Annotated in this window: 42 protein-coding genes (1 of these 42 running past the window's edge); 17 read left to right on the top strand and 25 right to left on the bottom strand. The window is 43.2% G+C overall.

What is annotated here, in order from left to right:
* Window positions 1-356: 356 nt before the first annotated feature.
* The 18 genes from CKO50_RS05180 to rimP form a co-directional block, all read right to left on the bottom strand.
* Window positions 357-1214, bottom strand: coding sequence for a tetratricopeptide repeat protein (locus tag CKO50_RS05180; protein WP_095727296.1), 858 nt, complete (start codon window positions 1212-1214; stop codon window positions 357-359).
* 78 nt (window positions 1215-1292) lie between these two features.
* Entirely contained in the window at window positions 1293-3215 is a 1923-nt protein-coding gene (locus tag CKO50_RS05185) for a DNA topoisomerase III (RefSeq protein WP_095727297.1), read from the bottom strand.
* A 103-nt stretch (window positions 3216-3318) separates the two neighbouring features.
* Window positions 3319-5433: a methyl-accepting chemotaxis protein gene (locus CKO50_RS05190; RefSeq protein ID WP_095727298.1), complete on the bottom strand. Its 2115-nt coding sequence runs from the start codon at window positions 5431-5433 to the stop codon at window positions 3319-3321.
* A 215-nt stretch (window positions 5434-5648) separates the two neighbouring features.
* A complete protein-coding gene (locus tag CKO50_RS05195) occupies window positions 5649-5975 on the bottom strand; it encodes a Na+/H+ antiporter subunit G (RefSeq protein ID WP_095727299.1) in 327 nt (108 codons plus the stop codon).
* A 9-nt stretch (window positions 5976-5984) separates the two neighbouring features.
* Window positions 5985-6254: a K+/H+ antiporter subunit F gene (locus CKO50_RS05200; RefSeq protein WP_010370838.1), complete on the bottom strand. Its 270-nt coding sequence runs from the start codon at window positions 6252-6254 to the stop codon at window positions 5985-5987.
* Window positions 6248-6784, bottom strand: a complete 537-nt coding sequence (locus CKO50_RS05205; RefSeq protein ID WP_069020959.1) for a Na+/H+ antiporter subunit E — start codon at window positions 6782-6784, stop codon at window positions 6248-6250. Before CKO50_RS05205 ends, CKO50_RS05200 begins: the two co-directional genes overlap by 7 nt.
* Window positions 6785-8299: a monovalent cation/H+ antiporter subunit D gene (locus tag CKO50_RS05210; RefSeq protein ID WP_095727300.1), complete on the bottom strand. Its 1515-nt coding sequence runs from the start codon at window positions 8297-8299 to the stop codon at window positions 6785-6787. It abuts the gene before it with no gap.
* The gene (locus CKO50_RS05215; protein WP_010370832.1) at window positions 8296-8637 is read right to left on the bottom strand and encodes a Na+/H+ antiporter subunit C; all 342 of its coding nucleotides are present in this window, start codon (window positions 8635-8637) and stop codon (window positions 8296-8298) included. Before CKO50_RS05215 ends, CKO50_RS05210 begins: the two co-directional genes overlap by 4 nt.
* Entirely contained in the window at window positions 8637-11429 is a 2793-nt protein-coding gene (locus CKO50_RS05220; protein ID WP_095727301.1) for a monovalent cation/H+ antiporter subunit A, read from the bottom strand. The genes CKO50_RS05215 and CKO50_RS05220 overlap by 1 nt, the downstream gene beginning before the upstream one ends.
* A 203-nt stretch (window positions 11430-11632) precedes the next feature.
* Window positions 11633-12760, bottom strand: a complete 1128-nt coding sequence (locus CKO50_RS05225; protein ID WP_095727302.1) for a hypothetical protein — start codon at window positions 12758-12760, stop codon at window positions 11633-11635.
* Window positions 12738-13625 (bottom strand): lipoprotein NlpI, encoded by an 888-nt coding sequence (gene nlpI, locus CKO50_RS05230; protein ID WP_095727303.1) that lies wholly within the window; start codon window positions 13623-13625, stop codon window positions 12738-12740. The genes CKO50_RS05225 and nlpI overlap by 23 nt, the downstream gene beginning before the upstream one ends.
* 406 nt (window positions 13626-14031) lie before the next feature.
* Window positions 14032-16149, bottom strand: coding sequence for a polyribonucleotide nucleotidyltransferase (gene pnp, locus CKO50_RS05235; protein WP_095727304.1), 2118 nt, complete (start codon window positions 16147-16149; stop codon window positions 14032-14034).
* Window positions 16150-16373: 224 nt separating this feature from the next.
* Window positions 16374-16643 carry a 30S ribosomal protein S15 gene (gene rpsO / locus CKO50_RS05240; protein ID WP_010370825.1) on the bottom strand — a complete coding sequence of 90 codons (270 nt, stop codon included), beginning with the start codon at window positions 16641-16643 and terminating at the stop codon, window positions 16374-16376.
* 105 nt (window positions 16644-16748) lie between these two features.
* On the bottom strand, window positions 16749-17696 hold the full coding sequence (gene truB, locus CKO50_RS05245) for a tRNA pseudouridine(55) synthase TruB (RefSeq protein WP_095727305.1): 948 nt from the start codon (window positions 17694-17696) through the stop codon (window positions 16749-16751).
* On the bottom strand, window positions 17696-18100 hold the full coding sequence (gene rbfA, locus CKO50_RS05250) for a 30S ribosome-binding factor RbfA (RefSeq protein WP_010370823.1): 405 nt from the start codon (window positions 18098-18100) through the stop codon (window positions 17696-17698). The genes truB and rbfA overlap by 1 nt, the downstream gene beginning before the upstream one ends.
* Window positions 18101-18182: 82 nt before the next feature.
* Window positions 18183-20870 carry a translation initiation factor IF-2 gene (gene infB, locus CKO50_RS05255; RefSeq protein WP_095727306.1) on the bottom strand — a complete coding sequence of 896 codons (2688 nt, stop codon included), beginning with the start codon at window positions 20868-20870 and terminating at the stop codon, window positions 18183-18185.
* 25 nt (window positions 20871-20895) lie between these two features.
* The gene (gene nusA / locus CKO50_RS05260; RefSeq protein ID WP_095727307.1) at window positions 20896-22395 is read right to left on the bottom strand and encodes a transcription termination factor NusA; all 1500 of its coding nucleotides are present in this window, start codon (window positions 22393-22395) and stop codon (window positions 20896-20898) included.
* Window positions 22396-22434: 39 nt separating this feature from the next.
* Window positions 22435-22890, bottom strand: a complete 456-nt coding sequence (rimP, locus tag CKO50_RS05265) for a ribosome maturation factor RimP (protein ID WP_010370818.1) — start codon at window positions 22888-22890, stop codon at window positions 22435-22437.
* Window positions 22891-23972: 1082 nt separating this feature from the next.
* Between rimP and CKO50_RS05275 the strand changes: the two genes are divergently transcribed.
* The 5 genes from CKO50_RS05275 (at window position 23973) to CKO50_RS05295 (ending at window position 29014) form a co-directional block, all read left to right on the top strand.
* Window positions 23973-24752, top strand: coding sequence for a delta-class carbonic anhydrase (locus CKO50_RS05275; RefSeq protein WP_095727308.1), 780 nt, complete (start codon window positions 23973-23975; stop codon window positions 24750-24752).
* Between the two features lie 209 nt (window positions 24753-24961).
* Complete coding sequence (locus CKO50_RS05280; RefSeq protein WP_095727309.1) at window positions 24962-25432, top strand: hypothetical protein; 471 nt, start codon at window positions 24962-24964, stop codon at window positions 25430-25432.
* 146 nt (window positions 25433-25578) lie between these two features.
* Window positions 25579-26091 (top strand): hypothetical protein, encoded by a 513-nt coding sequence (locus CKO50_RS05285; RefSeq protein WP_095727310.1) that lies wholly within the window; start codon window positions 25579-25581, stop codon window positions 26089-26091.
* Between the two features lie 59 nt (window positions 26092-26150).
* Window positions 26151-27455 (top strand): DASH family cryptochrome, encoded by a 1305-nt coding sequence (locus CKO50_RS05290; protein WP_095727311.1) that lies wholly within the window; start codon window positions 26151-26153, stop codon window positions 27453-27455.
* The gene (locus tag CKO50_RS05295; protein WP_095727312.1) at window positions 27455-29014 is read left to right on the top strand and encodes a cryptochrome/photolyase family protein; all 1560 of its coding nucleotides are present in this window, start codon (window positions 27455-27457) and stop codon (window positions 29012-29014) included. Before CKO50_RS05290 ends, CKO50_RS05295 begins: the two co-directional genes overlap by 1 nt.
* 25 nt (window positions 29015-29039) lie before the next feature.
* Here the strand turns inward: CKO50_RS05295 and CKO50_RS05300 are convergent, their stop codons facing one another.
* Together CKO50_RS05300 and CKO50_RS05305 are read right to left on the bottom strand one after the other, a co-directional pair.
* Complete coding sequence (locus tag CKO50_RS05300) at window positions 29040-29438, bottom strand: DUF3019 domain-containing protein (protein ID WP_095727313.1); 399 nt, start codon at window positions 29436-29438, stop codon at window positions 29040-29042.
* Window positions 29428-30243 (bottom strand): MipA/OmpV family protein, encoded by an 816-nt coding sequence (locus tag CKO50_RS05305; protein ID WP_095727314.1) that lies wholly within the window; start codon window positions 30241-30243, stop codon window positions 29428-29430. Before CKO50_RS05305 ends, CKO50_RS05300 begins: the two co-directional genes overlap by 11 nt.
* A gap of 216 nt (window positions 30244-30459) precedes the next feature.
* On the opposite strand from CKO50_RS05305, the gene CKO50_RS05310 reads away from it, so the two are divergent.
* Genes CKO50_RS05310 through CKO50_RS05320 form a run of 3 tightly spaced genes read left to right on the top strand, consistent with a single transcriptional unit; the run spans window position 30460 to window position 33166 of the window.
* Window positions 30460-31470: a phospholipase gene (locus tag CKO50_RS05310; RefSeq protein ID WP_095727315.1), complete on the top strand. Its 1011-nt coding sequence runs from the start codon at window positions 30460-30462 to the stop codon at window positions 31468-31470.
* Window positions 31470-32648 (top strand): peptidyl-prolyl cis-trans isomerase, encoded by a 1179-nt coding sequence (locus CKO50_RS05315; protein ID WP_095727316.1) that lies wholly within the window; start codon window positions 31470-31472, stop codon window positions 32646-32648. Before CKO50_RS05310 ends, CKO50_RS05315 begins: the two co-directional genes overlap by 1 nt.
* Window positions 32645-33166 (top strand): hypothetical protein, encoded by a 522-nt coding sequence (locus CKO50_RS05320; RefSeq protein WP_095727317.1) that lies wholly within the window; start codon window positions 32645-32647, stop codon window positions 33164-33166. Before CKO50_RS05315 ends, CKO50_RS05320 begins: the two co-directional genes overlap by 4 nt.
* Window positions 33167-33222: 56 nt before the next feature.
* Here CKO50_RS05320 and CKO50_RS05325 read toward each other — a convergent pair whose 3' ends face one another.
* From CKO50_RS05325 to dapE, 3 genes are all read right to left on the bottom strand, one after another.
* Entirely contained in the window at window positions 33223-33891 is a 669-nt protein-coding gene (locus CKO50_RS05325; protein ID WP_095727318.1) for a hypothetical protein, read from the bottom strand.
* Window positions 33892-34107: 216 nt separating this feature from the next.
* Complete coding sequence (locus CKO50_RS05330; protein ID WP_095727319.1) at window positions 34108-34554, bottom strand: Hsp20 family protein; 447 nt, start codon at window positions 34552-34554, stop codon at window positions 34108-34110.
* A 155-nt stretch (window positions 34555-34709) separates the two neighbouring features.
* Complete coding sequence (gene dapE, locus CKO50_RS05335) at window positions 34710-35891, bottom strand: succinyl-diaminopimelate desuccinylase (RefSeq protein ID WP_095727320.1); 1182 nt, start codon at window positions 35889-35891, stop codon at window positions 34710-34712.
* A gap of 259 nt (window positions 35892-36150) precedes the next feature.
* Between dapE and CKO50_RS05340 the strand changes: the two genes are divergently transcribed.
* Entirely contained in the window at window positions 36151-36801 is a 651-nt protein-coding gene (locus CKO50_RS05340) for an OmpW family protein (protein WP_095727321.1), read from the top strand.
* Window positions 36802-36875: 74 nt separating this feature from the next.
* Here the strand turns inward: CKO50_RS05340 and CKO50_RS05345 are convergent, their stop codons facing one another.
* Window positions 36876-37409, bottom strand: coding sequence for an acyl-CoA thioesterase (locus CKO50_RS05345; protein WP_095727390.1), 534 nt, complete (start codon window positions 37407-37409; stop codon window positions 36876-36878).
* A gap of 163 nt (window positions 37410-37572) precedes the next feature.
* Between CKO50_RS05345 and CKO50_RS05350 the strand changes: the two genes are divergently transcribed.
* Window positions 37573-38124, top strand: coding sequence for a hypothetical protein (locus CKO50_RS05350; protein ID WP_095727322.1), 552 nt, complete (start codon window positions 37573-37575; stop codon window positions 38122-38124).
* A gap of 24 nt (window positions 38125-38148) precedes the next feature.
* On the opposite strand, the gene tyrR is transcribed toward CKO50_RS05350, so the two are convergent.
* A complete protein-coding gene (gene tyrR, locus CKO50_RS05355; RefSeq protein WP_095727391.1) occupies window positions 38149-39705 on the bottom strand; it encodes a transcriptional regulator TyrR in 1557 nt (518 codons plus the stop codon).
* 290 nt (window positions 39706-39995) lie between these two features.
* Here tyrR and CKO50_RS05360 point away from each other — a divergent pair, with 290 nt between their 5' ends.
* The 7 genes in view from CKO50_RS05360 to CKO50_RS05390 are tightly spaced (at most 15 nt apart) and all read left to right on the top strand, a layout consistent with a single transcriptional unit that may run on beyond the window.
* A complete protein-coding gene (locus CKO50_RS05360; protein WP_255229437.1) occupies window positions 39996-42200 on the top strand; it encodes a CapA family protein in 2205 nt (734 codons plus the stop codon).
* 15 nt (window positions 42201-42215) lie between these two features.
* Window positions 42216-44189, top strand: coding sequence for a hypothetical protein (locus CKO50_RS05365; protein ID WP_095727323.1), 1974 nt, complete (start codon window positions 42216-42218; stop codon window positions 44187-44189).
* The gene (locus CKO50_RS05370) at window positions 44190-47294 is read left to right on the top strand and encodes a poly-gamma-glutamate biosynthesis protein PgsC/CapC (RefSeq protein WP_095727324.1); all 3105 of its coding nucleotides are present in this window, start codon (window positions 44190-44192) and stop codon (window positions 47292-47294) included.
* Window positions 47281-49533 carry a hypothetical protein gene (locus CKO50_RS05375; RefSeq protein WP_095727325.1) on the top strand — a complete coding sequence of 751 codons (2253 nt, stop codon included), beginning with the start codon at window positions 47281-47283 and terminating at the stop codon, window positions 49531-49533. Before CKO50_RS05370 ends, CKO50_RS05375 begins: the two co-directional genes overlap by 14 nt.
* The gene (locus CKO50_RS05380; RefSeq protein ID WP_095727326.1) at window positions 49520-50272 is read left to right on the top strand and encodes a hypothetical protein; all 753 of its coding nucleotides are present in this window, start codon (window positions 49520-49522) and stop codon (window positions 50270-50272) included. The genes CKO50_RS05375 and CKO50_RS05380 overlap by 14 nt, the downstream gene beginning before the upstream one ends.
* Window positions 50251-54474: a TonB-dependent receptor gene (locus tag CKO50_RS05385; protein ID WP_095727327.1), complete on the top strand. Its 4224-nt coding sequence runs from the start codon at window positions 50251-50253 to the stop codon at window positions 54472-54474. The genes CKO50_RS05380 and CKO50_RS05385 overlap by 22 nt, the downstream gene beginning before the upstream one ends.
* On the top strand, window positions 54464-57671 hold the 5' portion of the coding sequence (locus CKO50_RS05390) for a poly-gamma-glutamate synthase PgsB (protein WP_095727328.1). The gene runs 860 nt beyond the window's last position; the window shows 3208 of its 4068 coding nt (coding positions 1-3208); its start codon is at window positions 54464-54466; its stop codon lies off the right edge, out of view. Before CKO50_RS05385 ends, CKO50_RS05390 begins: the two co-directional genes overlap by 11 nt.

The raw sequence follows: 57671 nt of genomic DNA on the forward strand, positions 1-57671 counted from the left end.
ACATTCCCGATTTTTTGTCAACACTTAATTTTAAGTTTCTTTTCGAAGCCTCAAAACCTAAGTTTTACTTGACTCCCAACTCGTTAGCCTGTTGCTTTTCAGCGCTGCTCCCCGTGTCGGTGGATGCGCATTATAGGGAAATCCGATTTTAGTGCAACCCCTTTTTTCATTAAAACTTATNCATTCGAACAGAAAACACACAAAACAGTTTAAAAACCACATTAATGCAATATTTTCTTCATAAAACTGTCACCAGTTTTCGCGAAAGGATCATAAGTATTGATCAAATTTGGGAGGATGCAAGATACAGTTGAAGAAATTTTCACCTGTATCTTGATATTCAACTATCTATTCTTTTAGTAAAGAAGACTATATAACTTTCGTCGATAGGCTGAAGCAACACTATCGCCATCAGGAAGCGAAGCGATAATATCTAAAAATCCCTTTTTGGCTTCACCGTAGTTCATATCTTTCTTAAGCACTATAAGTAGGCTTGCCAATGCTTCTTCTTTTTTACCCACATCTAACTGAGCTTGAGCTAACTGACAACGTAAGTCTAATGAATCAGGCTCAGCTTCCACCGCTTGCTCTAGACGCTTTACCTCTGGTGAATCTTGTGCAGCCGCAGCTTGCGCCAATTTAGCGACTAAATTGTGGTAATACGGGTCTCGCTGTTCTTCATTTACAGAATCTAATAACGCTTGAGCTTCATCAAATTTTTGAATTTGCATACAGATATCCGCAAACACCAACTTAACTCGAGTGTTACTACTGTCAATGTCGTATGCCTTCTTCGCATAACCAAAGGCATTATTTAGGTCACCGCTTGCAAGAAACTGCTTCGCTTGATCAAGTAAAATAACTTCAGGTGATGGTAAATGATCAGACAAAGCTTCTTTAATTTCTTCTTCTGTTTTTGCCCCTGCCAGCATATTTACTGGCGCACCACCTTTTAAAATCACAATCGTTGGCAAAGCCTGTAAACCAATTTGCTGAGCGAGTTGAGATGCCAGCGCTTGTTGGACATCACAATCAATAACGCCTACGGTTATATGCTCACTATAAGCTGTCGCTATCCTCTCCAATATTTGGTCTTGCTGAACACATTCAGGATTTTGATTGCTATAAAAGGTCAGCAATAACACTTTCTCTGGATTTGGATCGGTTATTACTTGCTGAATGTTTTCAGGGGTTAGTTGGATTTTATTGCTCATATTCTATTTTCTGTCTGAGTAATTAATATGGTTGATATAGTGGCACTATCTGAATTTACAACCAAGCCAAGAAAACAATTATGTAGAGCTTGGCTTTCTCTTTCGGGTAAATTTCCCCTTTCTTGCCCCACGCTTTTTAAATGCAGGTACAGGAACACCTTTCAGTGCATTTGTATTGATAGACTGAGCGCTGTCAATAAATCCACCTAATTCATCACAAAGCGGTTGCATAAATTGATTATACGACGTTTCCTTATTGGCGATCTTTCCGAGCAATGATTCCCAGAGCGCAGTTCTGTCTGGTAATGAAAGTGACTCAGGTAAGGTTTGAATAAATGCTTTTCCCAGCGCCGTAGAATATATCGTCTTACCTTCTCGTCTAAGAAACTGCCGTCTAAACAAAAGCTCAATAATTCCGGCCCGCGTCGCCTCAGTGCCAAGCCCATCAGTGTCTTTCAATACCTTTTTGATAGATTGATCGGAAACAAACCGTGCAATACCTGTCATCGCACCTAATAAGGTAGCTTCAGTGTAATGCTTTGGCGGCTGAGTTTGTTTTTCTTTAACTTCACCTTTCTCGCATAAAAGTTGCTCTCCCACCTGTAACTCCGGCAATAGGCTTTCTTTCTCTACCTCATGACCTTTAAACAGTATCTTGAATCCTTGATCTGTTATTTGCTTCGCGTGTGCTTTGAATTGACCACCACTAATCTCCAACTCCACTTTAGTTTCGTTGTAGCGGTAGGGGTGAAAGAATTGCGCAAGGTACTGTACAGAGATGAGTTGATAGACCTGTAACTCTCTATGCCCAAGCTGAGCACTGCGGAGCTTTTTAGTGGTTGGAATGATAGCGTGATGCGCTTCTACCTTTTTATCATTCCAACACGCTCCTTTTAGATTCATATCAGCTAACTTAATAAACTTACTGTCTAATCCCTGATTGTGATTAGCAGCCGCAATGACTTGCTCTCTTTCAACAAAGTGTTCTTGTGGTAGATAACGGTTATCTGATCTAGGGTAAGTGATCAGTTTATGTTTCTCATAGAGTGCCTGACAAATATCCAACACTTGCTGAGCCGATAAACCGTAGCGCTTATTTGCGTCAATCTGCAAAGAAGAAAGGTTATAGGGTAGCGGCGGATTTATCTTTTTTGGTTTCGTTTCAACCTTATTTATTGTTGCTTGCTTTTGACTGATCCGATCCGCAACATTTTCGGCTAAGGCTCTAACCAGAACACGCCCATCTTCGTCCATATAGGGCTTACATGCTTCACTTGGTACCCACTTAGCTTCAAAAACACCCCAATTTGGTTTATTGATGTGTGCAATCACCTCATAAAATGGTTTAGATACAAAGTTCTCTATTTCTAGATCCCTCCTAACAACCAAACCAAGTACCGGCGTTTGCACTCTACCAACCGACAAAACAGTATTCACTCCCGCTTTTTGCCCGGCCAACGTAAATGCTCTGGTTAAATTCATCCCAAATAGCCAATCCGCTCTAGCTCTTGCAAGTGCAGATACACTTAAAGGAACAAATTCTTGATTAGAACGTGTCGAAGCCAATGCCTTTTTCACAGCTTGTGGGTTCAAATCACTGATCAACAAACGTCGGATCGTTGCTCTTTTCCGCTCTGGCAAATTTACGAATTGAAATACTTCGTCCACGAGCAATTGCCCTTCTCTATCAGGATCTCCAGCATGATAGATTTCATCGGCTTTTGTGAGTAACTTTTTTAAAGTGCTAAGCTGCTTTTTTGTTTTTGGCTTTGCTTTGAACTGCCATTGAGTAGGCACGATTGGTAAATCATGAAACTGCCATTTTTTGTATTTGGCCTCGTAGTCTTCAGGTTCTGCTTGTTCCAACAGGTGACCTATACACCAAGAAACCACATCACCATTCGCGACTTCTATATAACCATCTTGTTTTTTATGTGGTTTTGGTAAGACATCGGCGATTGCTCGACCTAAAGAGGGTTTTTCTGCGATATAGAGTTTCATGATTAGCTTAACTGTATATAGATACAGTTATCATAGTGAATTTTGACAAAAAACGCCATAGCTGCAAAGAGACTGTCTCCAGTCTCTTTGCAAACCAACAAACTTACGTTCTTAATAAATTAAGTTGCTTGTGTTTTTGTTCGACTATCAACGTCATTGAACTGGCCGCTTGCTCTACTTCATCTGCGAACTTCGAAAGCTCAGCAGCGGCATCTGAAATGCCCGTCGTATTCGTATTAATTTCTTCGGTAACCATGCTTTGCTCTTCCGCAGCCGTAGCAATTTGTGTTACTTCATTAGAAATACTTGTCAACTCAGCAACCAGCGTACTCATTAACCTTGCCGACTCTTGACAGTAACTTACAGCATCTTCACCTAGCTTCACTGAGCTCTCAATGATCCGGCCTGAGTTTGCGACCTCGCTTTGTAAGTTATCTATTAGTTTACTAATGTCGTCCGTCGAGGCTTGTGTTTTTGACGCCAAGGCTCGAACTTCGTCTGCAACAACCGCAAAACCACGTCCTTGCTCCCCCGCCCTTGCAGCTTCAATTGCTGCGTTTAAGGCCAGCAAGTTAGTTTGCTCAGCAATGGCTCTGATCACTTCTAGTATTTTAGAAATATCATCACTGCGCTCAGACACTTTCACGACTGCTTGTTTTGCATCAATAACTTGATCCGCCATTGATTGCACCGTTTCGGTCGTTTTAATGATGCTTTGTTCGCTTTGCTGAACTTGATCAGCGGCCTGATTCGTACTTGCAGCCGCTTTTTCCGATGCCCGAGCCACCTCTGAAGCGGTTGCACTGAGTTCGTTAATTGCAGTAACTACGCTATCAATTTCTAAATGCTGATTAGCGACTTTGTTTTTGATGTTAATCGCGGCCTCTGTTGTTCGATGCGACTGCTCGTAGGAAGATTCAGCAAGACCTTTGAGGTCATCAATCATCTTTCGTAGTTTATCAGTAAAGCGGTTAAAGCCATGCGCCAACGCAATCAACTCAGCGTGATGACTCACTTCTAGCTCGTGCGTTAAATCACCTTCGCTAGACGCTAAATTCTCGACTCGTTCCTGAATATGCGTAAGCGGGCCGATAATTGTGTTCACTAATACTACCGCAATGGCAATACCTATAATCGCAATGACAACACCAATGGTAAGCATCCAACTACCAACAGAGTCTGTCGACTCCTCAAGTTGACTTTGCAGGGTGGTTGCAGAGCTAAGTGCAATTGCCTTAGGAAGCTCAATTACAAGAGACCAAGTGGTGTTTGGTAACGCAATATTAATCGGTACCGCTACGACTAAGTCCTCACCAAACTCTTTAATCCCTGAACCTGTGTGCAATGATTTTAACATATCGGCCCTATCTGACTTTGTCGACTCCGCAAGCGGGCGTGCTAGGTTCTTGTAGTGACTGGAACCCACAACAAGACCAAGCTCACTTAATAAGGTTACTTTAGCAGCTCCTGAGTAAAGCGAGTTTGAGAGTTCATCAACCATAGTTTGAAAAACAGGCAAATTTACATCCACGCCCACTAAGCCTCTAAATTGACGATTGACCACGACCGGAGTGGTTAATGAGGTCATCAGCATTTTGTTACCCGGAGAAATTTCATATAAATAGGGCTCCATGATGCAAGGCGCTACTTTATCTTTTGCACACAAATACCACTCAGCTTCCCGTAGGCCAAACTCATTAATAGCGTCAGCATATTTTTCTTCTGCTGACTCAACTTTTTGTTGCATCGGACCATTAGCTTCTTGAGTAAAGTAGAGCTCCAACGTACCACCACCAGGTACGGAATGACTTGAACCACCTTGATTACTGGCATCATTACCATCATAACCATTCGGCTCAAACTGCGCATACATAGAAGACACAAAACGATTTTGCTTTAGCGCACCATTGACAATTTCTTGTACTTGTTCACGGCTCAGAGGATCCTGCTCGGCTGTATGCGATAGCACACCCGCCAAAGTGTAAGGAACACGATAGGCTTCATTGATAAAGCCAGCCACACGTTGCCCATATTGATTGCCTTTAGCGATAAGGCCTTGGGATATTTCATCATAAATCGCTTGTTGGACCCCTTCACTCTGCTTGGTGTTTTCTGCTGCAAGGTGAAACCACATTGTTGTCACTAATATAACAACCAAACTCGTTACTAATGCTGTTACAAAGAATAAGAGTTTGTTTTTAATCGAAGCTTGTTTCATAACATTCCCAGTTTTTAGACTTAGTATGCAAACAAATTGCACTACACGTTCATCATCAACTTGATAAAACGAGTGACCCCTATTTTTATCGGCGACTATGAAGTCTTTTTTAACTGTAGCAAAAAATTTAATAACGTACTGAAATTTATGATGCTTGAACGAAGTATTTTGAGGGCTAAGTTATAGAATGATGGATAAAAAATAGCGCCGAAGCACTATTTTTTTATTTTATCTTTGCCAGTCGTCTTTTCATTACTTGGCAAGCGGTGATGTATTGCTGACTTAATCAACATATATCCAGAAATGGGGGCCGTGAGCAGCAAAAATATCGAAATCAAGATTTCCTTTACACTCACGCTATCAGTCGTGGTACTGAAATACACCATTGCTGAGGTCAATAAGCACGCCATTCCAAGCGTTGTCGCTTTTGTAGGACCGTGGAGACGCATAAAAAAGTCAGGCATTTTCACAAGACCAATAGAACCTATCAATACAAACGCACCACCTAACAGTAATAAAATCGAAATTATCCATTCTGACATATCGCTCTCCTATTCTATGATGTCGCCGCGTAGCAAATATTTACATACCGCAACCGTACTTACAAAACCAAGCATTGCTATTAATAATGCGGCTTCAAAGTACAATGCAGTCCCCATACTCATTCCGTAAAGAATAATAAGCGCAATGGTATTTATGTACATAGTATCGAGCGCTAAAATTCTATCTGGAATTGAAGGCCCAACAACCAAACGCCAAAGATTTAGCAAAAGTGATACACCTATCATCGCAAAGACAATAAGAATTACAGTTTCTAGCATTCAAAAATCTCCTTCAATGGCGCTTCATAACGAGATTTAACAGTATCAATTAATGCTTGCTCATCCGTAAGATCTAACACATGGATCAGTAAGTATTTACGTTCTGGTTTTTCACCACTTTTTACAGACTCAGGCCAGGGGTATACCTCAGCACTTACAGTGCCGGGAGTTAAAGATACTGTGCTGGCTAAAATAGTAATTGGCATAGCTTGATCTATATCGAGCGGCACCAATACGAAACCGGGGCGTAATTTCTTCGTTGGTCCTAAAATCTTTATTGCGACCTCAACGTTGGCGGTAATGATATCGTAAAGCACCAACAGCAAATGAGTAAACGCACGCCATGGCTTAATGATCAGTGGCTGCTTAGTTCTGAATCGATAGGTTATGAGCGGGATCACAATTGCTAGAATAGTCGCGAGAATAATATGCCCAGCAGACACACTATTATTTAGCAATAACCACACAGTAAATAGCAGTAAGCTGCGAAATGGCGTTGGTAGCCATTTAAACCTTGCTTCTAAACGCATCTATTTCGCTCCTTTTAACACAGCATTCGTCATGCTAGAAAAGTCATGCAAAGAGTCGGCTGCCGACAATGCGTAATCAGTTAATGGACCGGCAAAAATCACCATTAACGGCGCACAAGTTATCAAGGTAAGAATTGCGATAATTTGGGCTGGATGCGCTTTTTCTGCCGATTGTGTATCGACCTTACCTGTGTGATGCCAAAACACTGTGCTACCAGCTTTTGAGACACTAACTAATATCGCTAAGCTTACTAATAAATACACCGCCCAAAACCAATACGTGTGACTCGACTCGATAGTCGACTTTAAGATCCATACTTTGCCAATAAAGCCTGATAACGGCGGCATACCAATCACAGTGATTGCCGCAATCGCAAACATGATGCCAAGTAACATAGGCTGAACTACTGGGCGACCCGCGGTGATCCTATCAGCGACTTTCCCCCTTTGTTTCCCCACTAAATCAGCAAGTAAAAACAAAGCAGCAGACACTAATGTCGAATGCACTAAGTAGTAAATGGCTGCAGCACTGCTATTTACCGTTTGTACGGCGACTAATGCCACTAAGGTACCAACTGACACCACCACTAAATTTGCAGACAGCTTACGTAAGTCTTGACTAGCAAGCACGCCGATCCCACCCATGACGATAGTCGCCAGAGCGAGCCACCATAACCATTCTTGTGCCATATGACTTAATTCACCAGCTTGATCGCCAAAAATCAGCGTGTATACACGCATCATGGAATACACACCCACTTTAGTCATGATTGCGAATAAAGCAGCAACAACAGGTAACGCGGTTGCATAGGTGTTTGGCAGCCATAGATGAAGCGGTAGCAAGGCGCCTTTTAGCGCAAATACAACCAATAATAACAAGCCGCCAATTTTAGCAAGATAAACATCATCTCCTTGTAAGAAGGTGATCTTATATGCCATATCCGCCATGTTTAGGGTACCAAGCACACCGTACAAGATACCTAATGCAATCAAAAATACCGACGAACCTACTAGATTTAGGATCACGTATTGCAGTGAAGCACGGGTATTGTGCTTATCACCACCATGCATTAATAGCGCATAAGACGCTATCAACAAAATTTCAAAGAATACAAAAAGGTTGAACGCGTCACCAGTTAAGAAGGCACCGTTTACTCCCATCACCAAAAAGTGCAGCAACGGATGGAAGAAACTTCCTCTTTCGTCGTCTCCCGCACAGCTATAAAGCGAACACACAAAACACAACAAAGCGGTTAAGCTAACTAACAGAGTAGAAAGTTGGTCAGCAACTAACACAATACCAAATGGCGCTTGCCAGTTACCAATCGCATAAACCTGAATGCCAGACTGCTGAACATGTAGTAAAAGTGAAGTACAAATTGCAAACGTAATAAGCGATAGAAGTACTGATACTTTGCGCCTAATCGCTACGTTTTTACCACACGGTGGCATCAGCAGGATCACCCCTGCCAACATAGGTAATAAAATAGGTAAAGAAGTCAAATGTTGGATCATGCTTTACCCTTTTTGTCAGGAACAATGCCATTTACATGGTCATTACCCAAATCTGAACGACCGCGAATAGCTAAGATCACGACAAATGCCGTCATCGCGAAGCCGATTACAATTGCCGTCAATACCAAGGCCTGCGGTAGTGGATCTGCATACTCACTGCTATAACCAAGGACTGCAGCTTTGTTTAAGGTTAATCTACCCGATGCGAACAAAAACAAGTTGACCGCATAAGACAACATAGTTAAACCAAGAACAACAGGGAACGTTCTTGCTCGTAGAATCAAAAATACGCCACAGGCTACTAGTAAGCCCACGCACGATGCATAAAGCAATTCCATTAAATATTCACCTCTTCTTTGGGCGCATTTGCCGTTACTTTACCTAGGCTCGCCAAAATCATCAGCGTTGCACCTACCACGGTGATATAAACACCAAGGTCAAATGCGATGGCACTTGCCAACTCAGTTTTACCTACCAATGGGATATCAAAATAATCAAACCATGAGGTTAAGAATGGTTTGCCAAAGAACCAGCTTCCTACACCGGTTGCTAGAGAAATAGCGATACCCGTTGCGATAATCTTGCGGTAGTTGACATTAAAGCGCTCCGCAATCCAATTCGAACCATGGGCAATGTATTGTAAAATAAAGGCTATTGCTGTGATTAGGCCTGCGATAAATCCACCACCTGGTAGATTGTGGCCGCGCAAGAAAATATAAACTGAGACCAGCAATGCCAGAGGCAATAAGCTTTGCGAAATACTTGCCAGCAGTAATGGATATCTCTCTTTCGCCCAAGGTCTTCCTTCACTATCACTGCCAGGCATAAATAGTGGTAAGTTAATGAGCAACTTATAAATTCCCAGCGCCGCAATACCCAATACGGTAATTTCACCTAGCGTATCAAATCCACGGAAATCCACTAAGATAACGTTAACAACATTGGTCCCACCACCGCCAACTTTGGCGTTTGCAATAAAGAACTCAGAAATACTGTCTAGTGGTCTTGTGATTAAGGCGTAACTAATACTTCCAATGATCACACCAATCGCTGAAGCAATACCCATATCACGTAATACACGTATTGAACTAGACTCCTTCGGCGTTCTTTGTGGTAAGAAAAATAACGCAAGCATCAACAGAATAATGGTTACTACTTCTACCGTTAACTGAGTAAGCGCTAGATCCGGTGCTGAGAAGCGCGTAAAGGCAACCGACACCATAAGACCAACAACCGAAATCATCAGCAGTGCAACCATACGAGTACGATGCCAGATAACCGTGCCAATCGCTCCAATCATTAATAAACCAGCACCAATACCGTTATGCACATCAATTGGCGTCGGCTCCAAATTACCCACTAATTGTGACATTTCAAACAATGGCCAGCCTGCACTCACCAGCACAACAATAAACATCAGCATCAGATAACGCTGTAACGAACCATTTTCTATTGCGTTTACGCGCGCGCGACTCCAAGACACTATGTTGTACATAGTACGTTCAAAGGTTTTCTTAGCGTTCATTGGCGGTAATGAAGCTTGGAATTGGAATAGATATTTGCGCTGAGTATAAATTAATAAACCACCACATACCGCAAGGCCACTCATAAGTAGTGGTAAATTAAAGCCATGCCAAATAGCAACCTCAAAGGCCGGCGCAGCCTCCCCTAATACCGCACTTGATGCTGTTTTTAACATGCCATCGACGATAAAGTTAGGGAACATGCCGACTATCAAACATAAAGCAACCAAGATTTCGATTGGAAAACGCATATAGCGTGGCGCTTCATGTGGCTCCTTAGGTAAGTCAATTGGATCTCCGTTGAAGAATACGTCATGAATAAATCGCGCCGAATACGCAACAGAGAATGCTCCAGCGATTGTTGCCAAAATTGGAATTAACCACGACATAGAGCCCAAAAGTTGCTGGTGTAACGTCTCGGCAAAGAACATTTCTTTAGACAAGAAACCATTAAGTAGCGGCACCCCTGCCATCGCAGAAGCGGCAACCATCGCAAGCGTTGCAGTATAGGGCATAAAACGCCACATACCGTTGAGTTTACGCATATCACGAGTGCCTGTTTCATGGTCAATGATCCCCGTCGCCATGAATAAAGAGGCCTTAAATGTTGCGTGGTTAATAATATGGAAAACCGCCGCAACAGTCGCAAGCTCAGTGTCCAGACCTAGCAATAAGGTAATTAGGCCTAAATGACTAATCGTTGAAAACGCCAGAAGACCTTTTAGATCATGTTTAAATAACGCGATATAGGCACCAACGAGCAACGTCGCTAAGCCAGTTAAGCCAACGAGAATAAACCACAGCTCTGTACCCGCCAGCGCAGGATAAAAGCGCGCCAGTAAGAATATCCCAGCTTTCACCATAGTCGCAGAGTGCAAGTACGCACTTACGGGCGTTGGTGCAGCCATCGCATGCGGTAGCCAGAAATGGAATGGGAATTGCGCGGACTTGGTAAATGCGCCCAATAGTACAAGGATTAACGCCACTTCATATAATGCATGGGATTGAATAAGCTCACGACTCGATAAAATCACATCTAGGTTATAACTGCCTACAATATCTCCTATCAACATCAAGCCGGCAAGCAGTGCTAAGCCGCCACCGCCAGTGATCGCAAGTGCCATTTTAGCCCCTTTGCGGGCCTCTGACTTATGCCACCAATAGCTAATAAGTAAAAATGAACTAATGCTGGTAAGCTCCCAGAATAACCACAGCTGTAATACATTATTGGACATAACGATACCAAGCATGGCGGTCATAAAGAGCATTAAGTAAGCATAAAGTTTAGGCATGGAGTCATTGCTGCTAAGGTAGTATCTGGCATAGAAGATCACCAGCATACCAATGCCCAAGATCATGAAAACGAACAACAGCGCAAGACCATCCAGTCTAAACGCGATATTAATATCTAGAAGCGGGACCCATTCAAATGTGTACCGAATAGTCTCTCCTGCGAAAACGGCAGGGGCGAGATCAACAGCAAGTAAAATTGCCACTGCTGGCGCTACTAAGGTTATAGCAGTCGACTGATTACGAGAAAGCTTTCCCGTAAATGCAGAGATAAAACTGCCAATTAAGGATAGCAAGGGTATCCAAAATAAAGTCATAGATGAAACCTTTTATTTGCGTCGTTATGGCTCGTTTAGATTAATGCGACAACCCCCCTTCCAAGTTGGAGCGAACGGTACACATTAACCACACGTACATGAACCCTGTTATACTTGATTAGTGTTTGAGTTGTCTAGAGTTTCACTTTCTAGCTGATGCTATTTTAGCCAACCTTAACAAACTATTCAGAATAAGTTCAAAACTATTCAGCCGAATTAACCGCTATTTTATCTGCTAAACGTCTTGAATTCAGTACAGTTAACCACCTTTTACGGTAATTTTCATCTAACTTAATTGATTGATATTCCAGCAAAGAGTGACTGTTTGAGGGTTTATAGGAAGAAAGTTTACCTAACTCGCAGGTGCGACTCGGCACCCAATTGTTCGGTGCGTGGTCACCAACGTAAAGATTTGGTGCCTTTTGCCCTGAAGTCGCACAAAGCCACTTTGCTTTTTTAGCTGGTATTGGGTATTCATCTTCAAAGCCGCTAAAGTGCATAAGCTCATGTATCAGCGTATTGTAGGTGCTGGTGGCACTCAAAGTCATGTGCTTGCCGCTGACATTAGCAAGCCCTTTCGCTGCCATTAACACCAGATGATCGTATTTCGACAAGCTCTGATCGTGTCGTAAGTCACACATTGCAAATCCCCTTTGCGTCTTACAACTGAGTTTGTTCGCCGCATATATCGGTTTAGATAAGCAATATACGCCTTTGACTGGCTCTGGCTGTTCCTCATAAGCATGTTTAAGTGCTTGTAAACGCTGCAATCCATCTAAATCACTGGCGATTAGTGCAAGATTAAACTGACAAGACGCGCTTAAATGCTGAAGTTCTGAGAGCGATTGAAATTGTCTTAAGTAAGGATTATTCAAAAATGTCGTTACAGACTTTCCTTGCCACACCGCGAGCAACGAAGAGAGTTTTGGGTTTAACGCGTAGCGCTTTGAAAGCGCATAAAGCAAGTGATATCGACCAAGTGATACTAACTGTTCGGACACTTGCTGACGCTGCTGACGATTTAAACGGGACCAAGTATCGAGTAAAAGCAGCTTAGTGCTATTTTCCTCCTGAGCACTCAAACTGCGCTGTAACCGTTCAAACTCCCATTTTGGTTGCTTTAGGCCTGCAATGGCTTTTACTAATTGTGCACTTGCTTGTGAGGGTAATACCTCAAGCGCTGGTGCAATGGCAAAATAGCTATTTGGATTGGTGACGATAAGTGCTGATTTTTGCGCGATAGAGAGGTGTGCATAATTAGGGCTGCTTGAAAACAGCTGCCCTATAAGCATAAAAATAAAAAGGTGCTTAGCTCGCGTCTTGTTCGTCATTCAGTTGGGCAAGTAGATCAAGCTCAAGACGGGCGTATTTATGTTCTACAAACTCGTATACATTGGTTGCCAGTGCGAGCTTAAAATAGCTAATCGCAGAGGCTAAATCCCCTTGGGTCTGATATTGCTTAGCCAGATAAAAGTAGGCCTCACAGAGACGCTGTGCATACTCTTCTTGGGTGCTCACGCCCTCAGAGATCTGCGCAAGAAATGCTTCTTCAGATAAAGTACCCAAATACAGTGCAACTAACTGAGAGGACCACTCTTTAGGATCTAAAGCTTGGCTATTTGCCGCTAGTGTTTGTTTGGCAAGTACACCGTCTACTTGCTGCTGAGCAATATATAGCCACATAGCACGGTACGCATCTTTTGGAGCGCGCGCCAAAAAGGCTTCAAAATCTTTTATAGCTAAATCAGCTCGCTCGCCGTAATACAATGCGATACCACGATTTAAATAGGCATATTCATGTTGCTCGTCAAGCTCTAAAACGGCATCAAACATTTCATATGCCCGGCCATAGTTTTGCTCTAACGTTTGATGAATACCAAGAAAGTTATACACTTCCGCGAGATCTGGTTTAATTTTTACGGCTCGATTGAAATCAATGCGAGCAAGAGTTTGTAAGCCAATGCTATCGTACAACATGCCACGATTGTATAGCAGCTGTGCGCGTTGTTCATTTGCCATATCTGGTTGCAAAAGTAACTCGTTAAATCGAGCAATGGCAATTTCATTACGGAAATTGGCTTGAAGTGGTACTGCAAGCGGAACATTTACAATGTTTTTAGTGGCCTCTGGCTGCGTGCTTTTACATCCTACCAACCCCATTAGCACTAATGGCACAACTATTTTCGCTAACTTCATTTCCTTCCTCATTCAATGGCATTTGCTCGTTTAGAGTCTTTGCGCAGGTATACCAACAATCTGATTATGTAACCTGAGGTTTGGATAAGGAATGTTCCAACTCATTGTTGCTAAAGCACAACTTAGTTTTCTCCTTGTCTAGCCAGAGAGTTTTAGGGAAAACAAGGCGAATTTACGCACCAATAGCTGGCTATTGGAAGTGNNACGCAGTTAGCGCTAAAACTNTTCTGCTAGAAAGGCATTAATTATCCGCAGCTCAGGTTATGTACTATAACTTTGCCTAGTTCTCTATTGACCAGATAAACTCAGTTTTGTTTCATCATTTTGAGTCAAACAGCATTAAAGCATAAAAAAAGGGGCTATTCAGCCCCTTTACACTTCTATTCTATGCAAAGCCTTGCAGAGATTACTCAGCGCCCTCTTCTTTAGGCTGCTCAGCTTTTTTCTCTTGTGCTTCTTTGATACTTAAGCGAACACGGCCTTGGCGGTCAACTTCAAGTACTTTAACTTTCACTTCTTGACCAACAGATAAGTGATCTGAAACGTTATTTACGCGCTCTTCACTGATTTGTGAGATGTGCACTAGGCCATCTTTACCAGGAAGTACGTTTACAAACGCACCGAAGTCTACGATACGGATAACTTTACCAGTGTAAAGCGTACCAACTTCAAGCTCTGCTGTAAGCGCTTCGATACGTGAAATAGCAGCTTGTGCACTATTACCATTCGTTGCAGCGATCTTGATAGTACCGTCGTCTTCAATTTCAATCGTTGTATCTGTTTCTTCAGTAAGCTGGCGAATTGTTGCACCACCTTTACCGATAACTTCAGCAATCTTCTTCGCAGGGATCTTCATAGTGTAGATACGTGGAGCGAACTCAGATAGCTCTTCAGAAGGTGCAGAAATCGCTTGATCCATCACACTTAGGATGTGTAGACGCGCTGCTTTCGCTTGGCGAAGCGCGATCTGCATGATTTCTTTGGTGATACCTTCAATCTTGATATCCATTTGTAGTGCAGTTACACCGTTTGCTGTACCCGCTACTTTAAAGTCCATATCACCTAAGTGATCTTCATCACCAAGGATGTCAGAAAGTACGACGAAATCTTCGCCTTCTTTTACCAGACCCATCGCGATACCAGCAACTGAGGCTTTAACTGGAACACCAGCGTTCATTAGCGCAAGTGAAGTACCACATACTGATGCCATTGAAGATGAACCGTTTGATTCAGTGATTTCTGATACTACACGTACTGAATATGGGAATTCAGCCAGTGTTGGCATTACTGCCGCAATACCACGCTTGGCTAAGTTACCGTGGCCGATTTCACGACGCTTAGGAGACCCTACAAAACCCGTTTCACCTACACAGAATGGAGGGAAGTTATAGTGAAGCATAAAGTGATGCTTGTGAGTACCAGTTAAGTCGTCTAGCATCTGCGCGTCACGCTCAGTACCAAGAGTTGCTGTTACAAGTGCCTGAGTTTCACCACGAGTAAAGATTGCAGAACCGTGAGTACGTGGCAGTACACCCGTCATCACGTCTAGCGCACGAACCATATCTGGTTCACGACCGTCGATACGTTTTTCGCCAGCAATGATACGGCTACGNTTCTCAAGTGAGCTGAATGTTTTACCTACCACTTGCTCGTCTAGTGACTCGCCTTCAGCAACTTCAGCGCCTAGCTTTTCAATGACTTCTGCTTTTGCTTCAGAAAGTGCTTCTTTACGTGCAACTTTGTCAGTAATACGGTAAGCATCACCTACTTTTTGCTCTGCAATTGCAGCGACTTTTTCAGCTAGTGTTAAATCTTTTTCAGGTGCAGTCCAATCCCATGCTGCTTTACCAGCTTCAGCACGGAATTCTTCGATTGCTTTAATGATAGCTTGTGATTGCTCATGACCGTATACAACAGCGCCAAGCATTTCTTCTTCAGTTAACACTTCAGCTTCTGATTCAACCATTAGTACTGCGTTTTCAGTACCAGCAACAACTAGGTCAAGCTTACTTGTCTCTAGCTCTTTTAACGTAGGGTTAAGTACGTATTGACCGTCGATGAAACCAACGCGCGCCGCACCTAGCGGACCATTGAATGGAATGCCTGAGATAGCTAATGCTGCTGAAGTACCAATCAAAGCAACGATATCAGGTTGGATCTCAGGGTTTACAGAAACCACTGTCGCGATAACCTGAACTTCGTTTACAAAGCCGTCTGGGAATAGAGGGCGAATTGGGCGGTCGATAAGACGAGCTGTTAATGTCTCACCGTCTGAAGGACGACCTTCACGCTTCAAGAAACCACCAGGAATACGACCCGCAGCGTACATTTTTTCTTGGTAGTTAACCGTTAGTGGGAAAAAGTCTTGGCCAGGAGCCGCTTCTCTTCTTCCTACAACAGTAACAAGTACCGAAGTATCACCAATGCTTGCAAGTACTGCGCCGTCAGCTTGACGTGCGATAGCACCTGTCTCTAGAGTCACTGTGTGCTGACCTAGTTGAAATTCTTTAATAATTGCTTGCACAATATTTTCCTTACTAAATTGTTTTCAACGTCAACGGGGACCAATCACAGTCTTAAATAAACTCACCATAATTTACTTAAGCACTACAATTGGAAATCCGATTGACGCTTGTTTAAAAGTATTTTTAAACGGCTGTAAGTATACTGATAGAACAGCCACAAAAAAAGGGGCTAATTAGCCCCTTTTTTACTGTTGGATAAATTTCCAACAAGAAATCAAAAATATTAGCGACGTAGGCCAAGCTCTTTGATTAGTGCAGCATAACGGTCAACGCTCTTGCCCTTTAGGTAGTCAAGAAGGTTACGACGTTGGCTAACTTTACGTAGAAGACCACGACGTGAGTGGAAATCTTGCTTGTGGTTAGCGAAGTGACCTTGTAACTTGTTGATGTCAGCAGTTAGAAGTGCAACTTGTACTTCTGGTGAACCTGTATCACCTTCTGCACGTGCGAACTTTGCTACGATTTCTGCTTTTTCTTGATTGCTTAGTGACATAATAACTCCAAAATAAGTTTAGTAATGCTTCAGCCGATCACTAATTCAGCCAAAGCGGAAGCTGGCGGATTATACCAGCATAAACTCCCCTTGCATAGGAAGATTTTATTGTGATTCCGGCTGAGCGGACGATAGCGCGCGTTTTGCTTTCAATAACCCTTGTGGATTACGCTCACCAATCCCAACAAACTTGCCATCAGCAACCACTTTAACAATACCATCTGGTAAATTTTCGACGGCAACGGTTTGCCCATGACCAAAAGCAACACCTTGATCAGCGCTAATATCAACAACGCTCAAGTCGACCAAAGCGGTATCCATCGGCAACAATAAATCATCGAGATAAGTCGAAGGCGCAACTTCTTCCGCTTTTGCTTTCTCAAGTAACGCTTCTAGCTCGACTAAGGTAGTCATTTTGTCGCTAGGGTAATGACCAACTTCACTACGGTGTAACATAATGACATGCGCACCACAGCCAAGCTTCTCCCCCAAATCATCGACTATCGTACGAATATAAGTGCCCTTAGACACATGCACCGTCATTTGAATTTGTTGAGTTTGCTCATCATATTCGTCTAACGTAATACGATAAACAGTAATCTTGCGACATTTTCGCGGTACTTCGATGCCTTCACGGGCATATTTGTATAGCGGTTGGCCCTGATATTTGAGCGCCGAATACATCGAAGGGTACTGATCAGACTCCCCCAAGAAGCTGGCAATTTCTTGCTCTAGCTGCTCAAGTGTTACATTTACTGATCGCGTTTCAACAATTTCACCATCAGAATCTGATGTCGTCGTGCGCTCACCCAGCTGCGCTCTCACCACGTAGGTTTTGTCAGTATCAAGCAAAAACTGGGTAAACTTAGTCGCTTCACCAAAGCAAATAGGCAACATACCTGTTGCCAACGGATCCAAAGCACCGGTGTGGCCCGCTTTTTGAGCGAAATAAATGCCCTTTGCTTGCTGTAGTGCTTTGTTAGAAGAAATACCTTGCGGTTTATTTAATAACAGAATGCCGTCGATCGCACGGCCTTTGGTGCGGCGCGCCATTACTCTTCCTCTTGGTCTTTATCTCCAGACTCAGGACCACGCTTTGCGTTGTCTTCTCTGATCACAGAGTCAACCAAGTTAGAAATACGCATACCTTCCATTAGGGAGTTATCAATAACAAATTTAAGCTCAGGCATGATACGCGCACGGATACGCTTGCCAAGAAGCGAGCGAATATAACCGGTTGCTTCATTCAGAATGGCCGCACTTTGCTTAGTTTTGTCTTCATCACTCGTATTCAACACAGTAATGAATACTTTTGCATAAGAAAGATCGCGTGATACCTCAACAGCTGACACTGTTACCATACCCAATCTTGGATCTTTAATTTCGCGCTGTAGGATCACCGCAATTTCTTTTTGAATTTGCTGTGCTACGCGATCTGTACGAGAAAATTCTCTCATTTTCACCACTTAAAATTTCAAAATCTATGAGATCACAAATGGGGGCTAGTGCCCCCATCTCAAGTATTTTAATAACTTACAATTAAAGCGTACGCTCTACCTGTACAGTTTCAAATACTTCGATTTGGTCACCGACTTTAACGTCGTTGTAGTTCTTAACACCGATACCACATTCCATACCGCTACGAACTTCAGCAACGTCATCTTTAAAGCGACGTAGTGACTCAAGCTCACCTTCGTAAATAACAACATTATCACGAAGTACACGGATTGGCGCACTACGTTTAACCACACCTTCAGTTACCATACAACCTGCAACAGCACCGATCTTAGGCGACTTGAACACGTCACGAACTTCAGCAAGACCAATGATCTCTTGCTTAAATTCTGGTGCAAGCATCCCCGTCATTGCTTGTTTTACTTCTTCGATTAGGTTGTAGATAACGCTGTAGTAACGTAAGTCTAGGTTCTCAGTATCAATAACTTTACGTGCCGAAGCGTCCGCACGTACGTTAAAGCCAACCATAATAGCGTTAGAAGCCGCTGCAAGTGTTGCATCCGTTTCAGTAATACCACCAACACCAGAGCCTACGATCTTCACTTTAACTTCATCTGTAGACAGTTTAGTCAATGAATCAGCGATTGCTTCGATAGAACCTTGAACGTCTGCTTTCAGTACGATGTTCACTTCAGATACGTCGCCTTCAGTCATGTTAGAGAACATGTTCTCAAGCTTCGCTTTCTGCTGACGAGCAAGCTTCACTTCGCGGAACTTACCTTGACGGTATAGTGCCACTTCACGTGCTTTACGCTCATCACGAACTACTGTCGCTTCGTCACCAGCAGCTGGTACGCCAGAAAGACCTAAGATCTCTACTGGAATTGAAGGACCCGCTGATTTAATGTCTTTACCGTTTTCGTCTTTCATCGCGCGAACACGACCATATTCAAGGCCACAAAGTACGATATCACCTTGGTTTAGGGTACCTGATTGAACAAGTACAGAAGCGATTGGACCACGACCTTTATCAAGACGAGATTCGATTACCACACCAGACGCCATACCTTCTTTAGAAGCTTGTAATTCTAATAGCTCAGATTGCATTAAGATAGCTTCTAGTAGCTCATCAATACCAAGACCAGTCTTAGCTGAGATATGAACAAACTGCGTTTCACCACCCCAGTCTTCTGGGATTACGTCTAGTTGAGCAAGCTCATTCTTAACGCGGTCAGGGTCAATACCTTCTTTATCCATTTTGTTCACAGCAACGATAAGTGGTACTTCAGCCGCTTTCGCGTGTTGTACCGCTTCTTTCGTCTGAGGCATTACACCATCGTCCGCTGCAACAACAAGTACAACGATGTCGGTTGCTTTCGCACCACGAGCACGCATCGACGTAAACGCCGCGTGTCCAGGAGTATCTAGGAAAGTGACCATGCCACTGTCCGTCTCAACATGGTAAGCACCGATATGCTGAGTAATACCACCGGCCTCGCCGTCAGCAACTTTTGCTTTACGAATGTAGTCAAGCGTTGACGTTTTACCGTGGTCAACGTGACCCATTACCGTTACTACCGGCGCTCGTGGCTCAAGAGAACCTTCTTCACTGCGGTCATTTAGTACTTTTTCTTCCAGCTCGTTTTCTTTCACTAGAATAACTTTGTGACCCATTTCTTCTGCCACTAGCTGCGCAGTTTCTTGATCGATAACTTGGTTAATGGTAACCATGTCACCCATCTTCATCATTGTCTTAACAACTTCAGCGCCTTTAACTGCCATACGAGAAGCAAGTTCTGCAACAGTGATAGTTTCACTGATACGTACTTCTTGTTTCACTTCTGCCGCTGGCTTTTGGAAACCATGCTGTAATGAAGTTGGCGCTTTTAAGCGACCTTTTTTGCCTTTCAGCCTCTTCGCATTCGCTTCTGCTGCTTCTTCTTTCGCACTTGGCTTTTTCTTCTTCTTACGACGTGCGCTTTTCTCTTCACGTGCGTCAGACTCATCTTCCGCTTCACGAGCGTAAGTAGAAGTTGTTAGGTGGTGATCAGCACTTTCTTCTCGACGAAGACGCTCTTCTTCTTCCGCCTTCCAACGTGCTTCGTTTTCTTCCGCTAGACGACGAGCTTCTTCCGCTTGACGTTCTGCTTCTTCTTCTGCCTTTTTCAGGGCTGCCGCTTCTGCTTCTTGACGCAGACGCTCAGCTTCTTGACGTTCTTTAATTTGTTGCGCGCTATCCACTTCTTTACTCTGCTTATCTTTGGCTTGACGTTCAGCATCCGCTTGTCGCTTTGCCTCTTCTTTAGCTTTGCGCTCGGCTTCCTCATCGGCCTTGCGTTCCGCTTCTTCGCGCGCGTTGCGCTCAGCTTCTACTTTGGCCTGTTGCTCTGCTTGTTGCTGAGCCATTAACTCTGCTTCTTTGCGCGCAGCTTCCTCTGCAGCTAAGCGTTCTTGCTCTTTTTGCTGCTCGATTGCGCTCTTTTTAACGTAAGTGCGCTTCTTACGGACTTCTACAGATACAGACTTTGCTTTACCAGATGAGTTAACACTTAACGTGCTTTTACTCTTACGCTGTAGAGTCATACGCTCAGGACCGGTTGAACCAATGCCACCGTGTTGCTTGCTTAGGTGATCAAGCAACGTCGCCTTTTCGGATTCAGTAACTTGGTCGCCCTCGGCTTTGGTGATCCCTGCATCTTTTAACTGTTGTAGTAATTTATCAACAGTTGTACCAATACTCTCGGCTAGTTTGTTAATGCTCACTTCTGCCATACGTGATGTTACCTCCGTTAATAAATTACTCTTCGCTGAACCAGCAAGTGTTACGTGCAGCCATGATTAACTCACCAGCTTGCTCTTCTGATAACTCAGAAATTTCAACTAAGTCATCAATACCTTGCTCTGCAAGATCTTCAAGCGTAACGATACCTTTGCTAGCAAAAACAAAAGCGGTATGACGCTCAAGCCCTTCAAGTGCTAGTAGGTCTTCTGCAGGTTCTGCATTTTCTAAACTCTCTTCATCGCGAAGTGCTTTTGTAGTCAGTGCATCTTTTGCACGGTTACGTAGCTCCTCAACGGTTTCTTCATCTAGACCGTCGATTTCTAAAAACTCAGCTACTGGCACATAAGCCACTTCTTCCAGTGAAGAGAAACCTTCGTTAATCAGTAATGCTGCAAAATCATCGTCGATGTCTAGGTTTTCAGTGAACAGATTAACCAATTTATCTGATTCTTCCGAGCTCTTACGCTCCATCTCTTCCACTGTCATCACGTTTAGTTCCCAACCAGTAAGTTGGCTAGCTAAACGTACGTTTTGACCATTACGACCAATCGCTTGCGCTAGGTTGTCAGCTTCAACTGCAATTTCCATCGTGCGCGTATCTTCATCCATTACAATTGAAGCTACTTCAGCCGGTGCCATTGCGTTGATTACAAACTGTGCTGGGTTATCATCGTAAAGTACGATATCAACACGCTCACCGCCAAGCTCTGAAGACACAGCTTGTACACGTGCGCCACGCATACCAACACATGCACCTACAGGGTCGATACGCTTGTCGTTTGATTTTACAGCGATTTTAGCACGAGAACCAGGGTCACGTGCTGCGCCTCTAAGCTCAATCATTTCTTCGCCGATTTCTGGAACTTCAATACGGAATAGCTCCATCAACATTTCAGGCTTAGAACGCGTAACAAACAGCTGTGCACCACGCGCTTCAGGCTTCACTTCATATAGTAGACCACGTACACGATCTCCTGGACGGAAGCTTTCGCGTGGTAACATGTCTTCACGATAAATTACCGCTTCAGCATTGTTACCAAGGTCGATAACGATAGCGTCACGCGTTGCTTTTTTAACAACACCTGTCACTAGCTCGCCTTTTTGATCTTTATATGCATCAACAACTAATGCGCGCTCAGCTTCACGTACTTTTTGTACGATTACCTGTTTCGCCATCTGTGTGGTGATACGGTCAAATTTAATTGATTCGATCTGCTCTTCAACGTAATCACCTAACTGAATATCAGGCTCATCCACTTGCGCCGCTTCAATCGTGATTTCCGCATATGGGTTTTCTAGTGAACCGTCTTCTTGTGGCTCAACCGCTTTCCAACGACGGAAAGTATCGTACTCGCCCGTTTTACGGTCAATAGTCACGCGTACTTCGATTTCACCGCCGTGCTTCTTTTTTGTTGCTGTCGCTAGTGCGAACTCTAATGCTTCAAAAATCTTTTCTCTTGGGACCGCTTTTTCATTGGAAACAGCTTCTGCCACCAACAATATTTCTTTTGCCATAGGTAATGCCTCGCTTGCCCTTGTCCTTCGCACTCAAAGTTAGAATTTTGCGATGATATTGGCACGCTCAATGTTGCTCAACATCAAGATGAAATCCTGAGCGTCAACTTTTAACGTGATCATATCGCCATTAACTGCTACTAAGTCGCCTTTAAAATTACGGCGACCTTCTTGCGGAAGTTTAGTACGCAAACGCACCTCCTCTCCCACTGCTGCTTCATAGTGAGCTTGTTTGAATAATGGTCTGTCAACACCAGGAGAAGATACTTCCAAACTATATTCGTTCGTAATCGGGTCTTCGACATCTAAAATTGCACTAACTTGACGACTTACTTCCGCACAGTCATCTACATTAATGCCGTTTTCATGATCGATATATACACGAAGTGTAGAATGACGACCAGCTTGCACAAACTCAAGACCGAGTAATTCAAAGCCACACGCAGCAACTGCAGGCTCCAACATTTCGGTCAAATCTTGCTCGAGTTTTGACACAGAACTCCTCCATACAAACAAAAAAAGGGCCTAAAGCCCCAAATCATAGCTGCTTGATCTTGGGCTCAGAATACACCTTGCGCCAGATACAACAACGCCCCGAACCAAGCGGGGCGTCACACGAATAACAAACTGTGTGGCCAAAGGCCGTGCTTGGTTTGCGAGCTATCTCAGCCAAATTAATCATCAACTTAAACAAAAAAGCTGATGCTTAAACGCAAAACGCGCATTACAAGGAATGCGCGAAATCAAAGAACTCAATCTTTAACTTGGTTGCGGGAGCCGGATTTGAACCGACGACCTTCGGGTTATGAGCCCGACGAGCTACCAGGCTGCTCCANAACACATAAAATTGTTTTACTTCTACTTTTCAAAGAAGTGGAAGTCGGATTTGAACCGACGACCTTCGGCACTTCACAAAATCAAGCGCCCGACCATCTATCAAGCAACTTCATTCTACACCGAAACATAAAATTGTTTTACTTCTACTTTTCAAAGAAGTGGTAATCGGATTTGAACCGACGACCTTCGGTACTTTACCAAATCAAGCGCCCGACCATCTATCGAGCCACTCCATTCTACACCGAAACATAAAATTGTTTTACTTCTACTTTTCAAAGAAGTGGTAATCGGATTTGAACCGACGACCTTCGGTACTTTACCAAATCAAGCGCCCGACCATCTATCGAGCCACTCCATTCTACACCGAAACATAAAATTGTTTTACTTCTACTTTTCAAAGAAGTGGNCATCTCAAAAATGCCCTTTTAATGGACGATCCATTGCCCATGCTTAAAGGCTATTATACTGAAAAACGAAAGTCTCAGTCCAATTGCCTAAATATGCTGCGTATTATAGAGACAGTATGCCTAGATAGCAACCTTGATTTAGAACTATCTTCTGACGTTTCAGCTCATTGTTGGGATGCAATCAGGTATTTTACTTTTCACATACAACACCATGACGCCCTACTCATCGGTCCAGTTTAGTTTCCTTCCATTTTCTTCCATTTTTTTGTAACAAAAAAGAAATATTTGATCCATAATTGGGGACAATAAAATCACAAAAGAAAGGAAAGCCAAATGAGAACGATTGTAAAATCAAGCAAATTGACAGCGCTGTCTATACTTAGTTTCGAAGCGTTTGCAACGCAATGTGAATCGGCTGGACCGCAAACACCGAGAGATATTGATAGTTTGCAAGGTCACAACAAAAGGGTTTTTGCTATGGCTCCACCAAAAGAAAAACTCAATCTATGTAATATCCATTTTCACAAAAATGCAGAACATAAAGCCAAAGACTTCTCTGTCGCTTCCAATGACCCGAAGTATGGTGGATTCCAATGTAATGCAACTGCAAATCTTACCTCAGCAGAGCTTGCTCCTGTAGAAGATAAAGTATGTAACAATGTAAAGCCGGGCGATACAATTGAAGTACACTGGGTTCATAGCTCTTGTAATGTAAAACCCGGTCCGACACTCGGAGCTTGCTTAAATGACAGCTGCGCCAACCCCAATCTACGCGTCGAAACTCAGGTGTTTTTGGTAGTTAATGATGAGAATGCGCAAGACTTCACTGAGCTTGATTATCAAGGCCAAGTTGGCGGCTATCATCAAGCTGGTGTTCTACCAAGCAATACAGGCAAACCAGTTGAGTTTTTAGGTTCAACCACAGGACCTAGCTATAACAACCAACAGTGTTCACCTTTACAAGTAAGCTGGAGTGTGCGCCCAAGCTGTGCCAAAGTTGATATTAATAGTCTCGCGCGTTGGTGTAAAAACAATGCTTTTGAAGAGGACCATGCTCATAACATTCGTAAACTCGTGACAGATCCACAGTTACTTTCACCAATTAAGCACTAATATTTTTTAAATAAACGTAGGCCGTTGCTTAATATCGGCCTACTATAGCTAGATTCAGCATATTGAAATCCAATTAACTGCTGCAATGTAAGAAAAATCTCACAAAAAAATTTAAAAGGTCTCGCATTTTAAAAAAACAGCTATACTCAATCTTAGGCTATTTGTTTTTGAGCAAAGGATCCGCTCTTCATCAGTTTGAAGAGGCGTCTATGAGTATTACTCCCTATCAATATCAACTTTTAACTCAAACGCTTGCGAGTATTCGTCCGAATTTCCATGGCTTTTGTACTTCTTGGCACAATCAAATCCAACATTACGATTTGCGCATGCAAATTCCAACAAATGTGGGGCAACTCATAATCTGGGAGCATCAAATATTTGATTTTGTGCAAAATTGTGTGATGCGTATCCCACAGCAGTCAAACTTATTACGTTACCTACAAAAACAACGCGGCACACTGTTGTTTATGGGAGCATCAGAAAAAGATATCAGTGTCTTGTTGTTTACCTTTACAGCAACGCTAAAAAGTCATCTTGGCAGAAATTTTGCCGCGGCAGCAAAAAATGCTTGGAACAAAGCACTGCTACTCATCGAAAATATGCTGCGCTTTGAATTATTCAAGAAAACAAATATTGTTGGTCTGCAGGAGTTCAGAAGAGCGCAGCAACAAGCAAACTAATTAGAGCTGCTAAGCGAAGAAATAGCGGCAACCACTAAACATCAATCTAAGACCAAAGTCATGCTGAGATTACAAAACCAAACTCTGCGTGACTTCTAGTTTTTAGCTTATTAGACTTTCACAAAATCTATATAGGAAGTGATAAAATGCTAAGAACGATTGCCTTTGCGTCTACTATGGTCGCCTCACTTACTGCATGCGATATGCTAGAAGACTCTAAAGCCCAAATCGAGGCACAATACTTATCTGAACATCAAGAGCTACAACAAGTGGTTGAGCAGATCCGTAATAAAGGAATTGAGTCAGTACAAGCATCAGCAGAGGTAGGTAGTGTTGCAGCTTGCGTTGCAAATAATCTGGATGCCGATCCGATGGGTTCGCTTATTGCGATTGAAGGCGCATTGCAAGACAGTGCAAATTTAAGCGACTTACTCAATTCTATTTCTCGCATAAGTCAGCAGGAAATTTCCATCGAACAATTTCCTGATTTGCTTCAGCAAGGTGCTGATACAGTTAGATATTTAAGAACTTTGCTCGAGCAGTATGATTTGGCGGAACTAAAACAGCAAGCGAGCCACTTACTTGAGCAAGGCCAAACCAAAACACAAGACGTTGGTGCCCATCTGCGTACATTGATAGAATCTTGCCAAACTAACTGAGCAATTTAGCTGATTGTTACGTATAGAGTCTTATTCGTTCATGACTGTTAAGAATAAACGTGAAAGTAGGACTCTATTTATTTGAAAACGACTGCCGCCTTAGTGATAACCCCGCACTTACAACACTGGCGTCTCAAGTTGATACACTTATCTGCATTTATCTACCCACTATAAACCTTTGGACGGCTCGCAAAGCGCAGTGCTCAACTTCTTTTGCCGTCGAATGTTATCGCAATCAGACGCTCAACGCCTTGCATCAATCACTAACGTCACAACAACAGAAGCTGTATATGCTACCTGACACAGCTCAGCTCAAAGCACTGACTGAGATTATTCATACACAGCAGGTAACTCATATTGGCCGCGCAGCTCATCCAGGATTCGATGAACAAAAGCTTTGGTTAAAATTACAAGATAACTTTCCTTACATTCAATACGTTAGCGCTTATTCTAGTACGCTGTTTGAACCAGATACACTACCACTCAAAATCAGTGAACTGCCACCGAGCTTTACGCCATTTCGCAAAGCTGTAGAGGAAATTGAACCTAATTCACCTATTGCAACCGCTAAGCTTCCACCAAGACCGAAGCGGGTTTTAGATTTAGCTGAATTTAAAGCAAACTCTTCATACAGCATCAAAGTAGCCGCAGGCGAAGCGCAAGCCCAGCAACAGCTACAACAATACTTCCAAACAGATGCGGCTCTCAAATACAAAGAAACTCGAAATGCCTTGTTCGGTGAGCATTTTTCCACTCGGTTTAGTCCAATACTTGCTTCTGGCGCTATCAGTCCTAGACAGATCAAGCAATCACTTACTCAATTTGAGGAGCAAAGAGGCGCAAATGAATCAACCTATTGGATTTGGTTTGAACTGTTGTGGCGTGAGTACTTTCATTGGTATGCCCTAAAACATCAACACACGCTATTTTGCTTTTCAGGCGTCAAAGCCAAAACACCAAAAACCAGTTTCTATCCAGAGCGCTTTTTAAAGTGGTGTCAAGGTCGAACGCCCAACGCGCTGGTCAATGCCATTATGCACGAATTAACTAAAACCGGTTGGATTTCAAATAGAGCAAGACAGATAGCAGCAAGCTACTGTGTTAACGAGCTACAGCTAGATTGGCGCTATGGCGCCGCTTTTTTCGAGCAACACCTGATCGATTATGACGTTGCGGCAAATTGGGGAAATTGGCAGTATATCGCTGGTGTTGGAGCGGATCCTCGTGGCGGTCGCCATTTCAATATCACAAAGCAACAAGCACTATTTGATCCAAACGGTGAATATATAAAATTGTGGCAAGGAGAAGCCAATCTACAACTCGACAGCCAAGATCATGTTGGTTGGCCTTTGGAAGACAACTAATGACATCACAAAAACCTCAATATAAAGGCCTCAGATTAATTCTTGGCGACCAACTCAACGCCAAACATAGTTGGTTTGCTGATGACAAAGCAGAGTATCTTTATCTGATAGTAGAACTTAAACAAGAGACCAACTACACCAAACACCACATACAAAAAATATGTGCTTTCTTCAAAGCCATGGAGAATTTTGCCATCGCGCTAGATAAAGCAGGATTCCATGTGCTATATCTCACCCTCGATGAGACTCTGGCATATTCGGATCTCCCCGCTTTAATCGCTCATTTATGTGATAAATATCAGGTGTCTAGTTTTGACTATCAACGGCCTGATGAATATCGCTTACTTAAGCAAATGATGGAGTTAACGTTCGACCATTTACAGGTTCGTTGCTATGACACTGAGCATTTTTTAGTCCCATACGAAGAGCTAGGTGACTACTTAACGCCAGGAAAACACACCACAATGGAGTTTTTTTATCGCAAGCTCAGGCGCCGTTTTAATGTATTAATGGACGACGGTGAACCGCTTGGCAAGCAGTGGAATTTCGACAGTCAAAACCGTAACAAGCTCAAGCAAAAAGATATCGACGCTATCCCACAACCTCTTTGTTTTACCAACGATGTCAGTGACATTGTAGAGCGGATTGAGCGGCATAAAGTGAAGACCATTGGTAACAGCGAAAAATCATTGCTGTGGCCGACTACCCGTGCGCAAGCTCAAGATCTTTTGGCCTTTTTCTGTGAACACCTATTGCCTTCGTTCGGTCAATTTCAAGATGCAATGACCTGTAAAAGTGTCGACAAATGGACATTGTATCACTCACGACTCTCTTTTGCGCTCAATGCAAAGATGCTTCACCCCAAACACGTTATCGACACTGCTATCGCAGCATACCAAGACAACTCACAAATTGATATTGCGCAAATTGAGGGGTTTGTTAGGCAAATATTGGGCTGGCGAGAATATATCAGAGCAGTTTATTGGCTCAATATGCCAGACTACCGCCATAAAAATTACTTGCTTGCTCAGCGTAACCTACCGAGCTATTTTTGGCATGGAGAAACGAAGATGCGCTGTCTAAGTGAAGCCATCACTCAAAGCTTAGATTACGCCTACGCTCACCACATTCAAAGATTAATGGTCACGGGAAACTTTTGCCTGTTGACTGGAATTCACCCAGTTCAAGTGGATGAATGGTATTTAGGTATATACATCGACGCCATTGAATGGGTAGAAATGCCGAACACGAGAGGCATGACACAATTTGCTGATCACGGCATAGTAGCAACTAAACCCTACGCTGCAAGCGGTAATTACATGCAAAAAATGAGTGATTACTGCCAACACTGCCACTACGACGTCAAGCAAAAATCTAGTGATGATGCCTGTCCACTAAACAGCCTTTATTGGCACTTTATGCACCGCCATGAGGATAAGTTTGCCAATAACCACCGTATTGGTATGATCTATCGAAATTGGCAAAAACAAGATGAGAAAACACGGCAAGAGGTGCTCGCAAGGGCTCAGTGGTGTTTAGATAACATTGAGCAACTTTAGGCTACGCTCGCATGTAGCCTTAACATTAAAAGAGGCGCCAACGCCTTTTTTTGGTTTTTACTTTGTGAACCCAATTCACCTCAATAGTGGTCACAGCTAGCACATCTCGAGACTGCTTTGAGATGAGCTCATAGCTCAAACTTTCATCCGAACTAAAGTCTAGCTCATATTTAAAAGTATCCGCTTTGGCCCAACACTGGAGGATCTTTTTCGACAAGCTCTCTCGAATGCAATAGTCCCCCTCCGTCGGTGCATTTACCGTTACTTTGACGTCCGCATAACAAGTCCTCCCTTGATTCAGGGCAACACACTTACTCGGTACAGCATGAAGTATTCCCACTGAGTTAGTTTCTTCGGCGCGGAGCTGATGGCTCAACAAAATCCCCAGAAACAACACTGTCCATGTGATTAATTTAGAAGACATATTTCACCCCAGTAAAGAATACTCTGGCGTGGCGAGAGCGAACTAAGGGGCTATTTAACGAATCTTGAGAACCAACTAACCACGATGCGCCTGTGCTAAACACCCAATTTTCTGCAATTGGATAATTTAGTTGCATCTGCACAAACGTCGAGGCCGAAGCACCAGGTTTATAGGGAGTCAAATAGTCATTGACTTCAGCTTCTGAAACACCATAGAAGTAATTATAAAAATTACTAGAATAATAGTTAGCGCCAAAGTTAAGCCATAAATCCCAGTTCCTCAATTCAAAGTTACGTGTCGCTTCGAAGTGAAAAACCCAACCGTTTGTATCACCAAAAACATCGTAGACTATTTCAGCAATAGCAAGAAATTCACCGATATGGCGATAATAGGAAAAGCCCATTGAGTTATCTTGCTCGCGTTTACGAATGCCTCTTAGCTCAGGTACCACATCGTTGGTATCGTAGTAACCGCGTTCAGAAAAAGGCAACATATAACTGCCATAAATGGCATCAATTCCCCATTCACCATTGTTGATAATTTGGTAGCCAACATCCGAGCCGCCAAAGAAATCTCCTGAGTGGGTATTCAAGTAAAAGTTTTTATACTCTATCTTTGCATCGACTAGAAAAGTACCATGTTTGAATGTCGAGTCCGTCCCAATCAAAGCAGGCATTGTCATATCAACATAAAAGGCACCAACACTCAGCTGCCAAGCAAACTTGTCATCAAGCTCGTCACTTTGTTCTTCGCAAATTCCATAAAACGGTAACAATAAACTGATTATTATAAGTAGTTTTTTCATAGTTCCATTCGTTTCGTTTAGCGCAGATATGCCTAAATTCTTCCCGAGATCATACCTGACCCATTTGTGACCAACAAGCATCTTCTCCAATTTTTAACCCAAACATAATTTAACTTTATTTTAATGAAAATTTCACATAAATTATGTGAAATAACGTACTTTGCTTTAAACAGAAAAATTCGCGTTCACATAAATTAAAATTAATAGAGGCAACTCATGAAAAAATATTTATTCCCTTTGGCGTTGGTAGTCGCAACAGGTCAAAGCCACGCATTTAGTCAAGAGACTCATAAGCGTATCGTAATCGACGCTGTGAACTACATGGCGCAAAACCCGGCGACAACACAATATGCAAAACTACAAGCCTACGCTCAAGCTAACGGTATGTCTGTATCGGAGCTTGCCAACTTACTAGGTCAAGCGGCTTATGACGTCGATGATTTTGAAGATACATTTTTTTGTGGTGCCATTACTGGTGACTGTGTACAAGCGCCGCTTTGGGGTGCGGCTGAAAGCATCGTGAAATACACAAGTTATTGGCACTTTCAGAATCACACTCAAGGTGCTGATACTCACGGCAATGACTTCGGTGGTTACAATTATCAAAAACTTACCGTATCAGGCTCTGTTGATTCCATGGCGGCCACTTGGCTGAAAGGCGATTATTTAGACGATGGTCATGGCGGCGAAACTGGATGGTTTAGCGCTGATGATACTGAATACGATAGTTATGGGATCACAGAAGAACACTATCGTATTGATAGTCACTCAACGTACAGCATGTACGATGATTTTGAAGAAATGCCTTTTCAACCGATTGACAACTTAGGTCAGTATTGGTACCAAAGTTATGTGCAAAGCGGGAATCCACAAGTACTCGGTTTTGTATTTCACACCACGGACTTACTTCAACCGCATCATACTTGGACAACATCAGATCTGAATCATGCTAGCTGGGAGTCTTGGGTGAAAGACTATTATGATCAAGAATCATTAAATGACTTTACTTTGGTCAAGCAAGCAATGAATAGTTTTAGTGCAGTTGATACTAACTCAGCAGATATCCGCCCACTACTAACACAAGGTGGCGCTTTCTCCTACTCGCAAGGTGGCATCGTATTGAATTCTGAGGATCATTACGACCGCGTAAATACAGGAAAACAAGTGATCCCACATGCGATAGCGATGGTTGTTCACTTACTTAATCACGCGATGGACGTGAGATAATGCGATTTGTTTTACTTCTCTTGGTAAGCAGTTGTTGCTTACCAAGCTTTGCCTCACCAAGTATACCTAAAGCAGTAACGCCATTAGTTCATCAACTCTACCTTGAGCAAGGCCGAACGCTATCTAAAAAGCAAACTACAGCGCAGTTACTTGAAAACCAGTTCTTACTATTCCAAGCGAAGCAACTTAATCCAACTATTTTGGAACGCCAATCTAACGTTAGTTTCAGCACTCGATATCACGTCGATAAGTTTCTCGCGAGCGCACTCTTGCATTGGTTCCCAGCACTTACTCAGCTTGAAAAAAAACGCTACCCTTTGGTATTTGATAAGGATCAGATGCTGTCTTTACTAGGACAGTACCCCGCTGACGGGCAATACACTGCTGAGCAATTACTCAAATGGCAACAGCTGCAACTAACAAAATCAGCGCCACTGACTCTTGCTCAAGTATTACACAGCCAATCAATGCAAAACCGCTTTAAACTTCACCAAGGAGAACTCGCGTTACTACAAGCCATTGTCAATCAACATCTCAATCAACAAGCGCTATTTATCGCCGCAAAACCTTATGTGACAAAGCAAGATCTGACAATAGAACAGTTGCGACAAGTGATAACCGCAGAGCTATTGAGGCCGAGCATGTTGGCATTTCTTGGTGTTAAGGAAGAGATGCATGGTGCAACGAGCCAGTATGTTGATACTCTGAGAAGTGAAATTCCAGAAAGTGCTATCACGAAATATTATGAGCGTCATAAGAAGCGGTTTAAATACATCAAGCAAATCAGTGCGAGCGCAGCGAAATTTCCCGAACAAAAAGCCGCACAGCAATTTAATGATTATGCAAATGCACACTCATGGCAACAAGCCATCGCTAAATATACCCCTATATTAATATGGCAGGCTCAACTCACCCCACTGACGCGCCAAAGCACGCCGAAATGGGAAACACAACTGGCGTTTAGTAACCAACATGGCAAAATAACGCCTAGTATTCGCACGCCAAGTGGCGAGTGGCTAGTATTGTATAGTCAGTCACCGGTATATGATTACTACGATGTGAAAAGTGAAACAGTACGCTACCAAGCACTGCGGGCACTGACCCAAGAGTTTGCTCAGCACAAATTCGAGCGAGATTATATGGCTTGGAAAGCGGCAAACAACGGAGCAGTGATATGAAGTACTGGCAAGCATTGATTGTCATACTCCTTGGAGTAGTGATCGCTGTATTCACACTGCGTTTTGCCAACATAGGTTGGCAAAACCCCACATATAACGCCCCCTCGCAGGCTGAGCCTGAGCAAGAGGAAAAAGTTGTAGCATTAAATCCCCCTATCAATACTTATACTGCTATCAAACCAAATGCCGAGACCTCACGCAAAGCCGTTAAGCCAATCACGGAACCTGAATATCTGCCACCAATAAGCCAAGCCGAAAAGCAAATAGATGATTTTCATGGCGATTTGTCGGATACCGAAGCTTACCAAGCATATTTGGATCAAAAAGACACCAAGCTAAAACAACAGTATATTACGGCTGTTGATGGCAAAGTAGAACAAATAGAAACGCTGCTAGCACGTGGGATTAAAGAGGGATTACCACAGCAACAGTTACAAGAAGCAAGAGATAAAATCACAGCACTTAAAGACATGCAAAGTAAACTACGTACGGAATTGAGCGAACGTGATAACAAATAAAGTTAGGCAGTGGCTTTACTTCTGTCTCCCATACGTTCAGTCACAGAACAAAACGATTAACGTACCTGCAGCTGAACCTTGCCGCTGGCCACATTAGGGTTTTTCATCACCGCATTGAGGACTACATCTTGTTGTCCTCCGTGATAATAGCTAATAATTTCTTCTAGCACCTTTTTGGGAGTACTTGGATTCATAGCAAGTGCAAGGTGCGTAGCAAAGTCTCGTTTTAGACTCAAGTAAGTTAGCGTGTTTGGTGCCGTCGCGGGATTTTGCGCAACCGCAAGATCTATCACATCGCCACTTTCAGGCAGATAAGAAACCAACGCTTCAAGTTGCTGAGCTGAAGTGTGGCTGTCTTTGGCTTGTTTTAACACTAAAACATGTTGATTCATGTGTAATAAGATGTAAATCGCAATGCTGACAATGCCTCCCCAAAGTACTAAGTGTGTATATTTGATGCTTAGAACTAAGCCATCGACATGCATATCATGACGGGCAGCATGCATTTTCAAAAAGAAATAGCTAAAAATGGCACTAAATAGAAAAACCAAGAAGCTATAAATTAGCATTGCGTTTACACCTGTATCCTGCGAAAAAGGAGAAAACGGCACTTGATGATGAAACTGTGCAGACATGTGAAACAATAAGATATAAAATCCACCCGCGATGAGTAACGATAACCCACCTGATTTCAACAACAATATCAGCTTATCTTTTAATTCCATTCTTTATCTCAACGCAATATTTTCTTCTACCATACAAGTAACAAGCTAAAAACACTACACAGATAACCTAAACAGTACTAAATTCACTTCCAATAACCCAGCTTAGTCTTCTTTAATGTAAGTGGATGAAATACAAAACATACAGAGCAAAATCAGCGCTTAGACAAAAAAGCCGCCTGACGGCGGCGGGTTGGAAATCAATAAATTCGCTTAATATTACTTGCTTTCAAGCAAGTTGCCCGAGCCAATTTCTATTTTTCTTGGCTTCAGTGCTTCTGGGATCTCACGCTCGAGGTCAATAATCAGTAAGCCGTGCGCTAAGTCTGCACCTAATACTTTGACATGATCACCAAGTTGGAATTTGCGCTCGAATCCGCGTTCGGCGATCCCTTGATGAATAAATTTACGCTCGTTGGCTTCTTCAGTCGCTTGCTTTTGCCCCTTTACGGTCAACGTATTGTTTTCTGATTCCAGTGTTAGCTCTTGCTCGGAAAACCCTGCAACAGCCATGGTAATTTGGTACTTGTCTTTACCTAGCGCTTCGATGTTGTATGGTGGATAGCTAGGTTGTTTATCTGTTCTTGCAGCAGCATCCATCATAGAAGCTAAATGATCAAAACCGATAAATGAACGATATAATGGTGATAAATCTACTGTACGCATAATTTTGTATCCTCTTAAAGCTATACATAGGTGCTCACTCTTCAAAAAGAACCAATAAGCACTTTTAAAACAAATGGTTATTTAATTTATGAGGCCCTGTCGGCGTCCTCATAAAGCTATTTATGGTCAGCAAATTTATTTTCAAGAAAATTCTTTTAAAAATTTTCAACTTTTTTAAAAAATCTATTTAAAACAGATAAGTATATTTTTTCTATGGCATGTAGATCGCTGAGGGATACATGTTCATTCACTTGATGAATTGAATCATTCTTTACCCCGCATTCGATCACTTGCGTTTTTCCGGTCGCAAAGAAGCGACCATCGGAGGTGCCGCCTGCAGTACTTAAACTCGGATATTGCCCCGTTGTTTCCTGAATTGCTTGTTCTACCAGCGTTAAGAAACAGTTTTCTTGCTTCGCACCGGTATAAAATGACTCACAAGGCCGCTCCCAACTGATCGCTAACATGGCACCGAATTTAGCCAGTGACTCTTGAATATAGTGCACAACTTCTTGGCTCTTATAAGCATGGCTGTAACGAATATTAAAGGTGATTTCACACTCTGCTGGCACTAAATTATCCACGATATTTGGTACTGTGATCCCAGTGACTTGCAGCGTGGTTTGCGATCCCGCTTCGTCTTTCCACCAAGGTAAAAGCGCGAGTTGGCTAACCAACTGGCCTGCGATGTGAGCTGCATTAATCGTTTGTTCTGGATAAGCCACATGCCCCACTCTTCCTTTAACCTGAATACGCCCAGAAATCGCCCCTCGACGACCATTTTTGACCGTATCTCCTACCACTTGGTGTGAAGTCGGTTCACCAACCAAACAAGCGTCTAGCTCGATGCCATTTTCAGCTAATCGCTCTGCAATCAATTTGGAACCAAACTCCGCTTCACCTTCCTCGTCAGAAGTGAGCAACCAGTAAAAGCTTCCTCGTAATTTTTCAGGATGCTGTAGTAATGTTTTGGTTGCAGCAAGCATTGCCGCTACGCCACCTTTCATATCCGCAGCACCGCGTCCATACATCACGCCATCAATAATCTGCGCACGAAATGGTGGCACAATCCAGCCTTTATTATTTGCAGGCACGACATCCACATGACCAGAAAAAGCAAAAGTAGGCCCCAAAGAGAAACGATAACTTGCAATCAAGTTTTTTACTCCCTGCACCTCAAACTGCTCAATAGTAAAGCCCAGCGCGGCGAGTTGCTCTGACATAAACGCGATAGTGCCTGCATCACACGGCGTAACTGAGGGCGCTTGGATCAAGTGCGTTAATATCTCTGTGACGTAAGATAAGCTAAGATCTTGATATTGTGTTGCTAGTGACATAACTAAGAATGATTTGTAGGTGAAATCTAGCAATTATTTAAAGACGAAACTTTGACCACAGCATTGCAGTTTTAATGCAAATTAATGACATCGAGAAAACTTAATCTAAATCAAACTTTCAAAAATTTCTGAAACCTTACAATTTAAAAATTGATCTAGAACAGTTTTTCATTTTTTGAACCCTTTTAAGATGGCTTCATTGAAAACACACACTGTTTCACAGTTTAAAAATGTCCTCACATAGGGTTAGGAGAAGAAAATGAAAACTTTAAGCGCTGCACTTTTATCTACTCTGCTAGTTGCTGCTCCCTTCGCACACGCAAACTTCAGTGTTAATGTTGGTGCTATTAACGTAAACCCTGACAATTCGGCTTCTGCCATTGATCAAGATAACTCTCTTGGTCTAGTTGCTGACTCAAATACTCAGCTAGGTATCACGCTTGACTACCACTACAGCGATAACATTGTATTTGAACTGGTTGCGGCAACACCATTTACTCACACAGTTGACGGTGCTGGTGGCTTAGCAGGAGCTGAAATCGCAGACATTAAACACTTGCCACCAACACTACTTGCACAGTATCACTTCTTTGATGCAAGCGCTAAGTTTCGCCCATTTATCGGCGCAGGTCTAAACTACACAGTATTCTTCGATGAAGAGCCAAGTGCTGCACTAAAAGCAACACTAAAGACTAACGACGTAGAAGTTGATTTGGATAGCTCTTTTGGTATTGCATTACAAATCGGCTTTAACTACGACTTAAATGAAAAATGGGGCCTGCACGGCATGATCTCTAAAATTGACATCAATACCGATGCAACAGTTTACGCTAACGGTGTAGAGGCACTGACATCTGACGTTGAGCTAGACCCTGTTGTGGCCATGTTCGGTGTGAAATATAAGTTCTAACACCTAAATGGTTTAAATCACAGATTTACTGTTACTTTCTCAATCCCCAAGGCCACTGATGTGGCCTTTATAGTTTATAGATTACTGTTTTTCTTTGCCTCTAACATGGCTTTCCAATGCATAATCTCAGGAGATAAAATAGGTGCTTCACCGTTAAACCCTGCAACTTCGAGCATCTCTTCGACCGCAACCACCCCGCTTTTACGCTTGAATACCCCACGCACATAAGCAATTGCATGCAGCCCACGTTTAGAATGAAAGCGCTGTTCAATGTAAAAGTATTTATGATCCCACCCCACCACCTTAGTGGTAATGGTAAATTTTTGCAGCGGCTTGATATCGCGAATATAAGTAATCGCTGTTGCGTTAACAATCGGGAACCAGCGGCGTTTCATCACAGCTGCAAATAACCCAACTCGCTCTGTCATCCAAGTGCGTGCTAAGTCCATAAATGCGAGGTATCGTGAATTGGTTAAGTGCATATTGATATCGCAATCGCTTGGCAGGGCACGGTACTCAATATCTATCGGAGACAAAATGGAATCTGCTGTTTGTTTATTCTGCCTTATTCTCCAAAACAGCAGTAGTAAACGAAAATATAAATTCATAACGATGGTCTTACCAGTTAATAATTTTTCGATTCTAGCATAGCAATTCATATTCTAAAGTGATTATTTTGCTACGCTTGTGTCTATAACCGACGTATTACTTTGACCCTTAGTTGCGGTAATGCTGTCGGTAAACTAGATTAATAACCAGAGCTTAAAAACAATGAGTTCGGTTACTACATTGCCGAATCTCAAATTAAGTAAAATAGCTGAAGTGAAGTCAATGAAGAAATTATCCCTTGTTACTTGTTCCACCTTATTTACCTTTTCCAGTATGTGTTACGCAGACTTTGATTTTAAAGGAGAAGGCGCGCTAACCTACCCAACCGGTGTAGAGAAAGCGTTTGAGTTTGGTTTTGCTTGGAACAAACAGACTGAACAGTTTCGTATCGGTGCGAGTCTCTATGACATGTCTGAACTACCAGAGTCTTACTCTGTTGCCATTACACTGAGTAAAGACGATACCCGAGTGTGGATCCAAGAGTTCAATCAAGGTTTTATTTCTGAATTTAAGTGGCAAATTGCAGATCATCAAATCTCTCTTGTGAAAAAAGAGTTTAGCGACTCTGTAAAGGGTAATTACGTTTTAACGGTAAATGGGATAGATTACTTCTTTGCGCGAGATAACGTGAGTATCACACTCTCTTTTGAAGAAGATGGCATTAAGAATATTAAGGTAGATGGCGTGACAAAAGACATGGGAACTAAATCATAAAGGCCACATTGCGTGGCCTTTAGATCATACTTTGACTGTTTTTCTATTTATCCCATACTCACGCAGCTTGTTGGCAACGGCTGTGTGGCTTAATCCCAAACGTTTAGCCAGTTGCCTTGAGCTCGGATAAGCGGGGTAAAGCTTGCGCAACAAGGTTGCTTCAAATCGCTTCACCGCTTGGTCTAACGTCCCTTCAAAATCAGACTCCAAATAACCTAAGTCATGGGTAAAGGTCGGTAAGTTTAGATGCTCAGTACGAAGTTCTTTATCATCAAGCAACGAGACCGCACGATAAATGGCGTTTTCTAGCTGCCTCACATTACCAGGCCAAGGGTAATTCTCTAAAAACTCAATACATTCTCTAGCAAGTGTTGGCGCTGGATGACCATTTTGCTGGGCATATTTTTGTACAAAATGCTCAGCCAAAGGCCCGATATCTGCTTTTCTATCTCTCAGCGGAGAAATTTCAAGCGTTAGCACGTTAATGCGATAGTAGAGATCTTCTCTAAATACGCCCTCTTGCACCATTGCTGGTAAATCTTTTTGCGTTGCAGCTATGATGCGAACATTAACCTTAACTTCATTCTCGTCACCGACTTTACGGAATGTACCGTCTTGTAAAAAACGCAGTAACTTAGTCTGTAACTGGGTTGACATTTCACCCACTTCGTCAAGGAATACCGTGCCACCATCAGCCTGTTCTAATACACCACGTTTTGGCGCTGCATTTTCTTCATAGCCTGCATAACCAAACAGCTCAGATTCGGCAACATCATCTGGCAGCGAAGCGCAAGAAAGCGCGATAAACGGCTTTAACGAACGGTTAGACGCATAATGACATGCTCTAGCCAATAGCTCTTTACCCGTACCAGTTTCACCTGTGATCAGAATTGGCGCTTCTAGCTGTGCCATTTTTCTGGCTTCACGCACGACTCTACGCATGGCTGTGCTGTGGTTATGAATCGTCGCAAAACTTTCTTGACCGTAACGACGAAACGCACTGACTTGCTGCCCTAATCGCGACTGCGATTTAATGTTAATCACCGCACCGGCTAATACATCACCTTCGACTCCTTGAGGCACCGAAATTGGCAAAATATCAGCAATAAAATCTTCACCGCCCACTTCTACACGGGTTGTCTGGCCTAACACCTCTTTACCTTCTAACCAGCGGGTAAAGTTAAACCCTTTCAAAAGGTTATTAATGTTGGCACCAATCACTTCCTTTTCAACCATGTTAAGGTCGCGGCAAGCTGCGTCATTGCAATGACGTACCCAGCCTTTAGCGTCAATAGAAATTACACCATCTGGCAACGCACTGAGCAAAGTGTTCAGCTCATTATGTTCACGTTCTGACGGTAAAAACGCTGTGGTACGAACATCTTCAACGCCATCAATTAAGCGTATCTCAGGCATAATCTTCTGAAACTGTTCAAATTCGATGGGTGGAAAGCTCACGTACATTCGACAATTTACTGAATCGACTTCTATACCTTTCAAGTCAACACGGTAACTCACCAAGATATTGAGAATTTCTTGGGCAATACCAATACGGTCAGCGCAATGTATCTCTAGACGCATTTGTTCCTCAAAGCGGGTTTTCACAATTGACGAGATCATACTCTAAGAATAGCTGGCCGCCTAGAAAAACGTAAAGAATATTGAACAGAATTTTAGCTATCTTTGTAAATTCTTGTTCTATACTAATGAAGAGCTGAAAAAAGTTGTTTTTTAAGACGTTTTTCAGCGCTTGTTAAGCTTTTGATTTGGAAACTTACATTCCTGTTCAAAGGATTGCAACGCATAAAGAGTTACAGATACAATACTAAAGAACTGGATAATGTATCTTTTTTGAAAGCAGGCTGGTCACAATGAAAAAAATTTTAAATTTAGTATTACTATTTTCGCTCACGGCCTGCTCAGTCGAGGATCCAAATGAAACGGGTCCTTCACAAATAGATAAGGATGAAGATAAAAGCCAACAAGATAGGGATAACGAGACACCCAATTTAAGCGTGTTGCTGAAAAACACAGAAGCGATGCCCATCGCCAATGCCAGCCTCACGATAAATGCTCTGTCATTTACCTCAAATAGCGATGGTATCTTTGACCTGTCGGCTCTGAAGTACGGCGCTTACGTTGCAGAAATATCTCACCCCGATTATTTACCCCTGGTTTTTACTTTAGCGAATCAAAATAACAATGAACAGCAGCTCACGCTTGAACTAAAAGCTAAGTCGAGCACGCTAAAAACCGTACTTTTTGCGGGTGATACCATGTTTGGGCGTCGTTATTTCAACCCAGCTCTCATTACTATGGGGAATTCATTGCCCAGCACCCCTGACGGACTTATCCAGCCCCAAAGCGCAGGACCTGATGCCCAAGCCCTAGTGCAGTTTATGCATCCTTTATTTAAACATGTCGATTTTGCTTCGGTTAACTTAGAGTCTCCAATCCTAAAAAACCCAACCACGGTCCATCCAAGTAAAGAGTTTGCATTTTTTAGTCTGCCAGAGTCATTAGTTGCCCTCAATGATTTGGGTATTGACTATGTCGCACTTGGCAATAACCACGTTTATGACTATCGAGCACCTGGACTGAACGATACCTTGAAGTACGTCGAGCAAGCAGGACTTAGGCACAGTGGCGCGGGCACAAGCGCGGCAGATGCATTTAAGCCCTATAGTCTAAGCCTTGGTGAAGCAACCATCGACTTTGTGTCTGCGACTTCCATTACAGGCGATCAACATACCGTCACTTATGTGGCATCAGACGCTAAAGGGGGAGCTGCCGATCTAACTGATACCAATGGCATGAAAGAAACAGTGGTGCAAGCCAGTAACAACGGCCGCTTTGTTGTGGCTCAGCTTCACGGCGGTGACGAGTATTCATACGCACCAACGGCGTATATTTCAAACCGCTTTGATTTACTTTCAAAAAATGGCGCTAACTTGATGATTGCGCATCATCCTCACGTTGCGCAAGGATTTGGCTTATACAATGGCGTACCAAGCATACTTGGGCTAGGCAACTTTGTGTTTGAGCAAAATCGTCTTGAAACCTTTTTAGGACTGATAGCGGTGATAGAGTTAGAAACTGCAGGCACACCTAAAATCAGTGCATTAAAAGCCTATCCCGTCTATCTAGAGGACTATGTACCCAAGTTTGTAAGTGGCGACCTTGCCAATGCCCTACTAAAACGTATCGCTGAATTTTCTTCACCCGAAGTTGGTATCTCATTGCGCTCTGGATTTGCAGAAGTCACCTTTGATGAACCTATTCAAGCAAAAGAAATCGATCAAAAAGTCATTACCTTGGAAGCCGGTGAGCACATTGTTGATTTACGCCAATATTCAAACAGTGCTGAGTTCCTTAGCAAACTCACTTCTAGTAATGCTCAAGCAGAGCTTGTGCTTGGTCGCGACTTATTGTTCTTTGGCGATTTTGAGGACTGGGACAGCGATGACGAAAAAGGAGAAGTCTCTCGTTGGTTGATTGAGGCTGACGATATCACGCCCTGTTTAGTCGGCAAATATCGTGGCGTACAAGGACTTTGTCTACAACGAACGCAGTTTAACGAAACACCAACGCGTGTGCCGTTCAAACATACTATTCGTACCATGCCTATTACGCCAGCGCCGAGCACAGCACTGGCCTATCATGAACTCTCGCTTTTTGGTTATGCCAAAGGAGAGAACGCTGGTGAGTTTAAGGCTGATATTCGTATCTTAACATCAGAAGATAGCCTGATCTTTTCTGAGTCAACGGCCCAATTAAAACCTGCGGGTAGTTATGAGTGGCAAACGTTTAGACAAGACATTACCTTACCTGACGATTCCGTTGTGCTTGGCGATGAAGGACTGCCTGCTCGTGGGGTCCAGTTTGGCCTCTCCATGGCACCACCAAGTAGCGGTGAAAGTGCCTTATTCTTAGATGATATTGCGATGATCTCGTGGCAGCGCCCTGTTCAGCTTCAAAGCGGTCAGTGGCAAAGCGCACAAATTCATGGCCTAGAATTTATTAAAATAAAAGTAGCGAAGACGACTGAGCTGACTCTCACTTTTAGCCAGCAATAAGAGAATAAATAAAGCATGTCGGTTTTTAGTCAATTAAACCTTATAAAACGCCAACGTGAGTTTTGGCTATTTATGAGCTTATTCGCTATTTTGTTGATCGCCTCAGCATCGGGCTTATATAAACAGGTAAACCTAATTGGGTTACAGTGGTTTTCTAAGCTCAACACCACGCAAGCAACGCAAGTAGTCGTGATTGAAGCGGAAAACTTACAGCAACAACATCAGCAATTGGCAAAAATACTCTCTGACTATCAACCAAAAGCCGTTGTGTTCTTTGCAAATACCGAACTTTCACCACAACAAAACGACGGCTCGATTTACTATCCATTCAATACACAATCGGTTTGTCTATTGGAAACAGAAAATTGGTATGGCAGTGCAATCAGCCTCGCACCACCAGCAAGCACATGTGACATACTGTGGGATAAAATATTTCCGCAGCATGGTGAATACCTCAACAAAATCATAGACTACTCGCTGCCTTATTATTCACTACCAAAATTCAGCGCACAGAGAGTACTTGATGGTGACCTATTCACAGCACAACTTAGCGAAAAGGTCATCTTAATTGCTCAGCATTCAAAGTTTTCACGCTTGAATAGTAGCGCTTATTTTGGCGCGCAAGAACTTCCACCCGTTTACCTACAAGCATTTATCGCCAACAGCTTTGCATCCGACAGCTTTATTCAGCCTTTAAATAAAGTGACGATAGTTGCACTCATGGTACTAGCATCAATATTTTTCTTAGTGTGGTACCAAAGAAATGCGACAAAGACTAATGTCGTCATTGCGATATTCACCAGCATATTACTTATTATAAGTGGTCTTGCTGCGCATCGTTGGTACTCCGTGTTGTTGCCGCTTGGTGAGTTGTTATCTTTGTTATGGCTAACGCTACTTTGGGTGTTTATCTCACTGAAATGGTCAGAAGAAGAAAACTTAAAATCTCTGATAACCCTGGCCCAGCAACGTATGATGGGTCGATATCTACCACGGCACTTCCTTGAGCATAATGAACCTTGGGATGCGATCATCCAACTGGTTAATCAGCAGCTCAACTTGAAAAGAAGTATCTTTCTCACTCGCTTAGAGGGTGACCACAGAGTAACTGAAATACGTGCAATACACTGTCAACTCAGTGATATTTTAGAGATGCGGCGAGATTACGAACGAGTACCCTATTCAGATGCAATCAAAGCGTTTGGTGCTATCAAAATTACCCGCCCTTTCTTCCAACATCTAGCGGACGATGAGCAGCAGTATATCGTACCCTTGATGTACGCAGGAGATGTTCGGGGTTTTTGGGCGCTAACCGTCACTCCTCAAGACAGCTTTGATGAGCAAGCGTTTGTTAAAAATGTGAATCTCTTTGCGCATCAAATTGGTGAATTATTATTCCACTATAAAGTATTTTCTGCTGAGCAAAAAAACCTCAAAAGTACACTGACTCGGGCGCTGACTTTTTCTCTAAAAGAACCTCTAAGTCATAAAATCAAAAATGCAATTACTGAGATGGATCAAAAGCTCACCTCACTGGAACATGTCTTCAACCAGCTTCACAGTGCCAGTATTTTATATAACTTATTTGGCCAAATTGTACAGGTAAATGAATCTCTTGAAGGCTTTGCTAGAGAACATAAATTGTCTATTTTCGACATGTCCGCTTTGGACTTACTTTGCTGCTGCACCGAGATGGATAGTGAGCAAGCTAAAGGAAAGCTGCGCTATTTAACCCTAAAACGTGGCAAAATCGTATTACCCATCTATTTAGATAATCGAACTTATTTACTAAGCATTCGCGCCTTACTCAAACAATCAACCAGCCTTAACGCCAGCACACCATTTGAAACCAGTGGAGTGTTATTTGAATTTATTGACCTTGGCGAGCAGTTATCTCAGCTAGATGATAAAGAAGCCTTTTTAACACACTTGTCAGAACAACTTGCGGTTAACGAGCAACTTTTGCCTGAAGAGTGGGATGAGAAATAGATGGACTGGACGCTGATGCTATTCCCAAGTGCGGGCGGACTTGGGCAGTCTGTTATCACGTGTGTTTGGATAGGCATCGCGGTTGTCGCATTTTTCAACCTTAGGTTTGGCTTCCCGTTAACTGGTTTAGTGGTTCCAGGTTACCTAGTCCCTTTGTTTATCGTGAGCCCAACATCGGCTTGGGTGATCATTGTTGAGGCCATTGTCGTTTATGGATTAATGCGCTTTTTTGCCAAAACACTTGTGGAGCGACTGGGCTATGCAGAAATGTTTGGCCGTGACCGATTTTTTGCCATCGTTTTGTTAAGCATTATTGTTCGAGTTACCATGGATGTGCTGTTTTGGCCGCTGGTCGCCGCGTACTTAACACTATGGGATATCACCTTTGATTACGCCGCACAGCTGTATAGCCTAGGGCTGATTATCATCGCGTTGACCGCCAATGTAATGTGGAATGGCGGCTTTAAATATGGCATAAAAGTCACTGCTATTCAGTTGATTGTTACCTATATTATCATTCGTTTTGGATTGATGACGTTCACCAACTTTAGCATTGCCAATCTTGCCGTCATGTACGAAGCTGTTGCAGCCTCCATTATTGCAGCCCCTAAAGCTTATATTATCTTGGTGATCACCGCTTTTATCGCATCAAGGGCTAATTTAAAATACGGCTGGGAATTTAATGGCATTATGCTGCCAGCGTTGCTAGCTCTGCAACTGATGCAACCCACCAAGCTGCTCACATCATTCGTAGAAACAGCGATTATTTTAGTCTTTGGATATGTAGTCTTAAACTTTACTCGTTTAAAACACGCCAATATCGAAGGCGCGCGACTCATGCTGCTGTTTTTTAATATTGGCTTTGTCTACAAACTGATTTTAAACTACGTCGTCGTCGGTTACTTCCCAACCTTAAAAGTGACCGATACCTTTGCTTTTGGCTACATGCTATCGACCTTACTTGCCCTTAAAATTTACCAAAAAAATGCGCTAGGCCTTGTGATCCGTGCAACTTTTCAAACTTCAATTGTTGGTGGCTTTATCGCCATCTGTATTGGTTTTGCAATTATGGTTATTCCAAGCCTATTCGTACAAACTAATACATTAGCGATAAATGAAACAGCCAGCGATTTCACACTCAGCCAAGAGATCAGTAATTACAAGAGCCAGCTGTATACTCAAAATGCGGCTAACGTTAATGTCAGCCAATATGTGACCGAGCAGCAACGTAGCCACTTTAAACAAGCAATTAGGTTGCTTAAGCAGGACAATGAGTCACACTATGCCGAGGCCGCCACCTTACTGCGTCAAGCCGACTTTTCTTTGCAACGTACGACACAATTTTTAGTCATAAAAGACAATCAACAAGATCACAAGCGCGGTCTGTTTATCATTAATTTAGCTGCTCAAAAAGCCCATATCATCAGCGTCCCCTACCCCACTGCAGAGCGGCTTGCCAGCGAAGCTGGTGGGATATTGTTTTCCTATTGGCAAAGCCAAGCAATGGCGTTTGGCAATGCACGACCTAACCAAAGTGGCGATAAGAACGGTAAACAAAGTGAGTTCTATAGTGACTTTTTTATGGCGATGGATATTCCAGAGGTCGTCCAACTCAGAGAAATTAATCGGCAAGTAAGCCAGGTGTTGCACCAACACAGTTTAAAAGAAGACGCACAGATGTGGATATTTAACAGTGTGCCAAGCTCAGTGCAACAATCTGAACTTGCTACCTTGTTTAACATCAACGATGCGCACTTTGGTCTCGCGTCAAATGCACCTTTACCTTACAGCCAATTCCATGGCCAGATGATTGAGGCGTATTTAAGCTCGGATAGCTATTCGTCGTTGCTAAGTGCATATGGCCTGCAACGCATCGACAAAGACATAGATAAGATAAGCACAAGTGATGAGAGCATACAGGCACTTATTGAAGCATTTTCAAGTCACATTAGCGCCAAAGGCAGCGGTGCATTTAGCGCACTGAGCGATACCAGTGCTGCACTGTGGGAATATGAAGTGTTAAGGCCGCTATTTGCCATCACCCAAAACCTTGAGATAGTGACAACGCCGGAAACGCTTGAGGTAAGATTGAGCCAGATAAATCGCGTAGCAAACCTATTACAGTATCAATTAACTTTAGTTGAAAATAACCAAGGGCAATTCGTTGTACTTTCTCCTTTAGATACCAAATCTGCCTATGATTTGGGTCAAGGGGTGTACTTTATTGCCTTGCTGGCTAAACCATCCCTCACCATTGCGGTGCCTAGACCACTCTTTGAAAGTAACACCTTGGAGTTTTCTGGGCAGTTGTTTACGGCCACCCATGCAAAGTTACTGGCAATCGCTGGTGCTCATCCGTATACCAGCATAGATGCAAATGTAATGGCAGCCGACAACGTGCGGTCATTATTTAACGTGGTGTATCAAAGTGCACAGCGCTACTTTTATGACAACCCCTTACTTAATTTACAGATCCGCAGTCATAGCGCGCCTGCAAGCATCAGACCTTCAGCGCTTGCGTACCAATTTACAACGCCTAACCCTATTCATAATGACACCATTGCTACACTACAAAGGGTGCTAGCTGATCTTGGAGTTAATACTCAAACCGTATTAGGACAACAAGCAACAAGAGGCTTAGAGCTTGGTACTACGCCGCAGTCTGGATATCAGCTGTTCGCACCAAAGAGTGAGTTAGCAGCACTGTGGTTGGCATCGGATTTTAAATCGCACTTTGCCATTACCAACGATGCTTTATTGCAACGACTTTTAGCCGTTGCACACACACCTAAACTCAAAATAATCGACTTGCTTACCCTCTCTCCAAATGATTGGCATGAGGCCAGTGCACAATTTATTGACGCACTTAATGTGGCCACTCGGCGTTATGCCACTACCCAACATTTACCGGTGCTCCAAGCATTTTGTCAATTTGAAAGCCAATGTAAAATAAGCGCCTTCAGCACGCATAGAAATGGTGAGCTGGGATTAATGTTTACCCGAGATAACGCACTGCTCGCGCTATACTTACCAAGAAGAAATCGCGTTATTGATTTAGCTACTTATGCAAAAGCGGTTCATGAGGGGCGTTATGTACTGGATTAAGCAGATATTACGATTTGCTATTTTTACAGCTTTGCTGCTGCTTTTTGTTTGGTTCGCCGTCACTTTATTTGTGTGGGTAAAATCAGCGGAGCCTTCAAATACCTCGACCTTGTTTAATATTCGCTCAAATGTTCATTGGCTAAAAACCGACAGTACACTGAAGTTTTCCTTTTCTCCGTCTCGGACCATGTCTGTTCGGGTGTTGTCCAATGGGATATTCGAATCTCAGCCGTTGGATGATCAGCCTGTCAACTATGCTATTGAATATCAGTTACTTGATGCAAAAGGAGTCATTATTTATCGCGGTACTTATCACCATGCAGCTAAAGCTGCCTCGAACGACTTTCAGCAACAGGTAAAACAAATCATTGAAAACCGTGAAGCGTTGGCGGTGGCATCTGGGCAATCCTTTTATTTAAATCGTGAAGAGTTACAACAAGCTACGACTATCACGCTAAAGCTGATACCAGAAAATGCTCAGCTTAAAGGCGTGGTGGTACGCGTCCATGCCCAAACTAGTAACAGTATTACTGACCCCGCCAAAGCATGGCTAAAAAGGCCAACCGAGTGGCGTGAACGCATGACGAATTACCACACTATAGGTGAAAACGCCTTAACCAACGAAGAAAGATACAACTCGGTCATGTTAGATTGGCAAAAGCTAGCGCCACAGGGCGTGCCTAACATCGACTTTCGTGCTGACTTGTTATACGAGTCACTCCCCTATAATGTGCTTAATCATGATTTTTCGACCCAGCTAGACTTAGATAGCTTGTATATTTCTGAGCAACTGAACGCCAGTTTTCGTGTCTATGAAAACACGGAATACTTGCTAAGCTACCCCGAAAAAGCAAATCTCACACTTGTTTGGCATGATTTACGCCAACTCGACGCGCCAAAGCGACTAACGCCTGAGAAACTATCCAATACCCAGGCTAAACTAAGCAACTTACCTGCAGGCCTTGTTTCCATTAGCGCAAGCGCCCCCACCAGTATTCGGGTATTTAGCAATGGTGTCGACCCAATAGTCCCGCTGCATAGTTATTATTATATGCTCAACGCGCAAACGCCGGTTTACTATCAAGTCTCTCCTAAAAGCGATATCGCTTTAGAGTGGCGCGCCCCCATCGGCAGCACTCTCTCTGTGAGCCTCTATAGCAACAATGAGCGGATCAAGGACTATGTTTTTACCGCAACGGCGGAGCAAGCTTTGTACGATAGACTGATAACTGAAACCACTGAGCGACAAACCTTACCAACCGCAGAGAAGCGTTATTTGGCAATACCAGATAACGTTAATCAAATCAAAATTGAAGCCGAAGACGCGATGGTGAAGCTGCAAGCCCGCAGCCCAACATTTAATTACCTGAGCCATCGTTGCTACCCAGTGTGTGACCCTGAAAGTCCAATTTATCAGGGGGTTGACGCATGGTTCAGCCAAAAGGCCGACAATCACTATCTCTTTCATACACAAAAGCAGATAGCATCGGTGCGCTTATTTGAAGCGCCTCCAGAAGTACCTAACTTGCTCCCTCAATACCGCTCCAAAGACTTGGATCAGCTTTTAGCTGTATCAGATATCGCGTTGGTGCCCATTGAACAAGCTTACTTTGATAACTCAGTACCGCAAATGAAGTTTGAATATCGTCAGGTAGCTAAATCTACACTCTTTAAGCTCGGTGAAGCCACAAACTACCCAAGCAGTGTGATTGTAAAGCAAAAGCGTAAACCAACGCTATTTGAAGTTCCGCTAAACAGCTTACAAATAGAGGAGTTAGCTAATACCCAAGCACTTTTCATCAACCAAGGGTTCCCAAGAACCGTGCGGAAGATCCGCCTGTACAAAGTGGCGAAAGCAACGCCACTCACAGTTGCTGTTAGTGAGAATAACTTACAACCTAACGCTTTGGTCGTCAAAGTGTTTAGTGCCGACCTTCTAGATGAAATTACGGTAGCAACTGCTCTGGATAGCACTAAGGTAATCACCCCAAGCGATGAATACACCATTTTAGCTAAACATTTTGTACTACATCTAAACCCAGCACAAACGAGGATGTTTTTTAACCCTAATCACGCAGAGCTGTACGAGTACCCAAGTATTACTTTGCCACTGTTTCAAGACTTAACATCGCCTAAGACCATGACGCTTAGCTTTTCACATGATGTTTGGATAAGTGTACTAGAGGAACATGAACAGCCTGATGCAACATTAAACTGGTGGCAAGATGAGACACCTTAGTCGCTATGCACTTTACATTACATTGTGCCTGTCATTGAATGTTAACGCTGCGATTCCCGACAGCAGCAAAATGGCGCAATGGTTTAACCAACCTGTAGAGCTCGATGGCTGGCAATTAGTGCACCAAGCAGAGCAGTTTACATTGACGCCAAAGTCTCAAAGTGAAGCGCATGGCGAAGTCACGTATGCGCCAAAGCATCGGCCTTGCGTGGTGTCTGTTCCACACCGCTTTCATGATAAACATACGCTGACCATTGGTGAGCACATTTTCCAGCACAGTTGCCAAGTGTTACTGAACAACACAAAACACAGATACGATAACAATGACACAACACAAAGCGCTGATTACGCCAAGCAACCTCACAATATTCACGCTTCAGCTATCGTAGCTTTTACATCTTTACACCCAACAGCAAAAGTGTTCCAAATACATGGGTTTAGTCAGAAAAAGCGAAAAACCGACGGCGGTAAACTAAGCGAAATAATTTTGAGCCAAGGCAAAACGAACGACGACACACTATGGAAATTGAAGTCTTGTCTTGTTAAGCAAGGTTATCGGGCGCTGATTTACCCTCAAGAAGTGCAAGAACTTGGCGGGACGCAAAATATCATGCATCAGCTTGCGCTTCCTGAATATAGCTTTATCCATATTGAGCTAAGCTATCAAACAAGAAAGCAATTAATTAATAACAATCAACAACTAGAGCAGTTTACTCAATGCGTGCAATCACTTTTATAATGACACTACTGCTGTTTGCAACGATATCCCGAGCCAATGAGGTAGGGATACAAACGGCTGCCCAATGGGTTGATCTGTCACGTATGCAATTTACCCAAGCCAATGCTAACAAACACTTTACACCGCAGCAAAAAGCGTGGCTGTTTTTGCCAAGTCACGCGTGGTTAGTAACGACACCAAGTGCCCTCGATAAATTCGAATTTTTTGCAGGGGAAACCCCGGAACTACAACGTGCCATTCCAACGTCCGATTGGTTATGTATTCAATCCCGCTGCCAACTGAGTGCAACAGCCCAAAACCGCTTAATTGAGGTTGCTTACAATGGTGATGCTCCTCAATCTCTCGCGCTTTGGCAAGGCAGCATGCACAGCCACAGAGATCCGTATCGAAGAGCACTCAGACTGCCAGGGCTTGACGACCAAATACTGCAATTAGCGCAAGATACAGAGCGCTGGTTTCACCTACAACCTACACAAGTGACAAGCGTGTTCTTTGAGCACGCTAAAAAGCTCAAACTAGAAGTTCGAAAAGATCTGCACGCGATTGCGCAAAATGGCACCGTCACGATTAAAGTTAATGGTGAGGTTATCAGCACCATTGCAATATCAGATATCCAAGCGGACGAGTATCTTGAGCCTAAAGTCGGCTTGTCTAACCAAGATTATATTGCTGTCCCGCAAGGTAGTTATCTCACTATCACAACATCGGTGCCTACCTACCTTAACTTACTACAAATGCACCGTGGTATTTACGACGACAATGCAGGAATAAAGCAGCAAGAGTCGTTATTTAATCCATATTGGAATAAACAGCTGAACGAGCAGCTTAGCGCCCTATACATGAATGGTGATACTTCGTCACTCGTTTTTAACGTTGAAGACACAGCAATGCCTGTTAAGCGTAAGCAAATGCTTAACGATATTGCCTCTACGGTGTATTTTTTAACGCCAAGCTCTCCCCAATCGCTCACTCATCATGTTGCCCTAAGCGGAGTGACGCTGGGCAGCCGCACGGCCTCTGGTCAAGTGCTGCTCACCTCAAGCGCGCAGCGAGTGAATTACATAACGTCATCTCAGCCGCTTAATTATAACCTTGAGAACATACCAAGAATTGATAACGCGATTACTCTATATGTTCGAGCAAAAACGCAAGAGCGCTTAACCATCACCAGCGAACATGATCAACACTCGCTGCTTGTTACACCTAGCAGCCACTTTCAAAGGCTTACCCTAAAGGTAAACCCAGCATCGGCAATTATAACGATAGAAGGTGCTAAGCAAGCGCTTGATATCGCTGCTGCAGTAAACCGCTTACAACCATTTCCCGACTTCTTACCTATGACGCAGGAAGCGTTATCCAGAGGGTCACTTATCCGAGACCTGCTGGCAAGAAGCAAACAAAATAGAGCAGATACTTATAATTTATCTCTCAGCGGGTTGAACGCACCAGAGCTAAGTGTTAGGTCAGACAGCCATAGCCTGTTTACTGCCACCAAAGTACTTGCAGAATTGCAAATCGTAGCAAAGACTAAACCACTCATTGCACTTGCAAAACTGAAGCCGTATCTGAGCAGTCATAGTGAGCAAGTTATGCTAATGGCTTGGCAACTTAATATTGCTATTTTGACTCAGCTAGAACGCACTGGAAACGCTGAGGTACTACTAAAATCACTACTTAAAAGCACCGCTCAGTCTTTAAGAGAATACGCTGCCAATGAGCTACTCACGAGATACTTAGTACTGAGCGAAAATGTTCAAGCTAGCCTATTGTGCGCCGCCTACGGAGCGGATATTACACAATATCAATGCGATGATATCCTGTTGACATATCTGCTTGACTCAGAAATTGTGCAAGAGGCGCTGTGGACCAGTCAGCAAATGATGTTAACACCTGAACAAGCCGAGCAAGTGGCTGTAATTCAAACAAATGAACTGACCCAACCACAATACAGCCTTAGTCACTATGGCCTACAAGCCGTGGAGTCACTGGATAATCAAACTGAGCTATACCCGCTAAGTTCAGATAAACCAATCAGACTGGTTGCTAAAACGCCTTTGACGGTCAAGCTAAGTGCACGTGCTGCTTACCAAGGGCAACAATACAAAAATACCCAATGGTTACTGTATGAACATGACGCCAAAACCCGGCTTTTACCCATATTTAGTGATATTGCAGCAAATTTACAATTGCAGCCACAAGCCACTCGGTTATCTATTGCATCACAGCAATATATCCAGTTAGCAGCGAATGAAAGCCTCACCCTTTTCAGCGAAAACGATTTGTTTGTGGATATCAAAGTGCAACCAGAAGCTTCGAACATTCTCGCAAATGCAGAGCGGTCTGCACACCTGGTTAGTGGCGCTGATTTACTTCTAGCTAATGAGCTCAGCGCTAGAGAAATTGCCGTAAATACTTTATATCAACTAAGTCAGCAATCACTAACAAACGAAGACTACAATAGAGTCCTTCAACGTCTTCACCCAAGCCTATCGGGTGACGCCGTTTTAACCGATTTATATGCCCGCTTGATGCGCTACGGTCAATGGCTTGCTGCGGAACAATACACAAGTTATGTGGGCACACAAAAGGTAAAAGTTGATACGCTTGCGGCGCAAAGCGTTGGTGACCAGATCACCGCACACCTCACAGAAAATCAGCCGTCAGGCCTGCCACTCAGAGCAAACGAAATACTGACTATTGATTTTTCTGAGTATCAACAAGTTCAAGTAAGAGTAAAGTTTGCTTACTCTTCCGCCAAGCAAATCGTGGCACCGCCTGCTAATGTAGAGCTGGTGGGGCCAAGTCAAGGTGATGTGATCTCGCTGCAGCCAACCCAACCGCTCTATTACGGCATTAAACAAGTTGAGACGCGACAAGGACTATTGCAATTGCGTTGGCTCAACCCTTTATCGGGGCAAAGCGTTAGCGTACGTCCGCAATACTTTGGCCAAGGTCAATGGCATGATATCCCCTTGGATACGAGGCAGATTTTTTATCGCTCTGATGAAACAACCCCAATCACGGCGAAATTAATTCGAGATAGCCTGATAAAAATTGAAACCTTTGCCGATGGTATTAGAAATGAAGCCACCTATTTTCACCCGGCAGGACAAGTCTCACTAACCGGCCAACAACAGCAAACGTTAGCACGCATGTCTATCTGGGCGTTAAGTCCAACATTGCATCGCGTTAACCTAGTACCTGAAGTGCCAATGTTCTTAAAAGCAAAACAACGGTTAACACCAACAAGTGCTGAACCCGTATTTCAGCAAGCTCGCATTGAAACTGATGAAAGTCGCACTGGCATTGAAGGCTTTTTGAATATTGATAGCGACAACATTGTACAAGCAACAGATCCTAACTCTAGCCGTACCACACTCGACTTAGGCTTGTCATTGAGAGTGAAGGATGAGAATAACTGGTACCGCATCGATACCTTCTACACGATGGATAATCATTACCAAGACACCTTCTCTATCAATGGTCAATACGATTGGCTCTCACAGCAGTCGAACTGGTTTGCAGAAGCTAGGGTACGTAATCGTTGGCAGGATGCAACGGCAATCAGTGAAACCCATTTAAGCTCTAGTATGTCGGTAAAGTTTGGCCAAATTCACCGTTATAACAGCGGTTTTAGAAGCATTTGGTGGTGGCAGCCGTTTTACACTTACACCAGTATCAGCAAGGAAGAGTTTATTGCAGACGAGCAAGTTGGCCCTGATATGTATACATTTTACCGTAATAATCACAAGCATGGCTGGCAAGCGCATGCTGGGCTGCGCTATCAGCCTTGGGTTGATAGTTACTTCAGCTCTGGGGTTACACTGACGTCAAATCAAGATTGGCAAACGCTTGACAATGCACTGTTTTCATTTGATTGGTATCAATTTTATCAAGGCCATATTTTCCATGCTGGATTAACATCAAGCTATGTATTTGCCGATCAGAACCGCCCCAATCCAACATGGCAATACTTAACTCAATTGGGTTGGCAAACGGGTTTTGACTTTAGTCACGACACCGCTGGTTGGTTAGGCGTAACTTGGACTCAAGACTGGTTTAACAATACCCATCAAGTTGGGCTACAGGTACGTTTAGGCAATTTACAGCAAACCGCTTTTGCCCCCTATGCTCACGACGAAATTATTTTTGAATCGTTACAGCTAAGTCACTTATTAGAGCAAGATTTACATGAGCGCTAAAGCCTTAAAGAGTCAATTAGAAGCCCTATTTTTTGCCGAAACTGAAAAGTTTTGGCTAAATTTGTATCAACATAAATACAGTGCATTGATCGACGAATTGTGCGCATGGGAACTCATTTACAACCGCCCTGAAAACGAGGATAAAACCGACTGGCTGGTACTTCAATCTATCGCCTTTTTGCGGCATAAAATTGAGACCCTACATGAGCAAATCTTGCTGCTTGAGGTCTCCCACACCGGATTTGTACAGCGCATTGCTAAGTCTGAATTTGCCAGCGAAAAAGAGCTTCATATTATCGCCTATGCTCAAGAACTTGGCACCACTAAAGCCGCATTAGAACAAGATAAGAAAGCATTTTCACGATGGTTTGACGAAGGCGCTGTCGTTGCTCGATATCAACATCAAGTTGCCGCTATTGAACAACAGGTTAAGTTTTTAATCGCCAAACTTGGGGTGCTAACGAATCGATATTTGCGTACTCACCACGATACCCTAGAAAATGCCTGGCAACGCTTGGATTTACAGCCATTTTGCTTAAATTTACTTGCCCATAGCCAAAATCAACATATTCGTCATGGCTTGATCCGTGCATTGGTTAATATGGTCGCAACCTTAAACAACTATGAAGTCGACTCGGAGTTAGACGCCGAGCTTATCGCCAAACTTATTGAGCTGCTTGAGTCTGACAATATGCCCTATCAGGCGACCGTCGATATTTTAGAGATCTTAATACATCAACGTCCCACCTTTATTCGTGCCTATATGTGGGCCTTGCTTGAGGAAGCGAACGACATTGAAAATAGTCAGCAAGTTGATGCCGAAGTACTCTATATTCTGAGTATCTTTCCTAAAATTATTGTCAGCCAGCCAAAGCTTACGGAAAAAGATCTCAATATGCTTTGTGCGCTCAGCGAGCATACCTTACCTAGAGTGCGTCAAGTTACGTTAGAGTTTATCGAGTTTTATCCCACACCGTTTGCACAAGAGTTAATCGCCAAACGGTTTGAGCAAGAGAGTGAAAATGCCGTGCGCTTCACCTTGATAAAACAGCTATCCGCCGACCGCTTTTGTCAGCACGATTTTGCATTTTTACTGTGGCAACGCGTACTAACCGGCGACTTTAGTATGCAGCTCAAACGCTTAGCGCTTGAGCAAAGCGCGCGCATCATGCTGAATATGCAACTTGAATCACATCAAGTCGAACTCTGCTTCAAACGGTTTATTGATACCTTAAATGACTGTTTATCTAGGGAAACAAGCATCGCCGTTTGCCGTTATATCACCAGAGCCAGAGAGCAGCTAGGTAGCTTCTATCATCAAGCCATCATCGCGCAGCTCAATGCTTCTCTTGAAGCCAACGAACAAAGTGACGCACTGGCTACTTGGTCTCGTGATGAACTAGGCCGCTCGCTTTCTTATATTGCACAGCGCGGTCAAAGTCTTAATGCCTCAAAAACAAAAGCTGGCTGGCGTATCCAACAAGGCTATCATCAAGCAAGAAGATTATGGCGAGTAATACACGAAATAAGGCAACCAAGTACCGATAAACGTCAAAGCTACTCTCATACCAAAGCGAAAAAGCCTAGCGTATCGATCCACGTTCCTAGCTGCACTACCGCGGAAATTAGCGAAACAAAAGTGCCGGGAGAGTTACTCTTTAATATCGCCGAACAAACGAGTCGGCCACATCTACCGTTACTCGACTTTTTGCTAAGTGTACTGACCAATGACCATAGCAAAGAAGACGCCAAAACCTATACGCCGGATGGTATTTTAGCCGTCACTCCGCCATCTACTTTGTGGCGACGTCTTAAGGCGTACTGGGCCATAACATGGCAGTTTGCAGAGCTAGACCGCTTACGAAAAGGCAATGAGTTTGAGCAAGGTAAATATCTAGACACGCTTAACGCGCTTGGATTTTCGCTGCACTTTTGTGCCTATGGCGACATTGCAAAAACATCATTCCCTGTCGCGAAAGACATTCAACAACTTTATACTCGCACTGGTGTTACCTCAGCGCTACTCACCATTTGGAGCAGCTTTAAAGAATACGTCGATGCCATTTATCAAAATAGTATTTCGCAGCTAGTTTTCTTTGTGCTTGCATTTATTAGCTACTTTTGGACTCGACATATTTATGTCAGTAAAAGAATAAAGCAGAATCGCAAACACATTCCGGTGTCCATTGGCGGCTGGGGAACACGAGGAAAATCAGGAACCGAGAGGCTTAAATCTGCTTTATTTAGTAGCTTGGCATTGAGAGTCGTAAGCAAAACCACAGGCTGTGAAGCGATGCTTATCTATTCAAAAATTTCTGGTGAGCAATATGAGATCCCGCTATTTCGGCCTTTCGACAAAGCAAGTATTTGGGAGCAAGCTGATGTGCTACATTTTGCAAAACAGGTAAAAGCGGACGTTTTCCTATGGGAATGTATGGGCCTGACTCCTAGATATGTAAAAATTCTAGTTCGCTGGATGAAAGATAATTTTGCTACCATTACTAATGCCTATCCAGATCATGAAGATATTTTGGGCCCAACAGGCTTGGATGTGGCAAAAGAAATGTCTGCCTTTTTGGGCTACAACACCCAAGTATTCACTGCTGAGCAGAATATGGCCTCCGTGCTCAACTTGGCGGCGGAGCAAAAAAACACGTCGCTCATTCAAGTTCATTGGGGCGATGGGTATCAAATAACGCCTGACATTCTCGCAAAATACCCCTATGTTGAACATCAGGATAACATCGCCTTAGTCTGTAAGATGGCGCAATATATTGGCATCAATAAAGACTATGTGTTCAAAGAAACGGCTTCTAGAGTAATTCCCGATGTTGGCGTGCTCCAGCAATTTACGACCGCAAAGATTGGTGCAATCAGTCAAAGCTTTATCAATAGCATGTCAGCCAACGAACGCCTTGCAACGATAGAAAACTGGAAACGCCTAAACATCATCGAACAGGGAAAGCAGGGGCAAATTGTTGCACTGATTAATAATCGCAACGACCGTGTCGCGCGCTCGCAAGTATTTGCGAACATTCTGGCCAATGATCTGCATTTTGATGCCGTTGTGGTGATAGGCACCAATATCGGTGGCTTTTTTAAATACTTTATGGTTGCACTAGAAAACCTCTTACACAGTACTTTCAGCAATAACGACCACAATGCACTGCACAATTTACTTGCGCGCTTTAGGCTCA

The sequence above is a fragment of the Pseudoalteromonas sp. HM-SA03 genome (assembly GCF_002289345.1).
Lineage (GTDB): Bacteria > Pseudomonadota > Gammaproteobacteria > Enterobacterales > Alteromonadaceae > Pseudoalteromonas.

Excerpts from the sequence above, each read along its gene's own strand:
- CKO50_RS05180 (WP_095727296.1), bottom strand. The coding sequence starts at position 1,214 with ATGAGCAATAAAATCCAACTAACCCCTGAAAACATTCAGCAAGTAATA.
- CKO50_RS05185 (WP_095727297.1), bottom strand. The coding sequence starts at position 3,215 with ATGAAACTCTATATCGCAGAAAAACCCTCTTTAGGTCGAGCAATCGCC.
- CKO50_RS05190 (WP_095727298.1), bottom strand. The coding sequence starts at position 5,433 with ATGAAACAAGCTTCGATTAAAAACAAACTCTTATTCTTTGTAACAGCA.
- CKO50_RS05195 (WP_095727299.1), bottom strand. The coding sequence starts at position 5,975 with ATGTCAGAATGGATAATTTCGATTTTATTACTGTTAGGTGGTGCGTTT.
- CKO50_RS05200 (WP_010370838.1), bottom strand. The coding sequence starts at position 6,254 with ATGCTAGAAACTGTAATTCTTATTGTCTTTGCGATGATAGGTGTATCA.
- CKO50_RS05205 (WP_069020959.1), bottom strand. The coding sequence starts at position 6,784 with ATGCGTTTAGAAGCAAGGTTTAAATGGCTACCAACGCCATTTCGCAGC.
- CKO50_RS05210 (WP_095727300.1), bottom strand. The coding sequence starts at position 8,299 with ATGATCCAACATTTGACTTCTTTACCTATTTTATTACCTATGTTGGCA.
- CKO50_RS05215 (WP_010370832.1), bottom strand. The coding sequence starts at position 8,637 with ATGGAATTGCTTTATGCATCGTGCGTGGGCTTACTAGTAGCCTGTGGC.
- CKO50_RS05220 (WP_095727301.1), bottom strand. The coding sequence starts at position 11,429 with ATGACTTTATTTTGGATACCCTTGCTATCCTTAATTGGCAGTTTTATC.
- CKO50_RS05225 (WP_095727302.1), bottom strand. The coding sequence starts at position 12,760 with ATGACGAACAAGACGCGAGCTAAGCACCTTTTTATTTTTATGCTTATA.
- nlpI (WP_095727303.1), bottom strand. The coding sequence starts at position 13,625 with ATGAAGTTAGCGAAAATAGTTGTGCCATTAGTGCTAATGGGGTTGGTA.
- rpsO (WP_010370825.1), bottom strand. The coding sequence starts at position 16,643 with ATGTCACTAAGCAATCAAGAAAAAGCAGAAATCGTAGCAAAGTTCGCA.
- truB (WP_095727305.1), bottom strand. The coding sequence starts at position 17,696 with ATGGCGCGCCGCACCAAAGGCCGTGCGATCGACGGCATTCTGTTATTA.
- rbfA (WP_010370823.1), bottom strand. The coding sequence starts at position 18,100 with ATGAGAGAATTTTCTCGTACAGATCGCGTAGCACAGCAAATTCAAAAA.
- infB (WP_095727306.1), bottom strand. The coding sequence starts at position 20,870 with ATGGCAGAAGTGAGCATTAACAAACTAGCCGAGAGTATTGGTACAACT.
- nusA (WP_095727307.1), bottom strand. The coding sequence starts at position 22,395 with ATGGCAAAAGAAATATTGTTGGTGGCAGAAGCTGTTTCCAATGAAAAA.
- CKO50_RS05275 (WP_095727308.1), top strand. The coding sequence starts at position 23,973 with ATGAGAACGATTGTAAAATCAAGCAAATTGACAGCGCTGTCTATACTT.
- CKO50_RS05280 (WP_095727309.1), top strand. The coding sequence starts at position 24,962 with ATGAGTATTACTCCCTATCAATATCAACTTTTAACTCAAACGCTTGCG.
- CKO50_RS05285 (WP_095727310.1), top strand. The coding sequence starts at position 25,579 with ATGCTAAGAACGATTGCCTTTGCGTCTACTATGGTCGCCTCACTTACT.
- CKO50_RS05295 (WP_095727312.1), top strand. The coding sequence starts at position 27,455 with ATGACATCACAAAAACCTCAATATAAAGGCCTCAGATTAATTCTTGGC.
- CKO50_RS05300 (WP_095727313.1), bottom strand. The coding sequence starts at position 29,438 with ATGTCTTCTAAATTAATCACATGGACAGTGTTGTTTCTGGGGATTTTG.
- CKO50_RS05305 (WP_095727314.1), bottom strand. The coding sequence starts at position 30,243 with ATGAAAAAACTACTTATAATAATCAGTTTATTGTTACCGTTTTATGGA.
- CKO50_RS05310 (WP_095727315.1), top strand. The coding sequence starts at position 30,460 with ATGAAAAAATATTTATTCCCTTTGGCGTTGGTAGTCGCAACAGGTCAA.
- CKO50_RS05315 (WP_095727316.1), top strand. The coding sequence starts at position 31,470 with ATGCGATTTGTTTTACTTCTCTTGGTAAGCAGTTGTTGCTTACCAAGC.
- CKO50_RS05320 (WP_095727317.1), top strand. The coding sequence starts at position 32,645 with ATGAAGTACTGGCAAGCATTGATTGTCATACTCCTTGGAGTAGTGATC.
- CKO50_RS05325 (WP_095727318.1), bottom strand. The coding sequence starts at position 33,891 with ATGGAATTAAAAGATAAGCTGATATTGTTGTTGAAATCAGGTGGGTTA.
- CKO50_RS05330 (WP_095727319.1), bottom strand. The coding sequence starts at position 34,554 with ATGCGTACAGTAGATTTATCACCATTATATCGTTCATTTATCGGTTTT.
- dapE (WP_095727320.1), bottom strand. The coding sequence starts at position 35,891 with ATGTCACTAGCAACACAATATCAAGATCTTAGCTTATCTTACGTCACA.
- CKO50_RS05340 (WP_095727321.1), top strand. The coding sequence starts at position 36,151 with ATGAAAACTTTAAGCGCTGCACTTTTATCTACTCTGCTAGTTGCTGCT.
- CKO50_RS05345 (WP_095727390.1), bottom strand. The coding sequence starts at position 37,409 with ATGAATTTATATTTTCGTTTACTACTGCTGTTTTGGAGAATAAGGCAG.
- CKO50_RS05350 (WP_095727322.1), top strand. The coding sequence starts at position 37,573 with ATGAGTTCGGTTACTACATTGCCGAATCTCAAATTAAGTAAAATAGCT.
- tyrR (WP_095727391.1), bottom strand. The coding sequence starts at position 39,705 with ATGCGTCTAGAGATACATTGCGCTGACCGTATTGGTATTGCCCAAGAA.
- CKO50_RS05360 (WP_255229437.1), top strand. The coding sequence starts at position 39,996 with ATGAAAAAAATTTTAAATTTAGTATTACTATTTTCGCTCACGGCCTGC.
- CKO50_RS05365 (WP_095727323.1), top strand. The coding sequence starts at position 42,216 with ATGTCGGTTTTTAGTCAATTAAACCTTATAAAACGCCAACGTGAGTTT.
- CKO50_RS05370 (WP_095727324.1), top strand. The coding sequence starts at position 44,190 with ATGGACTGGACGCTGATGCTATTCCCAAGTGCGGGCGGACTTGGGCAG.
- CKO50_RS05375 (WP_095727325.1), top strand. The coding sequence starts at position 47,281 with ATGTACTGGATTAAGCAGATATTACGATTTGCTATTTTTACAGCTTTG.
- CKO50_RS05380 (WP_095727326.1), top strand. The coding sequence starts at position 49,520 with ATGAGACACCTTAGTCGCTATGCACTTTACATTACATTGTGCCTGTCA.
- CKO50_RS05385 (WP_095727327.1), top strand. The coding sequence starts at position 50,251 with ATGCGTGCAATCACTTTTATAATGACACTACTGCTGTTTGCAACGATA.